Below are 57,671 nucleotides of genomic sequence, written 5' to 3' on the forward strand. Positions count from 1 at the left end.
TATCCGAAATTACTTTCGCCAAAAGCAAAATAAATTAGGGTAATAGCAGATAATAATGTTAGTACAGAAGTAATTATTATGGCTTTTTTCATGGCCTGAGGGGTAATAATACCACTCTGAATAGCGCGTTTTGGCCCTACTCTGTCGTCATTATCGGTTCCTTTTACTCCGTCTCCGTAATCATTGGCAAAATTGGATAGAACCTGTAATCCTAAGGTTGTTAAGAGTGCAAAACCAAAAATTTTCCAACTGAATACTTCTGTTGGTGTATCGATTGTAGATGTTGGATTTGAAAGCGCGTAGATACTTCCAACAATAATTCCGGAAACTGATAAAGGCAATGTGCGCAATCGTGCGGCTTCAATCCAATGTTTCATGTTTTTATTTTAGATTTTAAAATTTAGATTTTAGATTGTTGGATTTTTTTATTTTAAAAATCTAAAATCTGTAATCTAAATAAATATTATTTTTTTTACTCTAGAGTTGAGATGTCAGTTTCAGATTAAAAAAAAATCTAAAATCTAACAATCTAAAATCTAAAATATTAAGGCAACCATTTATTTTCTCCAAAGTTTGGTTTTCTTTTTTCTAAGAATGCGTTTCTTCCTTCTTTAGCTTCTTCTGTCATATAAGCCAGACGAGTTGCTTCTCCGGCAAAAACCTGTTGCCCTACCATTCCGTCGTCTGTAAGGTTCATGGCGAATTTTAGCATTTTGATTGAAGTTGGAGATTTCTGAAGGATTTCCTGAGCCCATTCATAAGCTGTATCTTCTAACTCATCATGAGGAATTACGGCATTTACCATTCCCATGTCCATTGCTTCCTGAGCAGAATAATTTCTTCCTAAAAAGAAAATCTCACGCGCTTTTTTCTGACCTACCATTTTAGCCAAATAAGCAGATCCGTAACCTCCGTCGAAACTGGTTACATCAGCGTCTGTTTGTTTAAAAATAGCGTGTTCTTTACTTGCCAAAGTCATATCGCAAACTACGTGCAAACTGTGTCCGCCACCAACTGCCCAGCCCGGAACAACTGCAATTACTACTTTTGGCATAAAACGAATTAAACGCTGAACTTCAAGAATATTCAAACGATGTTGACCGTCTTCACCCACATAACCCTGGTGTCCGCGCGCGTTTTGATCTCCTCCGCTGCAAAAAGAATAAACACCATCTTTTGTTGATGGTCCTTCTGCAGAAAGTAAAACTACTCCGATTGAAGTATCTTCTTGTGCGTCGTAAAAAGCCTGGTATAATTCTGAAGTTGTTTTAGGACGAAAAGCATTTCTAACATTAGGTCTGTTAAAGGCGATTCTGGCAACTCCGTTACATTTTTTATAAGTTATATCTTCAAATTCTCTGGCAGTAATCCAATCCATTTCTATTTGTTTTATTTTTAATAATTATAGTGTAAAAATAAACCATTTTTACATTTTTACCTACTCTATTTGCTTTAAGTCTGTACGAAAATTACTTTCAATGTTAACAATTGCCGGTCTGACATAAAAAATAACATTTTTTAACATTAGTTTCAGAAAATAATAAGTAATTTTACACCCTAGAAATCAATGAGATACATTTTTATTTCATCGATTTGGGATTGATTTTCTTTCACTGATTTATTAACCTAAAAAATGATTTTTTTGAGAAAATTTAAAAAATTTGTCGCTCATTTTTTTATGGTTTTAAATAGTAAACCCGTAAATAATGGGCAAATGATTTACTCATTTATCGAAACTTCGAAAAGGAGATAGTAACACCTAAGGTTAAAGGCTAGAATTGTTTAGTAATTAGTATAAAATTGATTACGAAAAGAGGAAAAAATGCTAACTGAAACTTTCTATACATTATTTTATAAAACCAAATGGATTAGCCGTGAAATCGACATTTCGCTTTTGAGTATGAATGTATAAATTATTTAAAGACATACGTTTCAAGAAGTAATTTCTAAAATTTTTAAAGCTATTATTTCTTGAAGGATTCAAATTATTTTATTTCTGTTTTTTTTTAATTACAATTTTTTTTAAAACTAGAATAAAAAGGGAAAGGCTACTTGTAATGAGTAGCCTTTCCTGTTTTAATTTGTAATCTTTATTAGTTTTACCGGAACTTTATTAGAGTAAATAATGCCATCAAATATAACATATCCGTTTTCTTTTATCTCTTTTTTCCGATCCTGACTTAATCTTTTATTCGTAAAAACAGAATCATTCTTTAAAGAAAGTGAACCTAAATTTGGTTTCTTCTTGTCGATATTCGAAAACCACATTTGACTATTTCTATAAGGCAAATTAGTTACTGAAGTAAAATATTTTGTTTCTCCAGGCTGAAGAAAATAACCTTGTAATGATTCATCAATATCATTGACATATTCTAGCTGGTATTTCCTAAAAATTCGGTTTTTTCTTAAAAACTTAGAGACTATAGTATCTAGCTCTTTAATTTTCATTAGTTCAAAACCGTTGCCGCACATATTTTCGGCCCTTGTGGAACTTCCATCTAAAATAGAATCTTTTTTATACATGCTAAAGCCAATCGAATTATAAGCATAATCTTTTCTTCCTAAAGCTTCTCTGTAAAGATCTCGTTCGACAGTTCCCAGATTATTCTCGTTGAGCATTATAAAATATTTTTTATCTGAAATATTAGTTATTTTATAATGAAGAATGTTTTTTGAAAGACTATCGTATTTTGCATTTGGTTTATAAAAAACTTCCCGGAAATCATCCATATAAACATCTTCAACACAAACAATCTCATTGGTCAGTAATTCAAGTTTTAAATCTTGCTTGTTTTTCTGACACGAAAAAAGAACGAAGCACGAAAGGCTTAAAAAGATCATTTTTTTCATAAACTCTAAATATTTTTTAAATTTCAATAAAAAAAATCCAAATTCCAACCGAAATCTGGTAATCTTGGGATTTGGTATTTTAAATTTTCCAAGATTGAAAACTAATAGTTTAAAGAGCTTGTTCCTAAACTTTGACAAGTTTTTTTTTACTTGTAAACTTGTCAGACATTGCCTGTGGTTTCAACCACAGGGTGCAATATTATCAAGCCTTGTATTGTATTCCCGTGGTTGAAACCACGGGCAATGTTTGAAGATAGGAATTAAAGTAGGCTTTCACAAAAGTTACTTACACTCTTGTTTGAAACCTTTGGCTGTGATTACGGTAAATTACAAAAAATAAAATCCAAATTCCAATATATACGATTCATATTGGAATTTGGAATTAAAAAAATATTGGAATTTTAGAAAACTATTCTTTTACAAGATAAATCCCGTCTTCTTTAATTTCTATCAGTTTATCTTTGTATAAAGCTCCAATTGCTTTTTTGAAAGTCTTTTTACTCATTTTTAACACCGTTTTGATGTCTTCAGGATGCGAAGCGTCGTTTAGACGTAAAAAACCACGGCTGGCTCTTAATTCGTCTAATATTTTTTCTGCATTTGGCTCAATACTTTGATAACCTTGTACTTGCAAAGCAACGTCTATTTTGTTATCAGGACGGATGTTTTTAATAAATCCGATCATTCTGTCACCGGTTCTAATCGCATCATCGTAAACTTCATCTTTATACAACAATCCTTTGTGCTGCTCGTTGATGATTACATTGATTCCTAATTCGGTAATATGCGAAACGATCAAATCAACTTCTTCACCTTTCTCAACCGTTAGGTTTTCATTGCTTAAAAATTGGTTCAATTTACTTGAAGCGACCAAACGATTGGTTTTTTCGTCCATATAAAGGTAAACTAAGTAACGTTTTCCTTTTTCCATTGGTCGGGCTTGTTCTTTAAACGGAACAAGGATGTCTTTTTCCATCCCCCAATCCATAAAAGCACCAACCTGATTAATGTAATTCACTCTTAAAAGTGCAAATTCATTCAGTAATATATAAGGTTCCAGTGTGGTAGCAACCGGACGTTGTTCGTGGTCTAAATATACAAAGACGATCAATTCTTCGCCTATTTCAAATTCGTTGGGAACGTATTTATTGGGTAATAATATATCGTGAATTCCTTCCGGATCTTTTTCAGGATTTCCTAAAAATAAACCAACTTTGGTATCACGTAATATAGTAAGGGTATTGTATTTTCCTATTTCAATCATATTCTTGAGGTTCTAAGCTGTAAAGCAGCTAAGTTTCTAAGGTGCAAATGTACGAAGTTTGAAAATGGTACAACGAAAAAAGTTTTAGATAAAATCAGCTAAAACATCTTTTTAGGGTTTCTGTTTTTTTTAAGTAAATTTGAGGATCTAAATTAATCCCAAATCAATGAAAAAGACCATTTTTTATTCTGTATTTACATTTCTGTTTTTTACTCAAATTACCTTTTCTCAGGTCGCTGAAGATCCTGAAATAAAAAAAATGATTACCGAAATTAAAGCCGAAAACCTTGAGGCTACTGTTCGAAAGTTAGTTTCTTTCGGGACACGACATACTTTAAGCGATACTAAAAGCAAAACCAAAGGAATTGGCGCTGCACAACAATGGGTAAAATCTGAATTTGATAAATATGCATTGGAATCTGGCGGAAGATTAACTGCTGTAATTGATTATTTTGAAGTGAAAGCAGACGGAAAACGTATAAACAAAGACAGTCAGCTTGGGAATGTAATGGCGACTCTTAAAGGAACTGATCCAAATGATAACCGTGTTCTTATTATAAGCGGACATCTTGATTCGAGAGTTTCTGATGTTATGAATATTAAATCTGATGCTCCCGGTGCCAATGATGACGCTTCCGGAGTTGCGGCTGTAATGGAACTAGCGAGAGTAATGAGTAAAAGATCTTTTTCTGCCACTATTATTTTTGTTGCTGTAGTTGGCGAAGAACAAGGACTTATAGGTGCGCGTCATCTTGCTGAAACGGCAAAAGAATCGAACTGGAATATCATGGCAATGCTTAATAATGATATGATTGGTAATAGTTTGTCGAGCGGAACTAATTTAAGAGATAATACTCAAATTAGGGTTTTTAGCGAGACAATTCCGTTTCTGGAAACCGAAGACGAAGCCAAGATGCGTAAAGCAACAAGTCGTGAAAATGATAGTCCGTCGAGATTATTGGCGCGTTACATTAAAACCGTTACAGAGCAATATGTAGACCAGTTAAAAGTAAAATTAGTATACAGAAACGATCGTTTTTTACGTGGAGGCGATCACACTCCGTTTAGTCAAAATGGATTTACAGCAGTTCGTTTTTGCGAAACGAATGAGAATTTCGATCACCAACATCAGGATTTAAGAACTGAAAACGGTATTAAATACGGTGATTTAGTTGAATTTATGGATTTTGAGTATTTAAGAAAAAATACTTGTTCTAATTTAGCCACTTTGGCCAACTTAGCGTGGTCGCCAAAAGCGCCAGTAAATGTAGGAATAGAAGTTAAAAATCTTTCTAATTCATCTGCATTCTCCTGGACCGCTCCGGAAGGAAAGGCGCCTTATGGTTATCAGATTTTAATGAGAGAAACGGCTTCTTCGCATTGGGAGAAAACATTTTTTGTAAAAGATACCAAGGCGGAAATTCCGTATTCTAAAGACAACTACTTTTTTGCTATACAAACTGTAGACGAGTTAGGTCATGCAAGTTTACCCGTATTCCCGGTCCCGATTCGTTAAGAATATAAAATATAAAAAGCGCCATTAAGGCGCTTTTTGCTTTTTAAATCGGGTGAGATTTATTTGTAAACACTTTCTTTTTTAAAATGCAATGTCAGAAGATAATACACCACCGCTCTGTATTTGTGCTTATTTGATTTACCATATTGCTCCAGAACATCCGCTATTGCTTTGTCTAAAGCAGGGCTGTCAGCCAAACCTAATTTCTTAATCAGGAAATTCTTTTTTACAGTATCTAATTCTGATTGCTGACTTCCGGCAACCGTAGACGAATCTGCATTATAAATAGAGGGTCCGCAACCTATAGTAACTTTAGTAAGTAAATCCATATTTGGTGTTATTCCACATTTTTCTTTAAGATCCTGTGCATACTTTTTAATTAATTCTTCTCTTGCGCTCATAAATAAAAATTTAAATTTGATTAGATTTATAAAATCCAAATTTAAAGATTTATCTTACAATAAAAACTATTTTAACTTTATTTTATTTACAAGACTATACTAGTTCTTTAAAATATTGTTTTAAAACAGCATCGTTTTCTAAAGTTGGTGTAAATACCTCCAGAATTCCGGCAGCACTATCATTACTGTAAAGGTTTTCTATTCCTTTTTCAAGAGATGCTACGTCATTGGCTGTAAAATAATTAAGCTTGTACATCTTTGCCAAATGTTCTGCTGTGAGATTGTGCGAAGTTTCGAAATAAGTATTAAAAACAGGCTTTTCTTCATGTCCCGGTAGAATTCTAAAGATTCCTCCTCCTCCATTATTAATCAAGATAATTTTGAAGTTTTTAGGAATGTAAGAATTCCATAGAGCATTGCTATCGTATAAAAAACCAATATCACCGGTAATAAATACAGTTTGTTTATCGCTTCTTCCTACCGCCGCGCCTACTGCTGTTGATGTACTTCCGTCAATACCACTTGTTCCGCGGTTGCAATACACTTCGATTGAAGGGTCAATCTCAATTAACTGCGCATAACGAATCGCTGAACTATTACTAATTTGCAGCTGACTGTTTTTAGGAAGCGATTCTATTACTTTTTCGAATACTTTAAAATCTGAGAATGTAATTTTACGCAAATATTCCTGTTTTCTGATTTTTCTTAAATCGTAGATTTTATCAATTTTAGAGAAATATTTACTCGAAACAAATGTTGTTTTTGGAAGCAGTTCTTTGAAAAAATCTTCTGGTTCCATTACAAAATGTTTACTTAAAGCATTAAATGTATCGTAAGCACGCAATGTATCTATATGCCAGTGATGTGCAGGTTTATATTTTCGTAAAAAAGCCTTAATACGTTTTGAAACAATCATACCACCAAAAGTGATTAAAACTTCCGGTTCTAATTCTTTAAAATCAAAATCGTCAAAAGGTGTAATTAAGCTGTCTATACTATTAATAAAACTTGGATCATGCAAGTTTGATGTCGTCTCCGTAAGCACTACAATTGAAGGATCTTTGGCAAAGTTTTCCAGAATTTCGCTGCTAACAGAATTGGCTTCGTTTATACCTCCGATAAGAATTAATTTTCTTTTTGAAGTATTCCAGACAGTAACAACATCCTCAATATTTTCTATGATTTTTGTTCCAAGAATTTCTTCTGAATGGGTAATTTTTGGTTCAACAGAAAGTTCTGAAACCGTTTCGTATAAGGGTTCTTCGAATGGTGCATTAATATGAACCGGTCCTTTTTTAAGAATAGCCGCTTCTATTGCTTTATTAATTTTTAAATCATTTTCTACAGAAGCCTCTTCGGTTAAATTGGCATTGAAAACCGAATGATTCTGAAAAACATTTTCCTGACGAATGGTTTGACCATCACCAATATCAATCTTACTTTGCGGACGATCTGCCGAAATTACGATTAACGGAATCTGACTGTAAAATGCTTCGGCTACAGCCGGATAATAATTTAATAAAGCTGATCCTGAGGTACAAACAACCGCAGTCGGCTGTTTGGTTTGTTGTGCAATTCCTAAGGCAAAAAAAGCAGCGCAACGTTCGTCGGCAATGCTGTAACATTTAAAATTAGGATTTTGTGCAAAACCTATTGTTAAAGGTGCGTTTCTTGATCCCGGAGAAATTATAATATTCGTGATTTCTTTTGCTAAACAAATTTCGATAATGCTTTGAGCAAGCGCTATTTTGGGGTAAATCATTCTTATGTGTATTATTTTTTAAAGAAAATCTAAAAGTCTAAGATTTCTTTTTCATAAACACAAAGTTACAAACTTCGTGTTGGATTTAACTTATAAATAGGAAGATATTAAGGGCTGTTTTTAGAAAAAGGAGATATATTTGTAAATCAGATTTATTAATAAAATAAACTCTTTATGCGTTTCTTCTCTATTTTCTTTCTTTTTGTATCCTTACAAGTCTTACATTCTCAAAATCAGTTTGTTCCTGACGACACACCGTATAAAACAGCCTTAGAAAATGCTAAAACTCAGGAAAAACCTCTTTTTGTAATGCTTTATGCTGATTGGTGTCCGCATTGTAATCAGATGAAAAAGGAAGTTTTTAGCGATCCGGCAGTAATGGATTTTTTGAAGAAAAACTATGTTTGCGTTTGGAAAAATGTCGAAAAAGAAGAAGGAATTGCACTTAAAGACAAGTATAATACCAAATCTTTGCCTACTTTTTTATTTATTGATCCTGCCACAGAAACGCTTTTGTATGCGCTTAAAGGTGAATCGAAAAAGGCAGATTTTATGACCGAAGTGAATTATGCTTTAAATCTGCGAATGCAATTACCTTATTTAGAAAAACAATTCATGAATGATCCGAGCAATTCTAATGCATTTTTTGCTTATTTGAATACGCTGAAAAAAGGAAAAGACAGAACAGATTTATCAATTCCAACACATGTTTATTTGAATACACAATCTGATGCGCAATTGGTGAGTGAACTCAATTGGCGCGTGATTGCCAATGGTGTAACGGATATTAAATCAAGAGAATTTCAATATGTTTTAAGCCATCAGAAAGATTTTGCTGCTGTAGCTTCTCAAAATCGTGTCGATCGTAAAATTGAAAGTATTGTTACTGAATTACTCCGCCCCTATGTTGATGGTCTGGATACAATAAATTATTACAAACAAAGAGAAGTTGCGAAATCTATCCGATTGCAAAAAACGGATTCACTGGTTTTTAAATTCGATTTAACTCTAGCAGAAAGAACTGAAAAATGGGATTTCTATAAAAAAGTAACACTTGAAAGTACCGAAAAGTTAGTTTGGAATGATGCAAGTTTCCTTAAAGAAATTGGCCAGACTTATTTAAAACATATTTCTGATACCGAAAGTTTGAAAAAATGCATTTCATGGGTAAAACATTCTCTTGAATTAAATGATTCTTACGATGGTAATTTACTTGTAGCAAGGCTTTATAACAAGATAAAAGATAAAAAATCGGCTTTAAAATATGCCAAAGATGCCAGGACAATTGCTGTAGAAATGGATTGGGGAACTAAGGATGCAGATACTTTATTAGCTGAACTCAATAAGAAATAAAGTGAGAGTAAAAATTCAATATTCAAATTCCAAATTCCAATCTAATACCGTTTCTGGAAGCAGTAAAATAATTTGGATAGCATTAAACTTAAAACAAAATAACAATTAAAATAGACTTGAATTCATGAATTCGGGACAAAAACTACCAAAAACAAAATGGACGTAATACTTAGACCAGCCACAACCAACGATTTAGAAAAAATTCTAGAAATTGTAAACCACTCTATTTTGCATACTACTGCAAATTATAATTATGAGATTCAAACTATCGATGTTCAGACCAAATGGTTTGAAGATAAAACTGCTAAAAACCTCCCTATTGTCGTTGCGGAACTAGATGGTGAAGTTGTTGGGTTTGGAAGTTACGGACAATTTCGTGAGAAACTCGGATATCAATATACCGTTGAACATTCTGTTTATGTTGTTGATACTATTATTGGTAAAGGCATCGGATCTAAACTTTTACTTGAACTAATTCGTTTGGCCAAAGAACAAGGCTATCATGTAATGATTGGCGCGATCGATGCTGATAATGCCGGAAGTATTGCTTTTCACGAACGATTTGGTTTTGTGGCAACGGGAACCATTCGTGAAGTGGGTTATAAATTCGATCATTGGCTTGATTTGGTTTTTATGCAATTGATTTTGAAATAATGGCACGCAGATGAAACGGATTCGCTAGCGCGAAAACGCTGATTAACGCAGATTTTTTCTCTTTTTGATAACAATTTTACTGTAATGTTTTTTTACCGCAAAGCACGCTAAAGAATTACGCAAAGTTCACTATGAAAAATGTTGCTTTTTTTGAGTTCGCAAAGCTTGATCTAAGTATTTATTTTGTCGTTTCGAACGTAAGAGTTTAATTTATAAAGAACTAATTTTAATCTACAACTATTGAGTACAGACTATCCAATACAAACGGGCTATCTTAAAGTTAGTGAACTTCATGAAATCTATTATGAGGTTTGTGGCGCTGACGATGGTGAAATTTATTTATTTGTTCACGGTGGTCCCGGAGCAGGATTTTCAGAGCATGACAAACGTTTTTTTGATTTTAAAAAACATAAAGTTGTCTTTTTTGATCAAAGAGGATCTGCTAAAAGCAAGCCTTTTGGCAGCATAAAAGAAAATACGACTCAGGATTTGGTTAATGATATTAATGCGCTTCTCTCCTATCTCAAAATCGAAAAGATAAATATTTTTGGCGGTTCCTGGGGAACAACTTTAAGTTTGGTATTTGCGATACAAAATCCGGAAAAAGTAAAAAGTCTCTTGCTGAGAGGTGTATTTTTAGGAGATAAAAAATCAATTGATCATTATTTAAATGGCAGTGTCGAAAACGAGTTTCCTAAGGAATGGTCTAGATTTAAAGGTAATGTACCAACGGATTCAGGTTTAAGTATTCCGGCTTATTATCTGAATCAAATGCTGAACGGAAGCCCGGAAAACAAAAAGTTCTTTTGTTACGAATGGGTATTTTATGAAATATCGATTTTTAAGAAAGGAATAACCGAAAATGAAATTGAGGCTGTTATAAAAGAATTCCCATTTGAGTCTTTAGCCATTATGGAGGCTCACTATTTGGGGAATAACTGCTTTATTGAAGACAACTATGTACTAGATAATATAAAAATTTTAGATAATATACCAACGACCATAGTTCACGGAAAATATGATGCTATTTGTCCGGTTCAGTACGCTGAAACATTACATCATAAGCTCAAAAGATCTACGTTGTATATTGAAAACGCAGGACATTCGGATTCTGAACCCGGAATTGAACAAACTATTATAGAAATTTTGAATCAGTAAATTATTGGTGTGTATATTTTTACCGCAAAGTCCGCAAAGTTTTTAATGCAAGTAGCGCTAATAAAGTTTTTTTTAGGTTCGCAAAGCTAGATGTTGCTTTTTTTTAGGAGCCAATCCGCTATCCATTCCAATCTTTTGTGGCGAACCACGCCACAAAAGGATTTCCACTTCTATCGGGGCTAGGGCATTCGTTTTCATAATAATATTAAAACACTAACAAAAAATAATCCGTTCTAATCAGCGTTTTCGCATTAGTGAATCCGTTTGATCCGCGTACCAAAAGCTAACGTAATTATAAAGCAAAAAAAATCCACAAACTTGAAAATTGATTCAAATTTGTGGATTTTTTGGTTGAGATAGTTGCTATTAACTTTTTATCCAATTGATTACTTCAGGATCTGTAGGTAATGTTCTTGGTTTGATAACTTTTACTAATTCGCCTTTTTCGTTGATTAGGTATTTCTGGAAATTCCACTCAACTTCAGAATCCTGCAAACCGTTTTTCGATTTTTGAGTCAGGAATTTGTATACTTCGCACATATCGTCTCCTTTTACAGAAACTTTGTCCATCATTGGGAAAGTTACTCCGTAGTTTTGTTGGCAAAATGTTTCGATTTCTTTGTTTGTTCCAGGTTCTTGCGAAGCAAAATTATTAGCCGGGAAACCTACAATTACAAAGCCTTTGTCTTTATATTCTTTGTAGATGGCTTCAAGATCTTTGTACTGAGGCGTTAATCCGCATTTTGAAGCGGTATTTACGATCATAACTTTTTTTCCTTTTAGAGATGCAAAATCAAAGGTATCTCCTGATAAATCCTGCACTTTAAATTGATAAATGTTTTCTTTTGCCATGGCTTTATCTGTTTTAGAGATTTTGTTTTTACTGGTTTGAGCCTGAATTTGTGAACTCACAAATAAGACAAGGCTGCAAGCGATAAATGCTATTTTTTTCATCGATTAATTTTTTTATAAAATTAGTTAAAAACTGTTTTCGGATAATATTTTGACTGCTTTATTTTTATTAAACATAAGTTAAATAAAAAATTGAAGCCTAGCGTTAATCAGACGCTAGGCTTCCCCCCATACAAACAAATCAAACCATGAATTTAATTGTAATCTTTATTTCTGTTAGTTAAAATTATAGTTGACGCCTTGGTTATATTGAAATTACAGTTTTTGAATCTTAATATCTTTCATCTAATGTCTTATAAAATGGCGTTTATTTTTTTCTACTGGTTTTTAAGGGCGTAAATAATGATATTTCAGTTTCTGTATAAATTTCGGTCTGGAAGTCCAAGGACATCAACTATTTTATATCTTTAATTATTACTGTTTCTATTTATAATGGTTGCAAAACCATTTTTAAAATTGGCATTGTTATAACTTGTCAAAGAAAGCACTGTTGTTAATCCTACAATTAGTATTCTTACATTATATACGTTGTTCATTTCTTTCAATTTTTATTTATTGAGATTTCCTTTACGCTTTAAATCTTTAACAACTGTTAATTTTCTATCTATCATCTCCCGCAAAAACAACTTTAATATTATTCTTTTGAAGCTCTTTTCTTTCTTCTGCTATTTTTCAGCATTATCGTTTGATGTTATAATAGCATTTACGTAATAGGTTTGCTTTTGGTTTTAAAAAAGTGAAAAAAAATCAATATTTTTTTTAAACCCCTTATTTTACTAGGTTTCGGACTATTAAAAAAAAACTAATTTTCACAAAAAAATAAATTATCTTTATCTCAATCTATAAAAATGTATACGAAAATTTTGTTTAAGCTTAAAAACCTAAATCTATGAGTCAAGATGAATTGCTAGTTTTAATTTACAAAAAAGACGAAAGAGCTTTTACCCATTTGTATGATATGTATTCGAAAAGTTTGTTTTCGGTCATCAACGTCCTGATTAAAAATCGCGAAGAAGCCGAAGATGTTTTGCAGGAAGTTTTTGTCAAAATCTGGAAAAATATTGATACTTATAATGAGGGCAAAGGCAGATTTTATACCTGGATCCTTAATATTGCTAGGAATACATCGATTGACAAGCTGAGATCTAAAAATTTTAATAATAGCCAAAAAAACCTTTCTTCAGATAATTTCGTAAATCTGTTAGACGACAGTAATAAACTCGTTAATAGAATTGATACCATTGGAATTCAAGAATTTGTAAAGAAACTGAAACCAAAATGTATTGAGATTATTGATTTATTATTTTTTAAAGGATATACCCAACAAGAAGCTTCAGAAGAATTGGCACTGCCATTGGGAACTATCAAAACACATAACAGAAACTGTATTAACGATTTACGTAATTATTTAAAAATATAATGGAAGCACAAGAATATATAGACTCAGGAATTCTCGAATTGTATGTTTACGGTTTATTGACCGAAACTGAAAATCTGGAAATAGCCGAAATGGCTAAGAAAAATCCCGAAATGGATAGGGAAATTATTGAGATAGAAAAAGCTATTGTAGCGTTATCATCAAGCTTCTCTCCTTTTCATTCGGTAGCCAATTTCGAAAAGATAAAGGCGCGATTAGAATTGAAACACGGCAAGGTAGTCGACATGAAACCTGCATCGCCATGGTCTCAATATGTGGGCTGGGCTGCAGCAGTATTGTTATTGCTAGGACTTGGATACCAAACTCTGGAACTTACCAAAACAAAAGAAGCTATTTCTACTGTTGGAAATGAGAAAAATAAAATACAGAGAGAATATGCTTTCTTAGATCAGCAAAATAAGGAAACAGAGAAAAACTTAACTATTGTTAGGGATATTAAAAACACTGGTGTAACACTTGGTGGTCAGGCAGTTTCTCCTAATTCATTTGCAAAAGTGTATTGGAATAAAGCTACTAAAACTACGTATATAGATGCTGCAGGTTTACCTACTCCGCCTAAAGGAATGGTTTATCAGGTTTGGTCTTTAAAATTAAGCCCGGTACTTACGCCAACAAGTATTGGTTTGCTGGATAATTTTGAAGGAAACAGTCAAAAAATCTTTGCTGTAAGCCAAACAGATTCAGCAGAAGCATTTGGAATCACGCTTGAGCCTGCGGGCGGAAGTTTAACTCCAACAATGACACAACTGTATACTTTAGGAAAAGTTTAAAAATAAACTTAGCATAAAACTCAGAACGCATATTAATTTATTTTAATGTGCGTTTTTTTATTATTTTTAATTCTGATAACTCACTATTAACCAATTCACTACAACCGTGAACTGAACTCTACTTTTACAAATCATTTTATTGATGATTATATATCCTCAAGGAATGGAAAGAACAAAAATTAACACGTCTGACAATGGAAATCATTTGCAAAAACTGTCACCAAAAATATACCGGAAATTATTGTAATAATTGCGGTCAGTCTACTGAAACGCACAAAATAAACTGGCATTTTTTATGGCATGATATTCAGCACGGATTATTGCATTTTGATAAAGGTATTCTATATTCCTTAAAACAATTATTTACCAGACCGGGAAATTCTATCCGGGAATTTATAGAAGGAAAAAGAGTGAACCATTTCAAACCTTTGTCTTTGGTTGTGGTCCTGGCAACGCTTTACGGAGTTTTATATCATTATTTTAAAATTAATTTACTTCCTGATGTGCCTGCTGAGAATTTAAATTATGGCGACTTCAACGAATGGATGTCGACTCATTTTTCATGGGTAACCATTGCGACTATACCCCTCTTTACTCTTGGGACCTATATTTGTTTTCGAAATCAAGGTTATAATTTTGTAGAATATTTTGTCCTGAATACTTTTAAAGCTTCTCAAAAGCTTTTTGCGCATATCTTATTGTTTCCGTTGTTGATTTATTTTAATGGAACTGAAGAAATTCAGAAGGTTACGAGTTTTATTTATGCCGTTGATATTGTTTTGATATTTTGGACAAATATTCAGTTCTTCAATAAAATTTCAATAGTAAAGGCTTTCTTTTTATCCGTTTTAAGTCATATTATCTTTTTAGTTTGTTTCCTTGTATTTACGGCTATTATAATGATATTGACCGGGAGACTCGCTGTATGAAACCTTAAAAAAAACAAAAATTTTTATAGTTTTCTTTTTTTATAAATATCTATATCGTAATATTGCAATATAAAAATATAACGATGGGAGCTACAAAAACAGATCATTTTACAGACGACCAAAACGAATTGGCTATTTTAACAAAAGCTTTAGGTCATCCTGCACGAATTGCTATTATTCAATACTTACTTAAAGTAAATGCATGTATTTGCGGTGATATTGTAAACGAATTACCGCTTTCACAGCCAACGGTTTCCCAGCATTTAAAAGAACTAAAAAATGCCGGTCTTATAAAAGGAAATATCGAAGGAAATGCGATTTGCTATTGTATAAATGAAGTTGGGTTCGAGAAAATTAAATTTTTCTTTACTCAGGTAGATCTTCATTTAGAAAAAAGAAAAAACGAATGTTGTTAACTATTAAATCTAATTATTATGAAACTTTCAGAAATTAAACAAATACTTACTACTGTTGAGGCAGTAAACTTTCAACTTCCTGACGGAAAATTTGTTCCGGAATATTTTCACGTGACAGAAGTGGGTTTGGTCACTAAAAACTTTATCGATTGTGGCGGCGTGGTTCGCAAAGAAACGGTTGTCAATTTTCAGCTTTGGGATGCGAACGATTACGAACATCGTTTAAAACCACAAAAATTAATTCATATCATAACACTTTCTGAAAAAGTTTTAGGAATTGAAGATTTTGAAATCGAAGTAGAATATCAAAATACGACTATTGGAAAATATGATTTAGGTTTTAACGGAAAAGATTTTTTATTACTGAATAAAACTACGGCTTGTTTAGCGCAGGATCAATGCGGAATTCCGTCTGATAAGCCAAAATTAAAACTGACGCAATTGCATACTGATGAAGGCAATTCTTGTACGCCTGGCGGAACTTGTTGTTAAACTTAAAAGGTTATAAAAATGTCGAATCAAAATATTTTATTGCCAAAAATTGAATCTTTAATTCCGTCTTTTGATTTTGAATCTATTGCTAAAGATCGCAAAAATACGCTACAACCGCTTGTTGATTTTATCAGGTCGAAGTTGGAGCAGCAAAGCGAAATTAGATTGAATTTTATTTGTACACACAATTCAAGACGAAGTCATTTATCTCAGGTTTGGGCGCAAACAGCTGCTCATTATTACGGAATTCAAAATGTTTATTGTTATTCTGGCGGAACTGAAGCTACCGCTTTGTTCCCGAAAGTTGCTGAAGCGCTGGCAGATTCGGGATTTACAATCCAGAAATTGTCTGAAGGGAATAATCCCGTTTATGCGATTAAATTCTCAGAAAACGAAGCGCCAATTATTGGCTTTTCTAAAACATACGAAGATGAGTTTAATCCGGAAAGTCAGTTTGCAGCTATTATGACTTGTTCGCAAGCGGATGGTGGTTGTCCTTTTATTGCTGGAGCCGAAAAAAGAATTGCGGTTACTTATGATGATCCAAAAGTTTTTGATAATGCACCCGAACAAACAGAAAAATATCACGAAAGAAGCCTTCAAATTGCTACTGAAATGTTTTATGTTTTCTCTCTAATAAAAAAATAAAATGTCGTTAAATCATTGTTATCCTGTTGTTGAGAAAAAGAAATTAGGCTTTCTGGATCGTTTTTTAACGCTTTGGATTTTCCTTGCGATGCTTATTGGAGTTTCTGTGGGTTATTTTTTTCCGTCAAGCGGAAGTTTCATTAATTCGTTTTCTAGCGGAAGTACTAATATTCCGTTGGCGATTGGTTTAATTTTAATGATGTACCCGCCACTTGCAAAAGTGAAATACGAAAAGATGGGAGAAGTATTTAAAAATACCAAAATTCTGGGTGCTTCTCTTTTTTTGAACTGGATTGTTGGTCCTGTTTTAATGTTCTTTTTGGCTCTTTTATTCTTAAAAGATTATCCTGAATATATGATTGGTCTAATCTTAATTGGGTTAGCGCGTTGTATTGCCATGGTAGTAGTCTGGAATGATCTCGCAGAAGGTAACCGCGAATATGCGGCTGGTCTTATTGCGCTGAACAGTATTTTTCAGGTTTTACTTTACAGCGTTTACGCCTACATTTTTATCACCGTTTTGCCTCCTTATTTTGGATATTCAGGTTTTACAGTTGATATCAGCATGATAGAAATTGCTAAAAGTGTGGGGATTTATCTGGGAATTCCGTTTGCATTAGGGATTATAACCCGATATGGTTTGATTAAACTCAAAGGCGAAGAATGGTTTGAGCACAAATATATTCCGTTCATCTCTCCTATTACACTGATTGCATTATTATTTACAATTGTACTGATGTTTAGTTTGAAAGGTGAATTGATCGTTCAGATCCCGATGGATGTGTTGCGAATTGCGGTTCCGTTAGCGATTTATTTTGGGTTAATGTTTGTGATTAGTTTCTTTACCGGAAAGTATTTTGGTGCCGATTATTCTAAAAGTACTTCGATTGCTTTTACTGCTACGGGAAATAACTTTGAGTTGGCTATTGCTGTTTCGATTGGTGTTTTTGGTATTAATAGTGGTCAGGCTTTTACGGGTGTTATTGGTCCTTTGGTTGAAGTTCCAGCTTTAATTGCTTTGGTAAATGTGGCTTTCTGGTTTCGAAAGAGATTTTTTTTTTAAAGGGGCTGAGGGACTAAGATTCTGAGTTGCTAAGTTTTTTTTTAATTGTTTTATCCTATTTAATATAACCCACGGTTTTGGCTGTGGGTTTTCTATTATGTAATAATATATAAACCTGGATATATTATACTTGAATGGCTAAAAATGCTGGTTTTGTTTTATGCTGAATTATAATTTGAATTTTATTTCAGCGTTCTTCTGAATTACTTTTTTATTTTGATAGAATTATATTGAAAACGAATCTCCTAGCCCTGATAGAAGAGGAAATCCTTTTGTGCCGGTGTTCGGCACAAAAGATTGGAACGGATTGCTTCGCCAATTCGCTCTTTCAGGCTCGGGTGCAGGAAATAGCTCCTAATTCTTTTAATCAACTACAATATTGCATAAAAAAAGGTTCAACGTGATGTTGAACCTTTTTTGTGAATTAATAAAATACCTTAGTTATTATTTTTTCTTTTTATAATACTTGCGGTATTTTGGATATGTTAGAATTCCGATAAGGGAAATTGTTCCTAATGAATACCAGATCCAGCTTAATGAATGTGCTTCTCCACTTGCATAAGAGTGTAATCCTACGAGGTGAAAGTTTACTCCGTAATAAGTAAACAAGATCGATACGAAGGCAAACATACTCATTAAATTAAAAAACCATTGTCCTCTTAATGAAGGAACAAAACGAGCGTGAATTACGAAGGCGTACACCATAATCGAGATTAATGCCCAGGTTTCTTTTGGATCCCATCCCCAGTAACGTCCCCAGCTTTCGTTGGCCCATTGTCCTCCAAGGAAGTTACCAATGGTAAGCATGATTAGACCAATTGTTAAGGACATTTCGTTGATATAGGTAATTTCTTTGATGTTTAAGTCCATTTTTGCCTTGTTCTTGTCGTTGGTAAAGAAGATCAAAATTAATCCGACAAAACCAAGAATCATTCCTAATGCAAACGGACCATAACTTCCTACGATTACTGCTACGTGAATCATTAACCAATATGAGTTAAGAACGGGTTGCAGGTTTGCAATTTCAGGATCAATCCAGTTGGCGTCTGCAGCAAAAAAGATCATTGCTGTTACGAATGCTGCTGATGCAACGGTAAGTTTCGATTTGCGATCGAAAGCCAGTCCGAAGAACATGGTTGCCCATGCCACATAAACAATTGCTTCGTAAGCGTTACTCCAAGGTGCGTGACCTGAAATGTACCAACGGGCTATTAAGGCGATGGTATGAAATGCAAATATTACTCCTATTAATATATGAAAACCATTTACGGTAATGCGAAGCCATTTTTTATCAAAGAAAGTACTGAAAAGTGTAAAGATCAACATGAAGATTCCGGCAAGTGAATACCAGTAGAACATTTTTGGTAAAATGTTGTAGGTGTTGTATGCGATTTCAAGGTCGATTTTCTTATCGCTTGGACGTACTTTACTTCCGAATTTCTTTTGAAAACCATCTATACTTTCAACCAAATGATCGGCAGTATCGAAGTTTTTAGAAATTGATCCGTTATTTAAAGCGCTAAAATATAAAGGCAGAATTTGTTTTACATAGGTAGAATCCATGCCTTTTAAACCTGCATTTTGTAATTCTAAGTACGAAATCCATTTATTACCCGGATCATTCGGAATTGGGAAAATTCTCAGGATACTTCCGCTTAAAGCAGATTCCATCAGGTTTACTTTTTTATCTGTTTCGATAAAATCTGTTTCGAAACTATTTGGATTCGCTGCTTTATATGCCGCATCTAAATAAGGAGATAATTTATAGTTTCCGTTTTCGTCAAAGAATTTTACAAACGGTACCAGTTTTGCTTTTCTGTCTACACCAATAATTCTACGAATACTATCGTCTTTTGTATTCAGATAAATAAGCGGAACTTGTATCCAAACCTGAGCGTATTGCGTCATTGACAAGAAAACCTGATCAGAATTCATTCCGTTGTAGGTATCTTTATGGCTTACTTTTCTTAACAATTCAGATGAGAATGTATTGATAGGTTTCATTCTACCTCCGGCATCCTGAATAATCAAACGTCCGAATTTAGCGGCGTGTGCTACCGGAGCTTTATAAATCGTTAATAACGAATCAATTTGTTTCTGACTTGGTGCTGCAGTTACGTGATTGGCATGATCGTTAGGATCTGCAGGTGCGTGATTATGACTGTGATCATGACCATCTCCCTCTGTATGAACGTGAGGTGCCTGAGCGAAACCAGCGAAACTTAGCATTAAAACCAGAATCGTAATTAATTTTTTCTTTTTTACATTCTCTAATTTACGTTTTAGATCAGCAAAACGAGAATGTTTGGTAAACATAATAGCCATTAAACCAAAGTATAACATAAAATATCCAAAATAAGTAATAGAAGTTCCCCAGAAATCGTGGTTTACAGATAATACTGTTCCTTTTTCGTCCGGATCGAATGAAGATTGAAAAAATCTGTATCCTTTATAATCTAAAACGTTGTTCATGAAAATTCTGGCATCAAAAGTTTCTGTAGAATCCTGAACGGTTACTTTACTCTCAAAAGAAGAGTAACTTTTTTCTGTACCAGGATATTTTGTCGCGATAAAGTCGTTTAATTTTACTTTAAAAGGTAAGATATAAGCTTTACTTCCGTAGAATAAACTGTATTCGATTTTACCAATTTTTACGGTTTGAGGCTCCCCTACGCTACCTTTTGATCCTAAAAGACGTACTTCTTTTTCCTGCCCATCGGCTTTAACTTTTACTACCAAAGCATCGTGGTGAGATTTGGCTTTATAATCGTTATTCGATTCGTAATCAACAACTCCTCTTACAGCAGGATCAGGAAAAACGATTCGGATATCTCCAATACTATATAAAGAACGCATCATAAGCGGCTGAATATCATCTTTGGTTACAGATCCTTTTAATTTATCTGCCATTCGCATAAACTCTCCTTCAAAAGGAGTTTGAATGGTATATTTTTCACCAGTTGTATTAATATTGATAGCGCCTTCTGTAGGTTTGTTTAATGCAAATAATACATTATGAATGTTTTGAACTTCTCCTTCTTTTAGAAAATGTTCTTCACGTCCGCCTGCTCCCGCTTCTACCAATTTAAGATATAAAGTTCCGTTTGCAGATGGTTTTATTACTTCTTTAGCTCCCATGATGTAGTTAACGTAAGTTACTTCAAAAGGAGTTTCGTCGAATTTACCTGAAAGTGTAAAATCGTTATTGGTTACCGGCGAGAATAATAATGGCTTGTCAAAAACTCTACGTTTCATTTCGCCTTTGTATTCTCCGTCTGCAAAAACAGTTAAGAATGTTTTGTCTGAATAGACTTGATTTTCGGCAGCGCCTTCACGAATTGGCATCATTCCTTCGTAACTGATATAGCGCGTAATAAAAGCTCCTATAAGAATAAAAATAAAAGCTAAGTGAAGTATAAGTGTTGCCCATTTTTCTTTTTTATGCAATTGGTAACGCTTGATATTTCCGAAGAAATTGATCAAAAAGAAGACCATTATTGCTTCAAACCACCATGTATTATAAATTAGAATTCGGGCTGTGTCTGTATTGTATTTACTTTCGATAAAAGTACCAATACCCATTGCGATAGCAAATGTTAAAAAAAGAACAGACATTAATCGTGTAGAAAACAAAAAAGAGAATATTTTTTTATCCATTTTTGAGGAATTACATTGTATAAAAGTGGCACAAAAGTACTTAAAAATGTTGAGTTCCAATATTTGAAGTTTGTTAATAAAAACCAAAAATAGGGTGTGATTTTTAGTCAAATTGATGAAAATGTACGCTTAGTTTTACAAAATTACAATTGCATCATTTATTGTAAAAGTGGCTTTGAGTTTGGCGCTATAAGACTTGAAGAGTTTTTATGATAATGAATCTGTTTTCGTAAGGTTTAAAATTGCCTGAGTTTGTAAAATATCCCGTTTTAATGCACGTTTGCATATCATTAACAAAATAATGCGCGATTAAAATCTTTTTAATCTGTGCAATCTGTGGGTAAACTCTACTTTGACTATTTTCTTTAGAAAAATAAACTATTTAATCTTTTGTTCAATTGCAGAAAGTCTGTCTGATAGTTTTTTAAAAGATTTATTTTCTTCTTTAAGTGTTCTTATTTCTTTTTCTTGTTCTATTGCGTATAATGTAAGCTCCTCAATTTTTTGTAACAGTTTGGCATTCATTTCCCCTAAATTAATTCCGTTCTTTAATACTTCCTCTTCGGTTGGTATGTTTTCTAAATGCCCTTTTTCATTAATATGATTTTCAACTTCTGCGAGTGTTGGTAAATTAAATTCTTTTTTGAACACGAAATCTGACCAACCAATCATATCTACTTTTACTTCTTTAGAATGAATTGTTCCATTTACGTCTAGTTTATTTTGAGGATTTGTTATACCTATACCTACATTACCATTGTTAGATATACGTAATCTTTCTATTCCATAAGTTGCGAATCCAAGAAATCCACCTATGGTGCCTGCTCCTCTATAAAAAGATATAAAACCATTATTCTCGTCATTAGCATACTTCAGACCTATACGAAATGATTCACCATTGATAATATCTGTATTTATGGTTTTAGTATATAACGAAAACGGTAGTTCGCTACTATTAGCAAGTATAGCTCCATAAGAATTATTTCCATTATTGACATGCAGCTTGGCAATTGGTGTGTCTGTTCCAATACCAACACTTCCATCGTAATTCCACGTCATAACGTGTTGGTCTGGGATAGAATTGGTGTTCGAATTGCCATTTATATATAAATCAAGTTTACTGCCATAAAAACTATTGCCTCCGTGACCAAGTCTAAATTCCGCATTTTCATTATAACTATAACCATTAGTTCCGTTTCTAGAAAATTTTAAAATTGATTTAGTTGGAGCGGTTAGCCCCGAAGGAATACTAGTACTAATAGTCTCTCTTATCTCTAGATTACTAGTAGGATTTAAGGTTCCTATACCAACATTACCGCCATCAGTTGGAAAAAAGCTTTGAGCGAAATTTACTTGAGACAACAGTAGTGTAGTTAATAATATTTTTCTCATTATTTTAATTTATTAATAAATTCTTTAACTGTATTTTCTAATTGTATTTGTTTAGTTTTCATTTCAATATTCTCCTTTTTCATATCTATCATATAAAGAGTCATTTCCTCAATTTTTTGTAAAAGTTTAGCATTTATTTCACCAAGATTAATTCCATTTTTCAAAACTTCTTCTTCGTTTGGAATATTTTCTAAATGTCCTTTTTCATTAATATGTTTTTCAACATCTTCCAGCGTTGGTAAATTATATTCTTTTTTAAAGACAAAATCTGACCATCCTTCCATATCAACTTTAACTTCCTGGGAGTGAATCGTTCCTTTTACATCTAGTTTGTTTTGAGGGTTTGTTGTACCAATTCCAATATTACCATCGTCATTTATATGCAAACGAGTTTGTGGTACATTACCACTTGCTGAATTGGGATTGGTTAGAAATTGTAAATAAGTATCATAATTATTTCCCCTATAACTTCTTATGGAAGCTGATCCTGCCGCAGCAAAATCCCAGCTTATATCCCTAGCGGAATTAGCATTTTCCGGTGAATTTGGCCCCTTAATACTTATAGCTTTTAATGGTGTTGGAAAACCATCGGGACTCGCTTGAATAGTTAACTTTGCTACATTATTATTTGTGCCTATAACTACATCCCCGTCAATAATTTGATTTCCAGTAAAGCTATTAGCCCCTCTTGTTGCTAATTCTACCCAAGCTGGATTTGAAATCCCTGCCAATTTCCTAAAGAACAATCTTTCATTTTCTACATACGATGAAGCAATTTGCAATTGAAAATGATTATTGAGATTTCCGTGTCTAATTACAAATAAGTGACTCCAAATATGACTTGTATCAGGAATTCGCCCTATAGGATTTAGGCCGCTATATAGCCCTGAACTAAGAGGATTATTAAAATTATCAATACCAGGTGCTAAACCATCTCCAATTTGCTGAGAGAATGATACTGTTGTGACGAATAAAATCGTAAGTATAGTAGTTATTTTTTTCATTGCTTTAATTTCGTTTTAAGTTGGTGAAGTTCATTTTCTAATTCTGATTGTTTATTTTTTATATCAATCATATAAAGAGTCATTTCTTCTATTTTTTGCAAAAGCTTGGCATTCATTTCACCAAGATTAATTCCATTTTTCAAAACTTCTTCTTCATTTGGAATATTTTCTAAATGTCCTTTTTCGTTAATGTGTTTTTCAACATCTTCAAGCGTTGGTAAATTATATTCTTTTTTGAAAACAAAATCTGACCATCCAAGCATATCAACTCTAACTTCTTTAGAATGAATTGTCCCGTTTACATCTAGTTTGTTTTGAGGGTCTGTCTGGCCTATTCCTAAATTACCTCCTGGTGTTAATGTTAGTGAAGTAATAGTCTTAACTTCAGTTCCGTTCCAATAAGATGTTTGTACTTTTAAACCTGATCCTGTTTGAGCATTATTTCCTCCGAAATTATCAATAATTGTTTTGTATGATTGATCATTCCATAGTTGATTAAGGACTAGACTTGCGCCATCACCAGCCCAAGTAGAACCAATAATATTAACAACTGATTGTCCTCCTGCATTTAAAGTAGTTCTTCGAATATCAAGTAAACCATTTGGGGATTCTGAACCGATACCAATGTTTCCATTGCTAGCTATACGCATTCTTTCTGTTCCATTTGTTGAAAACCCCATAAACCCTCCAGAAGTACTCATTCCTCTATAAAATGAAATAAATCCATTGTTTTCGTCATTATTGTGTTTTAAACCCAATCTAAATGACTCACTATTTACGGGTTGGGTGGAAAGCGTTTTAGAATATAGTGAAAATTGATTTTCAGTCGCAGTGGCAAGTATGGTTCCGTAAGAATTATCTCCATTGATGACTTGTGCATTCAAAGTATTATTTGATGTATATAAAGCCAAGGCTAGTAATAATATTTTTCTCATTTTAATTTTAGTATAAATTTCCGCTAAAAGTAATTTTTTCACCTGAATTTACCTATAAATAAATCTTGTTTTTATAAGTACTTTTCAAAATAATAATAAAAAAATAATGCTAATTTTGCGATATGATTCGAATAACAATAATTGGTTCAGGCAATGTTGCCCAGCATTTGATAAAAGCTTTCACCAAAAGTGAACTTGTAGAAATTGTACAGGTTTATTCCAGAAAAAAAGAAACTTTAAGTTCTCTAATTGAATTTGATAAAATTACAAGCGATTTCGAAGAATTGCTGGAAAGTGATTTGTACATTATTGCCGTCTCAGACAAGGCTATTGCTGATGTTTCTAAACAATTGCCTTTTCAAAACCGAATCGTTGTGCATACTTCTGGTGCGGCTTCGCTTGATGTTTTGGATGCCAAAAACAGAAAGGGTGTTTTTTATCCGCTTCAAACATTTTCTAAAAACAAAGAAATCGATTTTTCGATCATTCCACTTTGCTTAGAAGCTGAAAATACATTCGACTTTCGTGTTTTAGAAACTGTTGCTAAAAGTATCTCTAATGCTGTATTTGCTATTAACTCTGATCAGAGAAAGGCATTGCATGTAGCAGCAGTTTTTGTAAATAATTTTACGAATCATTTATATCAAATTGGACAGGAAATTTGTACTGAACATAAAGTTCCTTTCGAAATCTTAAAGCCGTTAATACAAGAAACTGCCGAAAAAATAAATACTTTAAACCCTGTAGATGCGCAAACCGGACCTGCAAAACGAAATGATTCGGTGACAATCGAATCGCATTTGGCGTATTTAAACAATGAAAATCAAAAAAATATCTATAAACTTCTAACACAATCTATTCAAGATGATAGACAAGCACTTTAAAGAAATAATGAACGACATCACGACTTTTGTTTTTGATGTTGATGGCGTACTTACAGACAGTTCGGTTTTTGTAACTAATGAAGGAGAAATACTTCGCACAATGAATATCCGTGATGGTTATGCTATGAAAGCAGCTGTAGAAAGTGGCTACAATGTTTGTATTATTTCTGGCGGAAGCAATGAAGGCGTTCGTGTTCGTTTACGTAATCTGGGAATTAAAGACATTCATTTAGGAACTCCTGATAAAGTAGCGACTTTTAAAGAATATACTGAAACTTATAATATTAAACCTGAACAGGTGTTGTATATGGGTGATGATATTCCAGATTTTCATGTAATGAAATTAGTAGGTTTACCAACTTGCCCGCAAGACGCAAGTCCTGAAATCAAGAATATTTGCCGTTATGTTTCGCACGTAAAAGGTGGAAAAGGCGCTGCAAGAGACGTGATCGAACAAGTAATGAAAGTACAGGAAAAATGGATGGAACATTTTAGCGGGAAACATGACTAGTTTTCAGTCACAGTCTCAGTTTTCAGTTATTAACAGTAACATTTTCTTTGTCAAAGTTTAAAACTTTGACAAAGATTCCAAGTAAAAACTTAGCCCCTTTTTAACTTAGTCACTCAGAACCTTAAAAAAAATGAAATTCCTCAAACTCATTCGATATAAGAACCTACTGATGCTCGCTTTTATGCAGCTATTGTTTCGTTATGCTTTTTTAAAACAACAAAATATTCCATTAGCGCTGTCTGACTGGCAATATGGATTATTGGTTTTGAGTACTGTTTTATTGGCTGCAGCGGGTTATGTTATAAATAATATATATGATGTTGCCACAGACACCATTAATAAACCGCAAGATGTTGTAATTGGTAAAGGAATCTCAGAAACTGCTGCTTACAACATTTATATTGGACTTAATATTACAGGCGTTGCTCTTGGTTTTGTTTTGTCTAATATCATTTTAAGACCCGGTTTTGCTTCACTGTTTATTTTGATCGCATCATTGCTTTATTTCTACGCAACGACTTTAAAACAAATCATGATTTTAGGCAATTTTGTTGTAGCGCTCTTGCTTTCTGTAAGTGTATTAATCATTGGTGTTTTTGATCTTTTTCCGGCAGTTAATTCAGAAAATCAGGCGCAAATGGCGAGCTTTTTTTCTATACTAACGGATTATGCTTTGTTTGCTTTTATGATTAATTTTATTCGTGAAATAGTTAAAGATATCGAAGATGTAAATGGCGATTACAATCAAGGAATGAATACATTACCTATCGCAATAGGAATTAGCAGGGCTGCAAAAATAGCAGTGGGTTTTGCTGTTATTGCTTTTATATTGTGTTTATTATATGTCAATCTTTATTTTTTCCAAAATAATCTTTTTATAGCTACATTTTACGCTTTTGCTTTTGTTCTGGCGCCTCTTTTATATTTTATTGTAAAAATCGTTTCGGCAAAATCAAATAAAGATTACCATCATTTGAGTACAGTTTTAAAACTCATTTTATTCTTCGGAATTTTATCTATTCTAGTTATTACCCTAAATATCAAGTACAATGCTTAAAGAAAAATTAAAAAAATATACTTTAATTCTGGCTTCAGGATCACCACGCAGACAACAGTTTTTTAAGGATTTGGATCTTGATTTCGAAATAAGATTAAAAGAAATTGAAGAAATATATCCTCCTGAATTAGAAGCAGCTGAAATCACCGATTATTTGGCCGCATTAAAAGCAAGTGCATTTGATGGAGAACTTAAAGAGAACGAGATTTTGATTACCAGCGATACAATAGTATGGCATCAGAATAAAGCTTTAGGAAAACCAAAAAATGCCGAAGAAGCTTTTGAAATGATCAAATCAATGTCTAATGATACCCACGAAGTTTTTACATCGGTATGTTTTAGAACAAGCTTCACTTCAACCGTGATCAATGATGTAACAAAAGTAACATTCAAAGATTTATCAGACGAATCGATTTTATATTACATAGAAAACTACAAACCTTACGATAAAGCCGGTGCTTATGGTATTCAGGAATGGTTTGGTTTTATGGCAGTTGCAAAAGTTGAGGGATCTTATACTAATGTTATGGGCTTGCCAACAGCTAAAGTTTACGAATATTTGAGTACTTTAGTGTAAAAAAAATATTTATGTTTTCCTTAAAAGAATATAGCCACGAAATTTTAAGCACGATAATAATACTAATTGCTCTCGCAGCTTTAAGGGTTATTGTGGCAAAATTAATTCGTCGTTACGCCAGTACAAGTCATTTATTAGAGCATCGAACCAATTTGGTAGTGAAATACATTCATATACTAATGAATATATTGGTTACGATTAGCTTGATTGTTATTTGGGGGGTTGAAACTAAAGATATTTTTATCACGGTTTCTTCCATCGCGACTGTAATTGGTGTGGCTATGTTTGCGCAATGGTCTATTTTAAGTAATATTACTTCCGGAATGATTTTGTTCTTTTCTTTTCCTTTTAGAATTGGAGATACGATCAAAATTCATGATAAAGATTTTCCTATAGAGGCGGAAATCGAAGATATTAGTGCTTTTCATGTGAATCTAAAAACGAAAGAAGGCGAGAAAATCATTTTCCCGAATAATCTTTTACTTCAAAAAGGGATTTCTATTATGCCGGCGCATTATGAAGAAAAGGAGTTTTTTGATTAAAATTAATTAAGGGTTAGATTTTGCCGCAAATTCTTTTAATCTGTTTATTATTTAACCGCAAAGTTCGCAAAGATTTACGCAGAGATCGCAATTTTTTTGAGCTGAAAGTTTCAGGGAAGTTCGCAAAGCTATATGTCTAATTTTTTTTATTCTTCATCAGTAAATAAAATTCGTGCTAATTCGTGTAATTCGTGGCGAAAATTTTTCACGCAGATTTAGCAGATTTAGCAGATTTTTTTTAATCATTACAATCCTTTTAATCTGTGGCAATATTTAACCGCAAAGTCCGCAAAGATTTACGCAAAGCTCACAAAGTTTTTTTGAGCTGAAAATTTCAGAAAAAGTTCGCAAAGCTTTATGTCTTTTTTTTTATTTAATCTTCACCAATAAATAAAATTTGTGCTAATTCGTGTAATTCTTGGCGAAAACTTTTCACGCAGATTTAGCAGATTTTTTTTAATCATTACAATCATTTTAATCTGTGGCAATATTTAACCGCAAAGTCCGCAAAGATTTACGCAAAGCTCACAAAGTTTTTTTGAGCTGAAAATTTCAGAAAAAGTTCGCAAAGCTTTATGTCTTTTTTTTATTTAATCTTCACCAATAAATAAAATTCGTGCTAATTCGTGTCATTCGTGGTGAAAAAAAATTAATGTAGATTTAGCAGTTTTTTAAAATCTTTTTAATCTGTGTTAATCTGTGGCAAAAGAAAATTCAATCTAATTCGTGCAACTCCTGGTGAAAAATAAAAACTATAATGGGAATTTTATAAACTATTAAGAAAAAGCTAAAACGTTATTTTTTAAATAAAATATAATATTTGTTTTACCAAATTCTAGTTTTTTATTAAATCACCAAAATACAATGATTCGCACCATAAAATTACCGTTTTATGCTAAACTTGCTTTTATATTAGTTAGCTTTATTTCTTTTGCTTTTATTTTCTGTGCCGGAAAAGACATTATCACTCCTGTTTTAATGGCCTTTTTATTTGCCGTTTTATTAGTTCCTATTTTTACTTTTTTACATGGCAGATTAAAATTCCCCAGACATCTTGCTGCGGCATGTTGTATATTGATTTTTGCTGCTTTTATTGTAGGGATTTTGATTTTCATCTCTTATCAGGTGAGCGATATTGCGAATGATTTTGACACCATAAAAAAGAATGCCAACGCCTTTATAACGCATATTCACAAATTTGTAAAAGATAATTTTCATGTAAGCATTGGCGAGCAAAAAAAATATATTGATACGGTTGCAAAAGATTCTGTACAAAACGGAAAAGCAACTATAGGTTCAGCATTATTATCTATAACTGATCTTTTGGTAGATTGTACCATCATCCCTATTTATACCTTTTTATTTTTATTGTACAAAGATCACTTTATTCTGTTTTTAGCAAAACTGGTTAATAAAGAAGATCACTCTATATTAAAAGGTATTTTATCTCAAATAAAAGTTTCTATTAATAATTACATTGTTAGTTTAATTATAGAAATGATAGTCGTGTCTGTATTAACAGCTTTAGGACTTTGGATCATCGGAATCAAATATTTTATTCTTTTAGGATTAATTACCGGAATTCTTAATGTTATACCTTATATAGGAATTTTAATAGCTGGAATTATTACCGTTTTGGCTTCTTTAACAGGAACGGCAGATACTTCAATAATCGTAGGTATTTTAATTGTGAATGTAATTGTTCAGTTGATAGACAACAACTTATTAGTGCCTTTAATTATTAATTCTAAAGTTGAAATAAATGCTTTTGTTTCCATCATCGGAATCATTGTGGGTGGCGCAGCAGCAGGAATATCGGGTATGTTTTTAGCAATTCCGCTTTTAGCAATTTTAAAGATAATATTTGACCGAATTGAATCGTTAGAACCGTGGGGATATTTAATGGGAAATCATATGCCGAGAAAATTTACGTGGAGAATTCGAAAAGCACGAACCGAAGATTAAATAGTATCTCGTTTTTACAAAATAGTCTTATTAATTTACTATATTCATATCAAAAAATAACTTTTAAGCCCGTATAATCATCTAATGTCTCTAAACTCTAAAATAATAATCTTTCTCCTCTTGTGCTTTTGTTTACAAAGTACCTATGGTCAGGTTGATAAGTCAAAGAAAGATGCCAAAGAAAAAAAAGACACTACAGAGGTTTATACTAAAATTAAAAATTATTCTAAGAGAAATAAATTTACGCAAACACTTCATAAACTATTATTCAGGTCTGCTAAAACGAAGAAGAAGGAACCTATTCTGGTGCAAAATGATACAACCAATTTTAATGGTAAAATCATTAGAAAAATCAATATTGTAACCTTAGATCCGTTTGGACAATCTCTTACTGATACTACTCAAATGCCCAAGAATTGGGGAGAAAGAACCGGAAACAGATTGCATCTGAAAACGAAAAAAATAGCAATTTACAACTTATTATTATTCAAAAGAAATACACCTTATGATACTTATAAAGTACAGGAATCTGAGCGTTTAATACGTTCTCAGAGGTATGTTTCTGCTGTGAGAGTGACGAATAAAGTTGCCGGCGTAGCTTCAGATTCTGTAGATGTTACCATTCGTGTTCTGGATTCATGGAGTACAATTCCTAAATTTTCTATTTCCAGTAGCCGCGTTTCACTTGGAGTAAAAGAAAAGGACTTTTTTGGAACTGGGCAACAACTTGAATATCGTTTTACCAATCGATTTGATGATGGCAGTAATGGTAACGATGTTACTTATACTGTACCTAATATCAAGAATACTTACATTGGTACAACGTTGCATTATAACATGGATCTCGACAATAATTATACTAAAAGTATCAATATAGAGCGACTCTTTTATTCTCCTCTTACCAAATGGGCCGGTGGAGTTTATGTAGGTCAGATTTTTAGACGAGATTCCTTGCAGGCGCCAGACAGTTCGTATGCCTTTCAGCCTTTTAAAAATAACTTTCAGGATTTATGGGCAGGACATGCTTCTAAAGTATTTGAGGATGAAAACGGAATAACCAATTTGGTTGCTTCGGCCCGATTTCTTAATATTAATTATAAAGAAAGCCCTTCCCCACTCTATGATCCTACCAATTTTTATTCGGATGAAAAGTTTATCCTTACCGGAATTGGACTTAACCGACGTAAATTTATAAAAGAAACTTATCTCTTTAGAAACGGGCAGGTCGAAGACGTTCCTATAGGCAGGATTTATGGCGTTACCTTTGGGTATCAATATAAAAATACTTTTTGGAGGCCATATGTTGGCGGACAATTTTCATTTGGAAATTATTACAAATTTGGATTTCTAAGTATGAATTTTGAAGCAGGTACCTTCTTTCATCAATCAAAAACCTATCAAACGGCATTTTTGATGGAAACCAATTATTTTACAAAGCTTTACACAATTGGTAATTGGAAACTACGACAATTTGTTAATCCTAAGTTTGTTATAGGCGCAAACCGTGAAGATATTATTGGAGATCAACTGAATATCAACGAACAAAATGGTTTAGCCGGATTCAATAGCGCGATATACGGAACGAATAAAATGGTTTTGTCACTTCAGACGCAAACCTATTCTCCTCATTCACTTTGGGGATTTCGTATGAATCCGTTTTTTAATTATTCAATTGCTGTATTAGGAAGCCCTAATGATGCAATGGGAAGAAATAAAGCGTATCAAAAAATTACCCTGGGATTATTGATCAGTAATGACTACTTGGTATTTAGCTCCTTCCAGCTTTCGATTTCCTACTACCCTACTATTCCATTTCAGGGTGATAATGTATTTAAAACAAATACTTTTGAAACGACTGATTTTGGTTTGCAAAATTTTGAACTTGCTAAACCAAGAGCTGTAGAATACCGATAATTGAAATTTACCGATATTTTTTTTCAAAATTATATTTTTACGAAAACGTTTTAAAAATCAAAACGTTACAAAATAACTAACTAAATATTACTCGTTAAAACGATAATTTAATCCGACCAAATGCATTTCGTTTTCATTTTTGGCACAGTATATGAATATCCCTAAACAGGAATAACATTAACATTAAAACTAAAAAAAATGAAAACAATAAAAATAGCAATCGTAGGTTTATTTCTGATGGTTGCAAGCGCCACACAAGCTCAGGTATCAATAAATGTTAATATAGGATCTCCTCCTGCATGGGGACCTGCGGGATACGCCGAAATGGAATATTATTATTTACCAGACATCGAAGCGTATTATGATGTAAGAGCTTCTCAGTTTATTTATTTTGGCGGAGGAAGATGGGTTAGAACAACTTACTTACCAAGACAATATAGAAACTATGATTTATACGGAGGATATAAAGTAGTTTTAACAGATTACCACGGAAGAACTCCTTATACTTATTTTGATCGTCACAGAGTAAAATATTATAAAGGATATCACGGAGCTCCACAAAGACCTTACAGACCAAGAGAGGTTTATGGTTATAATGAGCGTCGTAATGATCGTAGAGATTACAGACATTATGATAACAGAAACCACGACAAGCACGACAAACATTATGATAAGCATGATAGACGTGATAGACATGATGATGATGATCACGGACATGGCGGTCACGGAAGAAGATAATTTACTAAATAGTTAATTTTCAATATAAGAGAGTATCAAATTAATGATACTCTCTTTTTTTTCTTTATAATTTAACGACTAATTCATTAATTCATTGCGCATTTAACATAAAGAACTATCGTACAAACAGTTGAGTTAAATAATTCTTAAGTAATACCTTATTTTATTGTTTTTATGGCTTATATTTGCAAAAAATTAAATTAAAGAAACAACATGAATAAAAAAGTTTATTTATTTTCATTTATAGCAATGTCACTTTTTACATTTTGTACAAGCAATGATGATTCAAATACTGATAATCAGGCAAAAGACAATGCTATCGAAATCAATAACGATATTACTTCTTTAAGTAAGAGATTGGATTACACTAATTCAGGAGTACTTTCTATTACAGGTCTTTCAACCGGAAAATTCGCTAAAAGTGCTGAATCAGCGACAAATAATTTTCCATTGGTACAAATTGCAGAGGTAAATCCTCCAACAGATGGTAGCGGAAAAACGTTACAGGCAAGTCATGTGGCTGTAAACGGAAATTATGCTTACGTAGCCTATACAATGCGTGGAGATGCTTATTCAGGAGCAATTGACCTTATAGATGTTACTGATCCTTACAAACCTAAACTAATTACATCGGCATTAATTGCCAATACTGATATTACATCGCTTACTTACTCAAACGGAAATTTGATTATTGGAGCAGCAACAGATATTGATAAAAATGCGGCATTCATCAATCCTTCTATTGTAATTACAATGCAATTGAGTTCAGGAATGCTTACTGATAAATATACGATTACAAATCTTGAAGGAAAAGTTACAACAGATGTTGCAGCAAATTCAACTTCTTACTTTGCTACTACCGGAGATAAAGGAAGTTTGTTTAAAATTAATAGCACAACAAAAGCAATTTCAGGCAAAGCAACTCTTGATGATTTGCGTTCTGTAGCTATTAGTGGTGATAAAATTGTTACTTTAAGTGGTACGAAAGGTGTAAATATTTACAACGAATCTACTCTAACTTTACAAAAAAGCTTCACAACTTCTGCAGATGTGAGCGGAGCAAAAAGAACAATGGACTTTGATGGTACTAAATTATTAGTGTCTGAAGGATATAACGGCTTAGGAGTTTACGATATCAATAGCGGTTCGAAAGTACAAACTCTTGCATTGGCTACATCTGGTGAAGATAATGTTACAAACGCAGTTTCTGTAAACGATGGTTATGCATTTGTTGCTAATGGTGCTGCAGGTTTAAACGTTTATAAAACTGGTACGCAACTTGGTTTATTAGGAACAGTAGATATTTTAGGTTCATCAAACTATGTAAAATCAAGTGGTAACTTTATTTATGTAGCAAGCGGAAAAGGTGGTTTGAAAATCATCAAAATGGAAAAACCAAGTACTGTTTTTGCTGGTTGTACAGGATATGGTGCTTATAACCAAGGTCAGAATTTAATTTTAAATTCAAACGAAGTAAAATCATACTCTGGTTCTACTGCAATTAGTTCTGCTATGATCAATTCTGGTGCGATATTAACGCATTGTGGTTCAATCACTATTCAAAATGGTTTGACTTTAAATAGCGGAGGAACTTTTAATATGAGAGGAACTTTGGCACAAGGAAAATACCAACAACAAAACCCTACAGAGCTAATCATCAACAGTAATGCTGTATTGCAAATTGAAGGTACAGTAGTGATCTGGGGTGATTTGAGATTAAATAGCGGAGCCAAAATTAACTTTATAGGAAATGATTCGTCTATCACTATTTACGGAAAAGTAACAAAAAATAGTAATGTAACCATTACCGGAACTTATAAAGATACAGAAAACAAACTAAAATAATTGTTTCTGCACTATTCCAGAATTACACTAATATAAGGTTTTATATTAATTCTATTAAAAGCTGTTAGATTTGATCTAACAGCTTTTTTTTTGAACCAGTTTTCTTAAAAAAGGAAATCAATAACCAAACATTAACATTTCATTTAAATACTGTTCAAAAATATAATTAGTATTTTTGAAGCTCTTTCAAACATTTAACTACGCTATGCGAAAAATCCAGATACAAATTCTTCTTATTTTTTTAACAGGGATTTCCATTTCTTTTGCACAACAACCACAAAAACCAAGTTCTGTAGAAATTTACAACCAAATCAAAAAATTGAACTTTTTAGGTTCTGTTTTGTATTTGGCTGCCCATCCTGACGACGAAAACACCCGTTTGATTTCGTATATGGCCAATGAAATGAATGCCAGAACCGGTTATTTATCTTTAACACGTGGCGATGGAGGTCAGAATTTGATTGGTCCTCAATTACGTGAATTATTGGGCGTTATAAGAACTCAGGAATTAATCGAAGCTAGAAAAATAGACGGTGGAGAACAGTTTTTCTCTCGTGCGAATGATTTTGGTTACTCAAAAAATCCTGACGAAACTTTAGAAATTTGGGATAAGGATAAAGTATTGGCAGACGTAGTTTGGACTATTAGAAAATTTCAGCCGGATGTAATCATTAATCGTTTTGATCATCGTTCTCCGGGCACTACTCACGGACATCACACATCATCGGCAATGTTGAGTGTAGAAAGTTTTAAACTTACCAATGATCCAAAAATATATCCGGAACAATTAAAATATGTAAAGCCTTGGCAGGTAAAACGTTTGTATTTTAATCCGTCCTGGTGGTTTTACGGCAGCCAGGAAAAGTTTGATGCAGCAAATAAATCAAAATTTACCAAACTGGAAACAGGAGTTTATTATAACGGAATCGGGAAATCGAATCAGGAAATTGCAGCTTTAAGCCGAAGCCGACACCAATCTCAAGGTTTTGGAAGTACTGGCGCACGTGGTCAGGAAACAGAATATCTGGAATTGATTAAAGGAGATGAAGCTAAAAATCTTGATGATTTATTTGATGGAATTGATACTTCATGGAATCGTGTTAAAAACGGAAAACCAATTGGAGATTTAATTACAACAATTATCTCTAAATATGATTTTAGCAATCCATCAGCTAGTATTCCTGATTTAGTAAAAGCGTATACAATGATTGAAGCTCTGGAAGATGATCATTGGAAATCTTTAAAATCAGCAGCTATAAAAAATATTATTGCATCTTGCTCGGGATTATATCTTGAAGCTGTCGCTACTGAACAGGAAGCAACTCCGGGAAGCACAATCAAATTAAGTCTTGAGGCTATTAACAGATCTCCTGTTGATATGCAATTGATGAGCGTAACTTCATTGCCGGATAATAAAAATTCAGTGCAGAATATAGCATTAAAAAATAATAACGATCAAAAATTCAATTTACAAATTCAGCTTCCTAATACTATTGAATATACTCAGCCGTATTGGTTAAAAGAAAAAGCTACCGTAGGAATGTATACCGTTTCTAATCAAGAAAATATTGGTATTCCGGATATTATCAGACAGGTAAAAGTTGTTTTTAATATTAAAATACGTGGTGTCGAAATTCCGTTTGAGCGTACTGTTGTTTACAAATACAATGATGGTGTAAAAGGCGAAATGTATAATTTTCTTGATATCGTTCCTGAAGTAACGACTTCCGTATTAGAAAAAGTACTGATTTTTGGATCTGTAAAAAGCAAAATGATTCCAGTAAAAGTACGCGCAGGAAAAGATAATATCAAAGGAAAACTACAACTAGAGTTGCCTAAAAGCTGGAATGTTTCTCCAAAAGAAATTGCTTTTAGTTTAGATAGAAAAGGAAACGAACAGATTTTTTATTTTGAGGTTACTCCGCCTGTAAATCCGGAAGAAGCCGTTGCGAAAAGCATTGCAATTGTGGATAATAAACGTTTTGATAAAGATTTGACTATTATTGATTACAGCCATATCACCAAGCAAATGGTATTAAAACCAGCTGAATCAAAATGCATTCGAATTGACTTAAAAACAAATGGTGATGCCATTGCTTATATTATGGGCGCAGGCGACGAAGTTCCTGAAAGTTTGGTGCAAATGGGTTATAAAGTAACAATCATTAAACCTGAAGAAATTACACCAGAAAAATTGGATTCTTTTAACGTTGTGATTACAGGTGTTCGCGCTTATAACACTGTAAATGCTTTGGCCAACAAACAAAATATACTTTTTAATTTTGTAAAAAGCGGCAAAAACATGATCGTACAATACAATACTTATGGTAAAACTGTAACCGATCAGATTGCACCTTACCCGCTAAAAATATCAAACGATCGTGTGACCGAAGAAAATGCAAAAGTTACTTTCCTGGCACCAAATCATCCTATTTTAAATACGCCAAACAAGATCAGTTCAAAAGATTTTGAGGGCTGGACACAAGAACAAGGTTTGTATTATCCGGATCAGTACGATGCTGCCTTCACTCCTATTATATCGTCTCATGACAAAGGCGAATCGCCTAAAACCGGAGCTTTATTAGTGGCTCCTTACGGAAAAGGATACTATATTTACACCGGTTTAAGCTTTTTTAGAGAATTACCAGAAGGTGTTGCCGGTGCTTACAGATTGTTATCGAACATGATTTCATTAAAGCAGCCAGTAGAAGCTCCTAAACCGGAAATAAAAAACTAAACATTCAAAATATGGAAGCTAAAAAAACGAAGAAATGGAAAAAGAGCTACACCTATGTTTTGGTGGCCAATGCTATTTACATTGTGATTTTTTTCTTAATCATGCAATTATACTCATAACCTATGCAACTATTTGATTGGATCGTACTTATTGTTACTCTTTTATTTATTGTTGGGTACGGTTCCTGGAAAACCAGAGGAAGTAAAAACGTCGAGGATTTTATTTTAGGAAACAACGAAACCCCTTGGTACACCGTGGGATTGTCTGTTATGGCAACGCAAGCCAGTGCCATTACTTTTTTATCGACTCCCGGACAAGCTTATCATGACGGAATGGGATTTGTGCAATTCTATTTTGGATTGCCAATCGCTATGATTGTTATTTGCTTGACTTTTATACCATTATATCATAAAAATAAAGTCTTTACAGCTTATGAATTTTTAGAGAAGCGATTTGATCTTAAAACACGTTCATTAGCCGCTATCTTATTTTTGGTGCAAAGAGGTTTAGGAACAGGACTTACGATATATGCGCCTGCCATTATTTTGTCGGCACTTTTGGGCTGGAACTTGACTTTAATGAATATTATTATTGGAGTTCTTGTTATCATTTATACTTTTTCAGGAGGAACAAAAGCGGTAAACGTAACCCAGAAACAACAAATGTTTGTTATCATGTCGGGAATGTTTATTACCTTTTTCCTGATTTTGCATTATCTTCCTAACGATATGACATTTACAAGTGCATTGCATATTGCGGGCGCTAATGATAAAATGAATATTGTAGATTTTTCTTTTAATCCTGAAGAAAAATACACTTTCTGGAGCGGAATTACAGGAGGTTTTTTCCTTGCCCTCGCCTATTTTGGAACTGACCAATCTCAGGTTGGACGTTATTTATCCGGAAAATCTGTTCGCGAAAGCCAAATGGGTTTAATCATGAATGGACTTTTAAAAGTGCCAATGCAATTTTTTATTCTGTTGACGGGAGTTATGGTTTTTGTATTTTTTCAATTCAATCCTGTTCCGTTGAATTTTAATCCGAATAATAAAATTGTTATTGAAAAATCGGCTTATAAAGAGGAATATCATGCTTTAGAGAAAAAATTAAGTACGCTTTCAGAAGATAAAAAAGTAATTAATTTATTATACATCGATCAGTTGAATCAGGATTTTGATAATCCAATTCTACGAAAAGAATTAGTTACTCTTTCTAACAAGGAAAAAGATCTTCGCGACCGTGCCAAAGAAATAATTTTAAGGGCAGATAGTAATAGCGAAACCAATGATAAGGATTATGTGTTTTTTCATTTTATCTTAAATTATTTACCTAAAGGACTTATTGGTTTGTTATTGGCTGTAATTCTTTCGGCAGCAATGTCATCTACAGCTTCGGGATTGAATGCCTTAGCTTCTACAACAGCAATTGACATTTATAAACGAAATTTAAAAACCGTAAAATCCGAAAAGCATTATCTAAATGCGACTAAATTTTTCACCTTATTCTGGGGAGTTGTTGCGATTCTTTTTGCTTGTGTAGGGACTTTGTTTGAAAATTTAATTCAGTTGGTTAACATTATTGGTTCTATTTTCTACGGAACCGTTTTGGGAATCTTTTTGGTTGGATTTTACTTGCGCTATGTAAAAGCAAAAGCAATGTTTATTAGTGCGATCATTAGCCAGATTACCATATTTATCATTTTCTATTTTACGATTGCAATACATCCAAGCGGTCAGGAAAAATTAGGTTATTTATGGCTGAATTTTATTGGTGCTATTTTAACCATAATATTGGCATTATTTATACAAATTGCTTTCTTTAGAGGAGAAAAAGAAACTGATAACGTGGTTTTGGAGTAATTAATTAAATAACGAAAATGAAAACTCAAATAGTTCTATTTTTAGTATTTATATATTCATATTCTAATGCTCAAAATTTAACTAAAGTTAAAATTGATAGTTTATTTACGGAATTTAAAAAGGAATCATTTTACGCAAATGTATATCCTGCGAAACAAAAACTTGAGGAATACCAAAAAATCACTATTCCTGAGTTAATTAATCTTTTAAAAGATGACAATTTTGTAAAACTGACTAATACTTTTGATCTAATTTATCCCGGGACAACTGTTTTTTATGGCCACGGATATTATATACCTTATGATATTGATTGGATAGCTGTGCGTTCGGGTTGGTTACTTGAAGATATAACATTTCAAGATTTTGGTTATCAAAATTTAGAAGTTGATAATGCAACTTTAATGAATCATCTGATAAAAAATGATTATGAAAATTATACCGAAAAAGGGATATATGAGTTAGATTGGAAGAACATCACATCTACACGAAAAAAAGAACTACTGAGAAAGATACTGTCGAAAAAAGCAGAAAAATGGTGGAGAGAAAATCAGTATAATTGGAATAGAATTTCCGCAATTAAGGAAGCTTTAGTATCAAAAAATAAAAGCAGATTAAGCAATGTGTTTCAATATTTAAGATATGGAGACTCAAAGTGTGATAATTTAACTAAAGAAGTTTATCACAATGAAATAGAACCCATAATAATAGCTCTAAGAAAAACAAATCAATATCCTGAAATACAAGAACAAATTGAGTTACTGTTGAATGAATCTATAACTTCTAAAATACTGGATAAAAAAGAAACTTAATTGCATCACAAAAATGCTAATGATAAAATAAACATTTGAAATCAATAGTAGATTTAAACAGTATAAAAACAAAATTAAACTCTTGGAAAAAAAGACAACAACAGATAGAAAAATTTTATTTACTTCGGCTATTATTGGAGTCTTGCTTTCTTTTCCTGTAACGGGATTTATATATGGGTTTTCTAGCTGTAAAGATTGCGGAGAAGGAATAAGTGGAATATTCGGCAGAATATTTATTGGTTTTGTTGAAGCGATTCTTACTACCATTACGTTAGGCGCTCCTTGGGATAATGAAGGCGGAACAACAAGCACTAACCTTAGATTTTACGTTTTTCTAGCGGCTCTAATTTTCACCTTGATGATTTTTTTTATTCGAAAAAGAAATCAAAATAAATAAAAGATGAAGAAAATTTTTTATCTCTTTTTAATCTTAAGCTTTCAGGCAAAAAGCCAAAATACAGATGAGAGTATGGAAATTGAAGATCATTCGATTTCGGCACAACTTTACACAAAATGTTATGAGAACTTAAATCAAGGAGCTGAAATTATAGAACAAAATCCTAAATGGAAAGATTCGAAGCCGTGTTCATTATTATATTGTATGATGCTTTTGGGATTGGAGGATAAAGAAGCGCAACAAATTGGCAAAGACCGATTAATAGGGATCACGACACAACTTTATCGCGAAGGAAATCCTGTTATATTGATTATGGGAATGGAAAGTTCTCTCGAAGCCGAAAGGAGAAATGAAAACCTGGATGATGACGATCACATCGTTTATATCAGCTATGGTGAATGTACAAATCCGGCATTTCTAAGTGAAGGGGCTGAAATTGTAAACAAGCAAACAAGAACATTAATTTTTCAAAATAAATAATAATATTTTTTGTAACTCATCTATTGAATATTTGTAATAAAAAAGTACTATTTTAGTCTTTGCCAAAAACAAACCATTTAATGAAATATTCAGAGGAAATACAAAAACTACTTCCCCTAGGTTACATTTATCTTGTAATATTAGGAATACTTAAAGAGAGCATCTTTTACTATCAATTAGGAATAAATATTCTGAAATATTCAACGATCATGGACATTTTACTTAGTCCAATTGCTGAGTTTACTTCAAATCCGATAACGCTGTTATTTATAATATTACTTTTTGTCTTTCATTATAATTTGCCAAAAATCTTCCTGAAATACCGTAATAATAGAACACTTCAAAAAATTTTCGAAGTAAAATCTGCAGAAAAACTATCTGAAGACGAGATGAAAAATTATTACATTTTTGCCTCTTTCAAAATGTTTGCTGTTATTTTATTATCCTTTTTTATTGGAACAGGAGTTGCTGGTGGCTACTCTACTATACATCGTATCAGGGAAAACAAAATAGATTATAATTATACTTTAAATTACAATAGTGGTGAATCTGAGCAAATTTACCTTATTAGCACCAATAGCATTTATTATTTTTATGTTGAGAAAGGAGATAAAAGCATACAAATTGCGCCCATTGGTTCAATAAAAAATATAAAGAAGGGTTTAAAAGTTGGAATACTTGCAAAATAAAACAAAGTTCCTATCAAAAATTAAGCAATACATTCCATTTAATAAACAGTCTTACAAATCAATTTAAAACGCATCATTATGAAAGATTTAAAAAAATACAGCAATAAAACGAAAGCTGCTTTTATTTTACTTATTGTGATGCTAATCATTCTGTTGGGTAACTTTAATACGCTTCAGAATTCGAAAAACGTAAATAAAAATATCAATGAGATTTTTAATGACCGACTGGTTGTGGCACATTATATTTTTCAGTATTCTAAAGAACTTCATTTTATAAAAGCTGAGGCTGAAAAACTCGATTTAAGCGATAACATCAAAAAAGACGAAATTATTCATACGCTTGATGTTATTCATAATATTGATGATTTGTACGCTAAAACGGTTTTAACCAATAAAGAAAAACAGTATTTTGATGCGTTTTTGATTTCATGCAAAGAAATAAACAAACAGGTAGCAAGCAAAAACTGGAGCAAAATTGCCAGTCTGAGCCATGATGCCTTACTGACTTTAGAATCATTATCTCAGATTCAGATTCAGGAAGGAAAGGCGAAACTGGCAAGCGCTAACGCCATGTACAGCAAAAATAATAGTCTTGGGCAATTGCAAATTGCATTGCTTATCATTCTGGGCGGAATTACTTTTTATTTGCTAATTGTAAAGAAAATAAAGAGAAGTATTAAAATTCCCGAGCCGCCAAGTATGAATTAATTGATTTTATTAGAACTTTCTGTCTTCTTCTTTAATCGCAAGATCGTTTATACTGGCAAATCTTTTTTGCATTAGACCATTTGCATCAAATTCCCAATTTTCGTTTCCGTAGGCTCTAAACCAATCTCCATTTAGTTTTTGATATTCGTACTCGAATCGAACGGCTATTCTGTTTTCGGTATGTGCCCAATATTCTTTTTTAAGTTTATAGTTTTTCTCTTTTTGCCATTTTTGACTTAGAAAATGTACTATTTCTTCCCTCCCGTTTACGAACTGATCCCTGTTTCTCCATTCGCTGTCAATGGTATACGCTTTTGAAACTCTTTCCGGATCCTGACTGTTCCAGGCGTCTTCGGCCAACTGAATCTTTTCTAATGCCGTTTCGTATGTGAAAGGTGGCAACGGTAATTTTTGTTCCATTTTTATGAAATTAAGGTTTGAATGATTTTTTTCGATTGCTCGATCAGATCATTAGATTTGAATAACTGACTTTCGATAATGCAACTTTCGAAAAGTAAATAAACATGATCTGCTATAAGATTATCAGGTAGAATGGCTTTGAAATACTGACGTAAATCTGTTTTATGACTTTGAATTACGCTAAGAATCTTTGTGTTATCTGAAGGAATTTCTGAAAGAATATTTAGAAAACTACATCCCCGAAAATCTTCCTTTTGATTCATTTCTATTAAAAAATCAAAAGAGGCTAAAACTTTTGCTTTTGTATCTTTTTCGGTTAAAGTGAAGTTTTCTAATGCATTGAACCAAAAAGTATGTCGCTCATTAAGAAATGCCACACACAAATCTTCTTTTGATTTAAAGTGCTGATAAAAACTCGCTTTGGCGACTTTGGCTTCTTCGATAATCTGGTTGACGCCTGTTGCGTTATAGCCTTGTTTGTGAAACAGGACTGAAACGGTATCTAAAATTCGTTCTTTTGGTAACATTTGATCATGATTTACAGATACAAATGTAAATAATATTTTAACACAAACAGACAAGTCTGTCTATATTGCTTAATATTTATTTTTCTACACAATCTTGTCATCTCGACGAAGGAGAGATCACAATAGAAACTCGGCAAAGATTGCTCCATTTAGTAACGGAATTTCTTGTGTGATCTCTCCTTCGTCGAGATGACATAAATAACACAAAAAATCAAAAAAAATTCCAAATCCCAATTGAATATTGGAATTTGGAATTTTATCTCGAAGTTCGTCGGGATTGGAATTTAATAATTCAAAGAATTATTATCTGCTCCACTCTGCGATACTGTCTTTATTTAATTTTACGTAATCCTGATTGTTAGCAGCTTCAGCGGCAGCAAGTGATGCTTTTGCAGTTTCAACCGCTCCTTTTTTATCTCCTTGTTTTGCCTGGATTTGTGCTTTTAATCTTAAAATGAAATATGGTTTCTCAGTACTTAAATCTAAAGATTTATCTACATAAGTTCTTGCTGTTTCGATGTTTCCGTTTGATTGAAACAAGTAAGTAGCAGCAGCAAAATAATCATTTGCAGATGGTCCGTTTAGAGTTTTCTCTATACTTGCTGTAGCAATTTTAGCTGTTGGTACTTCGAATTTTAAAGCTACGTGAGAGTTTTCCCAAGCCATATCTAAATATCCAAAATTTGGATCTAATCCATTTATTCCGATTGTAAAAGTCTCTAACGGAGTTGGTAAAGCATCTTCTTTTACAGTAGTTCTTAAAGCAACATAAGCATCGTTCCAGTTTTCCGGCAATCCCCAGTTGTCTGTAGAAAGGTAAAAAATAACTTCCCAGCTTTCGATTTTAGGAATAGTATAAATTGCATATTTTCCTTTTTTCAATGTTTTACCATCGATTACTACATCATCACCAAAATTAATGATTGTATTTTCGTTAGCGCCGGTTCTCCATAATTTACCAAACGGAACTAAATTTCCGAAAACCGCTCTACCCCTTGCACCTGGCCTTGAATATGTAACTTCAACATCAGTTAATCCAACTGTTTGTTTGATATATCCTTTAGGACTCGCTTGTGGTGTTTTTATCTGCGCCTCTGTAGCAAAAGGAGCCAGAATTATGGCTAATGCAATAAGTACTTTTTTCATTTTTTGAGTTTATTTTGTTTCGTTCAAATTTACAAATTCAATTACCGAACAAATGTTAAATTTTCTATAATTCAGCCCTTTAGCTGTGATATTTTTTGAGCGTCTAATTCGCTGAAATTGTTGATGATAATATCTGCATCTGACAAATCCTGTGACTTAGAATGTTGACTGTTATATCCTACACAGTAGATTCCAGCCGCTTTTGCTGCTTTTACACCGTTTGTGCTATCTTCTATAATGATGCATTCTTCTTTTGGCGCAACTGATAAAGATGCCGCATGAATAAAAATAGCCGGATTTGGTTTTGATTGCGGAAAATCCTCTCCACTCACAATATCCGTAAAATATTGATGCAAATTAAATCTTGTAAACACGCGATCGATCGTAACTTTTGAAGCCGATGAAGCTAAAATTAACTGTATTCCGGTGTTGTATAAATCTTTAATCAAATCTTCGACGCCTTCTAAAAGATACAAATCTTCTTTGGTATCAAAAGCATCATTAAAAATATTTCTTTTTCTCTGAATTAAATCTTCTACCTCGTGCTCAATTGTCGAGAAAAATCCTTTCAGAGTCTGAAATGTATTTCGAGTCGAAAATCCGGTAAACGTAGTATACATTTCCTCGGGTACTGTAATATTTAATTCTGAGAATTGTTTGTAGTAGGCATAACGATGAACGGGTTCAGTGTCTACAATTACACCATCCATATCGAAAATTACTGTTTTAATCATTTTTTTTAAGGTACTAAGGTTCTGAGTTGCTAAGGCTCTAAGTTTTTTTAGCAACTTTGTCAAAGTTTTAAACTTTGACAAAGTTATTATTAAGACATTACGAAACTAAGAATTCAGAGTTACTAAACTAATATCTTAGCAACTTAGAAGCTTAGAATCTTAGCGTCTTACTTTTTAAGCAAATATCTAATCACGGTTTCGGCTACGTGTAGGCCAAAAAGACCTGGCATATAACTGTTGGTTCCGTAGAATGACTTTTTAAAGTTCTTTCCGTCGGTAAGTTTTAAGCTTTTTTCGTCTTGAATTTCAGAAGAGAAAACTACTTTTAGTTTGTTTATTTTTTCTGCTTTCAGACGTTTTCTAATGGTTTTAGAAAAGTAACAGTTGATGGTTTTCGAGATATCAGTTACTTTTACTTTAGAAGCCAGCATTTTTCCGCCAGCGCCCATACTGCTTATGATTCTCACTCTTTTGCGTTTTGCTGCAATAATCAGGTTCAATTTTGGTGTAATACTGTCAATACAGTCCAAAACGTAATCGAATTCCGGAGAAACAATTTCAAAAGCTCTTTCCGGAGATAAAAATTCCTGAACACGCGTAAGTTTCAATTCAGGATTAATATCCATCAAACGATCTCCTACGATTGTAATTTTAGGCTGTCCTACGGTTGAATGTAAAGCAGGTAATTGTCTGTTGATATTGGTAATATCTACAACGTCTCCGTCAACAATTGTCATACTCCCTACTCCTGCTCTTGCTAAAAATTCAGCTGCAAATGATCCCACTCCACCTAATCCTACTACCAAAACATTTGAGTTTTGTAAATTTTGCAATCCTTCTTTTGTAAATAAAAGCTCGGCTCTTTCTGTCCACTCTGCCATATATCTTATTTTGTTGTTTTTTATTTGTTTTTAATATTTTGTTTTAGGTTTGTCAGGCTGAGCGAAGTCGAAGCCCTTTCTAATTTTAAAGCCCTTCGACTTCGCTCAGGGTGACAAACTTTATATTTTTACTTCTCAAAAACATTCCGATAATTACTTGAGATAAGCTCTTGTAATTCCTTAATTGTTATATTTTTATATTCTGCTGCCAGATCATAAACTTGTTCGATACTTTCTTCAATTGTATCTGTTTCCAGAAAAAACCGATCGTTTGGACTATTCTGAAATACCATTTTTAAATCCGGATTTTTTAATAAATACTTTCCAAATGAAAGATAAAATCCTGCTGCAATTAGTTGAGTAGCGAGATGATTGTTTTTAGAAAAACCATGAATAATCATCGGAACCGAAATTTTCATTTTCTTTTTAATGGCAATCACTTCCTGAAAAGCGGCAACGCAATGTATGACAACCGGTTTTTTGTATTTTTCGGCCAAAGCCAATTGTTTTTCAAAAACCAGAACTTGCTGATCTAAAGGAATTTCTATTCGCTTATCTAGACCGCATTCGCCAATCGCCAGGCAATTTTCGGTTTGTAATTTTTCTTCAATAATTCTCAAATCTTCATTAAGTCGATCTTCCTTAATATACCACGGATGAATTCCAATAGAATAAAACGGAATCGACGCATCAAGCTCCTCCGGATATTGATTGACCAATTCTAAAATAGTAGATTGATTGGTAAATTGATGCGTATGAAAATTGAAGAATTGCATTAATGAAAAGTTTTTACTCCTGCTTTTATTTCAACATTCAAATCGTTTTCTAACGGAACTAACGGACAAGAATACTTATGATTGTAAGCGCAATACGGATTATATGCCTGATTAAAATCTACTGCAAGTGTATTTCCTTTCGGGATTTTTAGATCAATATATCTTCCTCCTATATAACTTTCCTTTCCTGAAGTTAAATCTGAGAAAGGCAGAAACAAATGATCCTTGTACTCTTTGGTTTTTGAAAGTTCTATATTTCTGTAAACATTCAGCTTAAGCTCCACTCCATCTATAGTAAAATATAACGTTCCGTATTTAATGTATTTTGGCGTTCTTGTTCCTGTAGTTTTCATTTCGAAAACTTTTTCATTTTTCGCCTTTTCGAATTTTGCATTCACAAAATATTTACTGTTTATAGGATAAAAATCTAAAGTTTTAAAAATCTTTAAATCTTCTTCCATCAACGGACTTGTTTTAGGATCAGCATATTCGCCATTTATGGTCTTCTGAAATTTTTCAGCTTCTTTTTGATCAAATTTATTTTGGGCAAAACAGAAATTTACAATCAGTAATACTAAAAAAGCAATAACATTTTTCATCTTTGAAATTTTGAGCAAAAATAGTTTAAAAGTAACAAAGCAGCAACCGCTGATCCCTACAAAGTTTCGTAACTTTGTTGCAAATAACTTATTTATAATGCTCAAGACCGCTTTTAGTCACTACATCAATAATTTTAAAGGATTTTCGAGAGAAATTTGGATACTTACAATTGTTACTTTTATCAATCGCGCGGGAACGATGGTGCTTCCGTTTTTATCGAAATATTTAAAAGAAGATCTTCAATTTACATATAATCAGGTAGGTTGGATTATGGTAGCTTTTGGTTTAGGATCGATGTTGGGTTCATGGTTGGGCGGAAAATTATCGGATAAGATTGGTTTTTACAGAATCATGATTTTCAGTTTATTTACGAGTGGAGTTTCGCTTTTCTTCATACAATATATAACTACATTTTGGGCGTTGTGTATTGCAATGTTTGTTTTAATGACCATTGCAGATATGTTTCGTCCGGCAATGTTTGTTTCCTTAGGTGCTTATGCCAAGCCAGAAAACAGAACAAGAGCCCTGACTTTGGTACGATTAGCCGTGAATTTGGGTTTTGCTGCCGGTCCTGCTTTAGGTGGTTTGATTATTATGGGAATTGGATATTCAGGTTTATTCTGGATAGATGGCGCTTCGTGTATTGTTTCGATTTCGATTTTTGCTTTACTGGTTAAAGAGAAGAAAAAAGTCGTTCACGAGGATAAATCTGAAAGTGCTGCAGCCATAAAATCTGTTTTTCATGATAAAATCTTTTGGGTTTTCTTATTTGTAAGTTTTATCACGGCTATGATTTTCTTTCAGCTTTTTACGACTTTACCTTTATATCATAATGAGAAATTTGGTTTAAGCGAATTTCAAACCGGTTTATTAATGACTTTAAACGGATTACTAATCTTTGCGCTCGAAATGCCTACCGTTGGTTTTATGGAGCGAAAAGGCTTTCCGAAGATCAGAATTATCATTCTCGGATCATTTATAATGGCGCTGAGTTTTTATTTATTATTGATTAATGTTTGGGCGGGAATTCTCGTTATTAGTATGATTTGTATTTCGATTGGAGAAATCTTAACCTTTCCGTTTTCGAATGCATTTGCGCTGAGTCGAGCTCCGCGTGGACAGGAAGGCCGATATATGGCGCTTTATACAATGAGTTTTAGTTTAGCCCATATCGTTAGTTCTAAAGTTGGTTTCGAAATTATCTCGAGATTAGGTTATCAGGCCAATTGGTTTTTCATGGCTTCTATCGGAATTATTGCAACGCTTTGTTGTTTATGGATTAAGAAGGCGTTGCATAAAGAGAAAGTTCTCTAAAGATTTATTCTGCTTGTACTCATCTGACAAATTTTACTGCAAATAGATTAAAGCTGTATGTTTTAACCGCAATGCACGCTAGGTTTTTTTTATTTTTAGATTCTTATATAAACGCAAAGTTCGCAAGGCTATATCTACATAAAGCCTTGCGAACTTTACGTTTATATTTGACTATTATAGAAAAACCTTGCTCCTGTTAGCCATCGGAATTACGGTTAACTCTCCCATCATTTTCAAGCTCTCAATTCTATTCAAACGTGTTTTTTAGTTAATTAACTACTTTTATAGTTGCGTAACTAAAAAAATAGTTGTAGGTTTGAATTAAAATTAGAAAAACATGCAAAAGTTAACCAACAAGGAAGAGGAAATCATGCAAATTTTATGGAAACTTAAAAAAGCATTCGTAAAAGAAATTCAGGCAGAAATTACTGAAGACCAACCTCATTACAACACACTTTCGACAATTGTGCGTAATCTGGAGGAAAAAGGTTTTGTAGCTCATAATGCATTTGGAAACACACACCAATATTATCCTATAATTACTTTAGAAGCCTACAGCAAAAAGTATATGAATACTGCCATTGACAACTATTTTAATAGTTCTTATAAAAATATGGTTTCGTTTTTTGCCAAAGAAGAGAAAATTTCGGCACAAGAATTACGCGAAATCCTGGCTATGATTGAATCTCCAAAAGAAGAAAAATAATTATTATGGAAGCATTTTTCATATTTATCGCAAAATCCAGTGGACTATTAGTTTTGTTTTATTGTGCTTATTATTTTTTATTGCGCAAAGAGACTTTTTTTAATAGCAACAGATGGTTTTTATTGGCCGGATTAATCACTTCGGTCGTATTGCCTTTTTTGGTGTATACCAAAGATATTTGGGTTGATCCTACTCCGATGATAAATTTGAACCTTGCTCAAATAAATATTTCTGAACCGGTAAAAGAATCTTTTCAGATCAATTGGAATTATATCATTATCACTTTATATAGTATTGGTTTTCTTGCTTTTGTATTTAAATTTTTAATGGATTTTAAAAGTTTAAATACTCTTTTAAAAGGAAAAAAAGTATCTCAACAAGCTGATTTCAAATTTATTGATACTACAGAAAACATAGCGCCCTTCTCTTATTTTGATTATATCGTTTACAACTCATCAATGTATACGGTTATAGAATTAGAGAATATTATTGAACATGAAAAAGTACACAGCGAGCAAAATCATACTGTTGATGTGCTTATTTCGAGAGTTTTTTGCATCTTTTTTTGGTTCAATCCAATTGTGTGGCTCTATAAAAAAGCTATTACTCAAAATCTTGAGTTTATTGCCGATAAAGAAGCTGCGAAAAAAATCACCGACAAAAGAGCATATCAATACACTCTTTTAAAAATAACAACACATGAAAATTGTATTGCCATCACCAATCATTTTTATCAATCATTAATCAAAAAACGAATTGTTATGTTAAACAAAAATCAATCAAAAAAACGAAACTCCTGGAAGTTTTGCGTTGTTGTTCCGGCACTTGTTGCTTTTGTTCTTTTATTTCAAATTGAAACCGTTGCGCATGAAAAACCTCAAATTGTAACGACAAAAAGTAATTTAGGCGGAATGGATGTTTTTAAAATCACAAAAACAACTACAGATGGAGAATTCAATCAAAAAACAAAATTACTAAAGGAGAATTTTGATATTACAGCAAGTTTTTCAGATTTAGAAAGAAACTCGAAAGGCGAACTGACTGCTATTAAAATCGAATTAAAAAAAGGAAACGAAATTTCGAAACAAATGCAGGTTAAAGGAGATGATGCGATCAAAGCTTTTGCAATCATTGTCTCTACGCTTGAAAAAGGAAAATTAACTATCGATTTTAAAAGTGATGAATCATCAATTACCGATAACAATATACAGGCATTAAGTAATTCAGTTGCGGCCGGAGAAAAAGAGATTTTTATTAATGGCGAAAAATCAACTGAAGAGGATCTGGCAAAACTGGATTCTAAAGAAATCGAAAGTGTAGATGTTTCAAAAAAATCAGGTAAAACAATTATTACTGTTATTACCAAACATCTTACTGAGCCTTTTAAAATTACTGATAAAGAAATTTATATTAATGGTGTAAAATCGAACGAAAAAGAACTTTCTCTTTTAGATCAGAAAACAATTGACAAAGTTGATGTTAATACTAAAGAAAATACAATAAGCATCACTACAAAAACTGTAACCAGTACTTCTAATAACGGTACTGTAAAAACAAATTCGCAGGTTACAACAATAGTAAACCAACAGGAAAAACCGCTTGTAGTGATTAATGGTGATTTAGCAAGTCCTGATTTTGATACGAAAGATATGGATCCGAACAAAATTAGCAGTATAAATGTCCTGAAAGGAGAAAAAGCTACTGCAAAATATGGTTCGGACGGAAAAAATGGTGTAATAGAAATTACTACCAAAACTCCAACAGACAAAGATGGTAATGAAAAGAAGGTTTACAAAGGATATCCAATAATTAAAAGTAACAATAGCGAATCATCAACTACTACACAATCTGATAAAAAAGACAAACAATTAATAATTGTTGACGGAGTAATCGTAAAAGATAAAAGTCTGGGTGAATTAGATAAATTAGACATCAAAAAGATGGAAATTTTTAAAGGATCTGAAGCCGTAGCCAAATACGGTGAAAAAGGAAAAGACGGCGTAATTGTTATTACTACAAGAAAATAATTCAAAGCTTAGTTGTAATTAAACCTCCAAAAAGGATAAATAAATATTTATGGAAACACTCTTCACATTTATCGCAAAATCCACGGGTTTATTAGTATTGTTTTACTGTGCTTATTATTTTTTACTGCGCAAAGAGACTTTTTTTAATAGCAACAGATGGTTTTTATTAGCTGGATTAATTACTTCTATTGTATTACCTTTTGTTGTATATACCAAAACAGTTTGGGTCGATCCTACTCCGTTTTTGGTAAATGGTTCTCAAATTTATACGCCGGAACCTAACACTGTTGAATCTTTTACAATCGATTGGAACTTAGCTTTAATAGCAATTTATGTTATGGGTTTTCTGGGCTTTTTACTAAAGTTTGCTTTTGATTTTTATAGCCTGAATTCTGTACTAAAAGGTAAAAAAGTAAAACAACAAGCCGATTTTAAATTTGTAGACATCAACGAAAATATTGCTCCTTTCTCCTACTTTGATTATATCGTGTACAACTCATCACTGTACAGCGCATCAGAGTTAGAAAGTATTCTTGAACATGAAAAAGTACACAGCGAGCAAAATCATACTATAGATGTTTTAGTATCGAGAATCTTTTGTGTGTTGTTTTGGTTCAATCCAATTATTTGGCTGTATAAAAAAGCCATATTACAAAATCTGGAGTTTATTGCTGATAGCGAGGCTGCACAAAAAATATCCGACAAAAAAGCGTATCAATACACGCTTTTAAAAATAACAACACATGAAAATTGTGTTGCCATTACCAATCATTTTTATCAATCATTAATCAAAAAACGAATCATTATGTTAAACAAAAAACAATCAAAAAAGAGAAATTCCTGGAAGTTCTATGTGATCATTCCGGCACTGGTAGCTTTTGTCCTTTTATTTCAGATTGAAGTAATTGCAAAAGAAAGACAACAAATTCTAAAAGAAAATTCAGGAGAAATTGCGTCTGTTGATATTTACAAAGTCAAAAAGAATTCTACGGATGCTGAATTAAAAGAAATCAAAGAAAAATTAAAAACAATTCATAATATTGATTTTGAAGCTTCTGATATAAAAAGAAATGCTGAAAGCGATCTGACTTCGATTAAAATTGATATCAAAATTGGCAAGAACGAATCACAATCTATTCAGACTGGAGGAAGCAAGCCTATCAAAAATTTTGGAATAATCGTTACAACAGAGAAAGACGGCAGTAAAAAAGTAGGTTTTCAAACTGGCGATGAATCAGGTAAAGACCAACAAAATTCTACCAGTAAAACAATAACTATTAAACAAGACGCTAAAAGCAATACTAATTCTGCTAAAAATGCTAAAAATAATTCTACTTCTGATAAAAACACTAGTGCAAGTGCTAGTACTAATGTTGTAAATGCTGATGTAAATACTTCTTATAGCTATAATATAAATAGTAACATTAAGGACGGAACTGTTATTACAGTATCTTCTTCGGGTAGTGATAATGCGAAAAAATCAGATCCATTGGTAATTGTTGACGGTGTTGTAATTACTTCAAGTGCTGAAGATCTTCAAGAGCTTAATATCAAAACGATGAATGTTTTTAAAGGTCCTGAGGCTGCAAAAAAATATGGTGAAGAAGGTAAAAACGGAGTAATTGTAATCGAAACTAAAAAAGAATAGTTTCGGTTACTTAAAAAACTAAAATCATGCAAAAGTTAACCAATAAAGAAGAAGAAATCATGCACATTTTATGGAGGCTTAAAAAAGCATTCGTAAAAGAAATACAGGCAGAGATTACTGAAGAGCAGCCGCATTACAACACGCTTTCGACAATTGTTCGCAATCTTGAAGAGAAAGGTTTTGTAGGTCATAATGCTTTTGGAAACACGCATCAATATTATCCGGTAGTTACGTTGGAAGCATATAGTAAAAAGTATATGAATACCGCAATCGACAACTATTTTAATAGTTCTTATAAAAATATGGTTTCGTTTTTTGCGAAAGAAGAAAAAATTTCTGCAGCAGAATTACGCGAGATCTTAGCTATGATTGAAACTTCAAAAGAAGCAATATAATCGTTATGGAAGCACTTTTTATTTTTATCGCAAAATCAAGCGGATTGTTGGTTCTTTTTTATTTCGCTTATTACTTTTTATTGCGCAAGGAAACCTTTTTTAGCAGCAGCAGATGGTTTTTATTGGCAGGTTTGATAACCTCAGTAGTTTTACCATTTTTGGTATACAACAAGATTGTTTGGGTAGAGCCAAGTGCTGTTATTGAAGCTCCGGCTATAGAACAAAAAACTAACGCAGTAGTAAATTTAAACTTCTCTCATATTCCGCTTCATACTGTTCAAAATGAATCTTTTGAAATTAATTGGAATTATGTTCTGTTGGGGATTTATATTCTTGGCTTTATTGCTTTGGTAATAAAATTCGCCATTGATTTTTATAGCTTGAATACAGTTCTAAAAGGTAAAGAAGTACAACAACAAGCCGATTTTAAATTTGTAGATATTAACGAAAACATTGCTCCTTTTTCTTATTTTGATTACATCGTATACAACTCATCAATGTATACAGCTTCAGAATTAGAGAATATTATTGAACACGAAAAAGTACATAGTGATCAAAATCATACCGTAGATGTATTGATATCACGTGTTTTCTGTGTGCTTTTCTGGTTCAATCCCATCATTTGGCTGTACAAAAAAGCTATTCTGCAAAACCTTGAGTTTATTGCTGATAGTGAAGCTGCCAAAAAAATATCCGATAAAAAAGCGTATCAATACACGCTTTTAAAAATTACAACACATGAAACTTGTGTTGCTATTACCAATCATTTTTATCAATCATTAATCAAAAAACGAATCGTCATGTTAAACAAAAATCAATCAAAAAAGCGTAATTACTGGAAATATTACGCTATAATTCCGGCACTTGTAGCTTTTGTGCTTTTATTTCAAATTAATATTATCGCGCAAGAAAAAGAACAAAAAGCACATAAAGAAGTCGGTGAAAAACAAGATCCTGTTTATGTTTTTAAAATTCAGAAAAATACAACTGATCAGCAATTAAAAGAAATGGCTGAAAACTTAAAACAAAAACACAATATTGATGTTGTAATTTCTGATGTAAAAAGAAATAGCAAAAAAGAGTTAATCGCTATTAGAGTTGATATTCAAAAAGGAACAGAAGATTCACAAATACTGCAAATTGATGGTGACGAAGCTATCGCAAATTGTGGTATTGTAATCAACACTGAAAGTAATGGTGCTAAAAAAGTTGGCATTATTACAGAGGATGCCTCAGATAAAACAACGGTTGTTGGAAAGCATATGACACAACTAGGTCAGGCAAATGTTGTAAATGGCAATGTGTTATCTGCACCTTCTGCTCCACCTGTACCGCCAACTCCTCCTGTATTTCCTGGCGGAGCTATGCCGCAAGCGCCTAATGCCAATTTTAAAATTCCACCCCCTCCTACGCCTCCGTTAAATCATAAAGATAAAGCTGCAATGGCAAAATTCGAAAAGGAAATGGCTGATTTTGAGAAAAAAATGGCCGTTATCGAACCGCAAATATCAGCTTACGGAAAACAAGTAGATGAAATCATGTCACAAAAAGGAGCGATGTACGAGAAGGAAATGGCTAAATACGAACTTGCTATGGATAAATTTAATGCCGATATGGATAAATTTACTCAGGATATCGAGCAAAAGTATGGCAAAGACTCTAAAGCTTTTGAAGTAAACATGAAGCAATATGAACTTGACATGAAACAGCATGAAGTTGATATGAAGAAACTTGAAAAACACATGAAGCAATATGAGAAGGATATGAAACTTTATGAAAAAGAATTAAAAAGAAAAGAATTAGAGAGCAAAAAATCGTAATCAATATCCTTAAAGACATACATGAAAAACTCATTTTTTATAACATCTCTCCTATTGATTTTTAATTTGTCATTTAGTCAAAAAAATGAAGGTCGACTAATAGAACAAAAAATTGATACTTACATTAAAGAAGTAATACAAATAAACGAAATCCCGGGAGTAGCACTAGGCGTTGTAAAAAACGGTAAAGTTATTTATGAGAAGTATTTTGGAAAAGCTTCTCTTGAAGATCATAAAGCAGTGGATAAAAACACTGCTTTTAAACTCTTTTCTACAACAAAACTTATAACCAATATTGGTGTATTTCAGCTTATTGAAAAAGGCAAATTGTCATTAGAAGATCCTATTTCTAAATATATTGGAAATCTTCCTAAAGAATGGCAAACGATACAGATTAAAAATTTACTATCGCATTCTTCTGGGTTGCCTAATATTGTGATGTTCGAGGATATTAAAATTACAATGTCTTTTGATGAAAAAATGGCGATTTTATCTCAAAAACCAATGGAGTTTGCAACTGGAAATGAATACAGTTATAATCAAACCAACTATTTATTTTTAACCAAAATTATAGAGAAAATTACCGGTTTAACTTTTGAAGATTATATTCTGCAAAATCAATTTCCTGCAATACAATCAGGCGCTTATTTCTCTTCAAATTTTGGAGAAAATTTCCCTTATAGTGCTCCTCGCTATAATTATGATATCAAAACGAAGAATTATACAAAAAGCACTTCAAATTTTGGTTTTGATGCGCATTCTGCCAATGGCTTAAACATTACTTTACAGAACTTTATACAATGGAACGAAAATCTGGACAAAGATGTTTACCTCAATAAAGAAACTAAATATTCGATGTGGAAACCTTTTCAATTTGCTAACAACACAGACCGTTTTGCTTATGGCTGGGAAATTGTTCCGGTAAATAAAATTCTTTCGTACGGTTTTACAGGAGGAAATGAAACAGCGTTTAGAAAATTTCCTGATAATAAACTAACGATTGTATTTTTATCAAACGGGCACAAATATTCTTCTTTGTATGTTCAGAGTCAGGTGATCAACCACGTTGCATCAATTGTAGATCAATCATTAAAAGATGATTATTATCTCGCTGGCGAAAAGGTTAATCAGACTTTTTTAAAATTGAATATCGAAAAAGCAAAACAAAATTATTTGGCTATCAAAAAAAGTCATCCTGATTGGGATTTTCAATACCGACTCAATATTATTGGTTATACTTTGATGGATCACGGAAGAATCAATGACGGAATCAAAGTTTTAGAATTAAATACAATCGAAAATCCAAAATCCGGGAATGCATTTGACAGTTTAGCCGATGGTTATTTTAGAAACAATCAGTTCGAAATTTCAAAAGAAACCTATAAAAAGTCATTAGAATTAAAACCTGACAATGCAAATGCAAAAGAAATGCTGGATAAGATTGATAAACTCTTACAGCAGAAATCATAAATCAAGCTGAAACCTGAAAATCAACCAAAAAAGACTTTGCCTAACCGCAAGGTCTTTTTTTATATCTTTGCAAAAATTAAAATGCCATGTATAAAATTTTAGCCAAAATCAATAAAGTCCTTTTACCTAGTTTTACTAAACAAGGTTTAGACATTTCGAAAGCAAAAAAATGGCAAATGGCTATTATTGGTTATCGTGCTTTTGTTACAAAACGTGCCGTAGAATAATCAAATATCCCAATCCTTTATATAAAGAGTTGAACTTAATTTCAACAATCCCTCTTGAGAAAGAAATCATTTGCTTTGTCAATGCATTTTTTATCTCATCAATTATTTCTAATGAAAAACAAAGATTTTAATATCCCTCCTATTTACGCTGTGCTTTTAGCAATCGTTAGTGTGCAATGCGGAGCTGCAATTGCCAAAAGTTTATTTCCGGCTATTGGAGCTGCCGGAACAGCTTCTATCCGAATTGGATTCTCTGCTGTAATTTTATTATTGGCTTACAGACCAAATTTAAGAACAATTACGCCAAGACAATGGAAAATGGTTATTCCGTATGGTTTATGTTTAGGTGCGATGAATTTGGTTTTCTATTTAGCAATAGAAAGAATATCTATCGGATTAGCCGTTACGCTTGAATTCGTAGGGCCTTTATTAGTGGCTATAATTGGCTCAAAACGTTTGATTGATTATTGCTGGGTAATATTGGCCGCTATCGGAATCGCTTTAATTACTCCCTGGACAAATGAAGGTGTAGATCTTTTGGGAGTTCTCTTTGCGCTGTTGGCTGGTGCATTATGGGCAACCTATATTGTTTTGGGCGGGAAAGTTTCTCAAATTATGAATGATGGTCAGGCGGTATCAACCGGAATGTTATTT

55 protein-coding genes (2 of these 55 cut by a window edge) are annotated in these 57,671 nt (G+C 32.7%); 36 read left to right on the forward strand and 19 right to left on the reverse strand.

What is annotated here, in order from left to right; translation table 11 throughout:
- From menA to L0669_RS17030, 4 genes are all read right to left on the reverse strand, one after another.
- Positions 1–377, reverse strand: partial view of a 1,4-dihydroxy-2-naphthoate octaprenyltransferase gene (gene menA / locus L0669_RS17015; RefSeq protein ID WP_263758975.1) — the 5' end (the start) only. 586 nt of this gene lie to the left of the window's left edge; the window shows 377 of its 963 coding nt (coding positions 1–377); the start codon lies at positions 375–377; its stop codon lies beyond the left edge, outside the window.
- Between the two features lie 167 nt (positions 378–544).
- The gene (locus L0669_RS17020; protein ID WP_035681238.1) at positions 545–1,378 is read right to left on the reverse strand and encodes a 1,4-dihydroxy-2-naphthoyl-CoA synthase; all 834 of its coding nucleotides are present in this window, start codon (positions 1,376–1,378) and stop codon (positions 545–547) included.
- 698 nt (positions 1,379–2,076) lie between these two features.
- Complete coding sequence (locus L0669_RS17025) at positions 2,077–2,850, reverse strand: hypothetical protein (RefSeq protein WP_263758977.1); 774 nt, start codon at positions 2,848–2,850, stop codon at positions 2,077–2,079.
- 409 nt (positions 2,851–3,259) lie between these two features.
- Complete coding sequence (locus tag L0669_RS17030; protein WP_263758978.1) at positions 3,260–4,114, reverse strand: CvfB family protein; 855 nt, start codon at positions 4,112–4,114, stop codon at positions 3,260–3,262.
- 166 nt (positions 4,115–4,280) lie between these two features.
- Here L0669_RS17030 and L0669_RS17035 point away from each other — a divergent pair, with 166 nt between their 5' ends.
- Entirely contained in the window at positions 4,281–5,630 is a 1,350-nt protein-coding gene (locus L0669_RS17035) for a M20/M25/M40 family metallo-hydrolase (RefSeq protein ID WP_263758979.1), read from the forward strand.
- A gap of 59 nt (positions 5,631–5,689) precedes the next feature.
- On the opposite strand, the gene L0669_RS17040 is transcribed toward L0669_RS17035, so the two are convergent.
- Both L0669_RS17040 and menD read right to left on the reverse strand, forming a co-directional pair.
- Positions 5,690–6,031, reverse strand: coding sequence for a DUF2853 family protein (locus tag L0669_RS17040; RefSeq protein ID WP_263758980.1), 342 nt, complete (start codon positions 6,029–6,031; stop codon positions 5,690–5,692).
- Positions 6,032–6,125: 94 nt separating this feature from the next.
- Positions 6,126–7,793, reverse strand: coding sequence for a 2-succinyl-5-enolpyruvyl-6-hydroxy-3-cyclohexene-1-carboxylic-acid synthase (gene menD, locus L0669_RS17045; RefSeq protein WP_263758982.1), 1,668 nt, complete (start codon positions 7,791–7,793; stop codon positions 6,126–6,128).
- A gap of 174 nt (positions 7,794–7,967) precedes the next feature.
- Between menD and L0669_RS17050 the strand changes: the two genes are divergently transcribed.
- The 3 genes from L0669_RS17050 (at position 7,968) to pip (ending at position 10,958) form a co-directional block, all read left to right on the forward strand.
- Positions 7,968–9,146, forward strand: coding sequence for a thioredoxin family protein (locus L0669_RS17050; protein ID WP_263758983.1), 1,179 nt, complete (start codon positions 7,968–7,970; stop codon positions 9,144–9,146).
- Positions 9,147–9,302: 156 nt separating this feature from the next.
- Positions 9,303–9,800, forward strand: coding sequence for a GNAT family N-acetyltransferase (locus tag L0669_RS17055; RefSeq protein WP_263758984.1), 498 nt, complete (start codon positions 9,303–9,305; stop codon positions 9,798–9,800).
- A 240-nt stretch (positions 9,801–10,040) separates the two neighbouring features.
- Positions 10,041–10,958: a prolyl aminopeptidase gene (gene pip, locus L0669_RS17060; protein ID WP_263758986.1), complete on the forward strand. Its 918-nt coding sequence runs from the start codon at positions 10,041–10,043 to the stop codon at positions 10,956–10,958.
- A 366-nt stretch (positions 10,959–11,324) separates the two neighbouring features.
- Here the strand turns inward: pip and L0669_RS17065 are convergent, their stop codons facing one another.
- On the reverse strand, positions 11,325–11,912 hold the full coding sequence (locus L0669_RS17065; RefSeq protein WP_173973224.1) for a glutathione peroxidase: 588 nt from the start codon (positions 11,910–11,912) through the stop codon (positions 11,325–11,327).
- A 365-nt stretch (positions 11,913–12,277) separates the two neighbouring features.
- A complete protein-coding gene (locus L0669_RS23680) occupies positions 12,278–12,406 on the reverse strand; it encodes a hypothetical protein (protein ID WP_302773247.1) in 129 nt (42 codons plus the stop codon).
- 353 nt (positions 12,407–12,759) lie between these two features.
- Here L0669_RS23680 and L0669_RS17070 point away from each other — a divergent pair, with 353 nt between their 5' ends.
- The 7 genes from L0669_RS17070 to arsB all read left to right on the forward strand — a co-directional run bounded on the left by L0669_RS17070 (position 12,760) and on the right by arsB (position 17,626).
- Positions 12,760–13,290: an RNA polymerase sigma factor gene (locus tag L0669_RS17070; protein WP_173973015.1), complete on the forward strand. Its 531-nt coding sequence runs from the start codon at positions 12,760–12,762 to the stop codon at positions 13,288–13,290.
- Complete coding sequence (locus L0669_RS17075) at positions 13,290–14,078, forward strand: anti-sigma factor (protein WP_263758987.1); 789 nt, start codon at positions 13,290–13,292, stop codon at positions 14,076–14,078. The genes L0669_RS17070 and L0669_RS17075 overlap by 1 nt, the downstream gene beginning before the upstream one ends.
- A 194-nt stretch (positions 14,079–14,272) precedes the next feature.
- Entirely contained in the window at positions 14,273–15,007 is a 735-nt protein-coding gene (locus tag L0669_RS17080; protein ID WP_263758988.1) for a DUF3667 domain-containing protein, read from the forward strand.
- A gap of 83 nt (positions 15,008–15,090) precedes the next feature.
- Positions 15,091–15,423 carry an ArsR/SmtB family transcription factor gene (locus L0669_RS17085; protein ID WP_173973018.1) on the forward strand — a complete coding sequence of 111 codons (333 nt, stop codon included), beginning with the start codon at positions 15,091–15,093 and terminating at the stop codon, positions 15,421–15,423.
- Positions 15,424–15,441: 18 nt separating this feature from the next.
- Positions 15,442–15,915: a DUF6428 family protein gene (locus L0669_RS17090; protein WP_263758989.1), complete on the forward strand. Its 474-nt coding sequence runs from the start codon at positions 15,442–15,444 to the stop codon at positions 15,913–15,915.
- Positions 15,916–15,933: 18 nt separating this feature from the next.
- Entirely contained in the window at positions 15,934–16,563 is a 630-nt protein-coding gene (locus tag L0669_RS17095; RefSeq protein WP_263758991.1) for an arsenate-mycothiol transferase ArsC, read from the forward strand.
- A gap of 1 nt (position 16,564) precedes the next feature.
- Positions 16,565–17,626, forward strand: a complete 1,062-nt coding sequence (gene arsB, locus L0669_RS17100; protein WP_263758993.1) for an ACR3 family arsenite efflux transporter — start codon at positions 16,565–16,567, stop codon at positions 17,624–17,626.
- Positions 17,627–18,070: 444 nt separating this feature from the next.
- Here arsB and L0669_RS17105 read toward each other — a convergent pair whose 3' ends face one another.
- The 4 genes from L0669_RS17105 to L0669_RS17120 all read right to left on the reverse strand — a co-directional run bounded on the left by L0669_RS17105 (position 18,071) and on the right by L0669_RS17120 (position 24,614).
- Positions 18,071–21,283 (reverse strand): cytochrome c biogenesis protein CcsA, encoded by a 3,213-nt coding sequence (locus L0669_RS17105; RefSeq protein WP_263758994.1) that lies wholly within the window; start codon positions 21,281–21,283, stop codon positions 18,071–18,073.
- Between the two features lie 378 nt (positions 21,284–21,661).
- Positions 21,662–22,675, reverse strand: coding sequence for a hypothetical protein (locus L0669_RS17110; RefSeq protein WP_263758996.1), 1,014 nt, complete (start codon positions 22,673–22,675; stop codon positions 21,662–21,664).
- Positions 22,675–23,679 carry a tail fiber protein gene (locus L0669_RS17115; protein WP_263758997.1) on the reverse strand — a complete coding sequence of 335 codons (1,005 nt, stop codon included), beginning with the start codon at positions 23,677–23,679 and terminating at the stop codon, positions 22,675–22,677. Before L0669_RS17115 ends, L0669_RS17110 begins: the two co-directional genes overlap by 1 nt.
- Positions 23,676–24,614: a hypothetical protein gene (locus L0669_RS17120; protein ID WP_263758998.1), complete on the reverse strand. Its 939-nt coding sequence runs from the start codon at positions 24,612–24,614 to the stop codon at positions 23,676–23,678. The genes L0669_RS17115 and L0669_RS17120 overlap by 4 nt, the downstream gene beginning before the upstream one ends.
- Before the next feature lie 122 nt (positions 24,615–24,736).
- Here L0669_RS17120 and L0669_RS17125 point away from each other — a divergent pair, with 122 nt between their 5' ends.
- The 16 genes from L0669_RS17125 to L0669_RS17200 all read left to right on the forward strand — a co-directional run bounded on the left by L0669_RS17125 (position 24,737) and on the right by L0669_RS17200 (position 42,326).
- The gene (locus L0669_RS17125) at positions 24,737–25,498 is read left to right on the forward strand and encodes a Rossmann-like and DUF2520 domain-containing protein (RefSeq protein ID WP_173973023.1); all 762 of its coding nucleotides are present in this window, start codon (positions 24,737–24,739) and stop codon (positions 25,496–25,498) included.
- Complete coding sequence (locus L0669_RS17130) at positions 25,482–26,009, forward strand: KdsC family phosphatase (protein WP_173973028.1); 528 nt, start codon at positions 25,482–25,484, stop codon at positions 26,007–26,009. Before L0669_RS17125 ends, L0669_RS17130 begins: the two co-directional genes overlap by 17 nt.
- 130 nt (positions 26,010–26,139) lie before the next feature.
- Positions 26,140–27,066, forward strand: a complete 927-nt coding sequence (locus tag L0669_RS17135; RefSeq protein ID WP_263758999.1) for a geranylgeranylglycerol-phosphate geranylgeranyltransferase — start codon at positions 26,140–26,142, stop codon at positions 27,064–27,066.
- A complete protein-coding gene (locus tag L0669_RS17140) occupies positions 27,059–27,643 on the forward strand; it encodes a Maf-like protein (protein ID WP_263759001.1) in 585 nt (194 codons plus the stop codon). Before L0669_RS17135 ends, L0669_RS17140 begins: the two co-directional genes overlap by 8 nt.
- An 11-nt stretch (positions 27,644–27,654) precedes the next feature.
- Entirely contained in the window at positions 27,655–28,185 is a 531-nt protein-coding gene (locus L0669_RS17145; RefSeq protein ID WP_173973026.1) for a mechanosensitive ion channel domain-containing protein, read from the forward strand.
- Between the two features lie 864 nt (positions 28,186–29,049).
- Positions 29,050–30,150, forward strand: a complete 1,101-nt coding sequence (locus L0669_RS17150) for an AI-2E family transporter (RefSeq protein ID WP_263759002.1) — start codon at positions 29,050–29,052, stop codon at positions 30,148–30,150.
- Between the two features lie 120 nt (positions 30,151–30,270).
- Positions 30,271–32,064: a hypothetical protein gene (locus L0669_RS17155; RefSeq protein WP_341849974.1), complete on the forward strand. Its 1,794-nt coding sequence runs from the start codon at positions 30,271–30,273 to the stop codon at positions 32,062–32,064.
- Positions 32,065–32,262: 198 nt separating this feature from the next.
- Complete coding sequence (locus tag L0669_RS17160) at positions 32,263–32,802, forward strand: hypothetical protein (RefSeq protein ID WP_263759004.1); 540 nt, start codon at positions 32,263–32,265, stop codon at positions 32,800–32,802.
- A gap of 213 nt (positions 32,803–33,015) precedes the next feature.
- Complete coding sequence (locus tag L0669_RS17165; RefSeq protein WP_263759005.1) at positions 33,016–34,647, forward strand: LVIVD repeat-containing protein; 1,632 nt, start codon at positions 33,016–33,018, stop codon at positions 34,645–34,647.
- 205 nt (positions 34,648–34,852) lie between these two features.
- A complete protein-coding gene (locus L0669_RS17170; protein WP_263759007.1) occupies positions 34,853–37,384 on the forward strand; it encodes a PIG-L family deacetylase in 2,532 nt (843 codons plus the stop codon).
- Between the two features lie 122 nt (positions 37,385–37,506).
- Entirely contained in the window at positions 37,507–39,243 is a 1,737-nt protein-coding gene (locus L0669_RS17175) for a sodium:solute symporter family protein (protein WP_173973105.1), read from the forward strand.
- Between the two features lie 17 nt (positions 39,244–39,260).
- Positions 39,261–40,052, forward strand: coding sequence for a hypothetical protein (locus tag L0669_RS17180; protein ID WP_263759009.1), 792 nt, complete (start codon positions 39,261–39,263; stop codon positions 40,050–40,052).
- A gap of 82 nt (positions 40,053–40,134) precedes the next feature.
- Positions 40,135–40,449: a hypothetical protein gene (locus L0669_RS17185; RefSeq protein ID WP_263759010.1), complete on the forward strand. Its 315-nt coding sequence runs from the start codon at positions 40,135–40,137 to the stop codon at positions 40,447–40,449.
- Positions 40,450–40,452: 3 nt separating this feature from the next.
- The gene (locus L0669_RS17190) at positions 40,453–40,929 is read left to right on the forward strand and encodes a hypothetical protein (RefSeq protein ID WP_263759011.1); all 477 of its coding nucleotides are present in this window, start codon (positions 40,453–40,455) and stop codon (positions 40,927–40,929) included.
- Between the two features lie 80 nt (positions 40,930–41,009).
- Complete coding sequence (locus L0669_RS17195) at positions 41,010–41,618, forward strand: hypothetical protein (protein ID WP_263759012.1); 609 nt, start codon at positions 41,010–41,012, stop codon at positions 41,616–41,618.
- Positions 41,619–41,696: 78 nt separating this feature from the next.
- On the forward strand, positions 41,697–42,326 hold the full coding sequence (locus tag L0669_RS17200) for an MCP four helix bundle domain-containing protein (protein WP_263759013.1): 630 nt from the start codon (positions 41,697–41,699) through the stop codon (positions 42,324–42,326).
- 9 nt (positions 42,327–42,335) lie between these two features.
- On the opposite strand, the gene L0669_RS17205 is transcribed toward L0669_RS17200, so the two are convergent.
- The 7 genes from L0669_RS17205 to L0669_RS17235 all read right to left on the reverse strand — a co-directional run bounded on the left by L0669_RS17205 (position 42,336) and on the right by L0669_RS17235 (position 47,409).
- Positions 42,336–42,746: a nuclear transport factor 2 family protein gene (locus L0669_RS17205; RefSeq protein ID WP_263759014.1), complete on the reverse strand. Its 411-nt coding sequence runs from the start codon at positions 42,744–42,746 to the stop codon at positions 42,336–42,338.
- A gap of 2 nt (positions 42,747–42,748) precedes the next feature.
- On the reverse strand, positions 42,749–43,273 hold the full coding sequence (locus L0669_RS17210) for a TetR/AcrR family transcriptional regulator (RefSeq protein ID WP_263759016.1): 525 nt from the start codon (positions 43,271–43,273) through the stop codon (positions 42,749–42,751).
- Positions 43,274–43,576: 303 nt separating this feature from the next.
- Complete coding sequence (locus L0669_RS17215; protein WP_173973113.1) at positions 43,577–44,419, reverse strand: DUF2911 domain-containing protein; 843 nt, start codon at positions 44,417–44,419, stop codon at positions 43,577–43,579.
- 71 nt (positions 44,420–44,490) lie between these two features.
- A complete protein-coding gene (locus L0669_RS17220; RefSeq protein ID WP_263759017.1) occupies positions 44,491–45,153 on the reverse strand; it encodes an HAD family hydrolase in 663 nt (220 codons plus the stop codon).
- Positions 45,154–45,320: 167 nt separating this feature from the next.
- Positions 45,321–46,034, reverse strand: coding sequence for a tRNA threonylcarbamoyladenosine dehydratase (locus L0669_RS17225; protein WP_173973115.1), 714 nt, complete (start codon positions 46,032–46,034; stop codon positions 45,321–45,323).
- A 128-nt stretch (positions 46,035–46,162) separates the two neighbouring features.
- Positions 46,163–46,810, reverse strand: a complete 648-nt coding sequence (locus tag L0669_RS17230) for a TatD family hydrolase (RefSeq protein ID WP_263759018.1) — start codon at positions 46,808–46,810, stop codon at positions 46,163–46,165.
- The gene (locus L0669_RS17235; protein ID WP_263759020.1) at positions 46,810–47,409 is read right to left on the reverse strand and encodes a DUF1684 domain-containing protein; all 600 of its coding nucleotides are present in this window, start codon (positions 47,407–47,409) and stop codon (positions 46,810–46,812) included. Before L0669_RS17235 ends, L0669_RS17230 begins: the two co-directional genes overlap by 1 nt.
- A gap of 97 nt (positions 47,410–47,506) precedes the next feature.
- On the opposite strand from L0669_RS17235, the gene L0669_RS17240 reads away from it, so the two are divergent.
- The 9 genes from L0669_RS17240 to L0669_RS17280 all read left to right on the forward strand — a co-directional run.
- A complete protein-coding gene (locus L0669_RS17240; RefSeq protein ID WP_263759021.1) occupies positions 47,507–48,724 on the forward strand; it encodes an MDR family MFS transporter in 1,218 nt (405 codons plus the stop codon).
- 337 nt (positions 48,725–49,061) lie between these two features.
- Positions 49,062–49,430, forward strand: a complete 369-nt coding sequence (locus L0669_RS17245) for a BlaI/MecI/CopY family transcriptional regulator (protein WP_263759022.1) — start codon at positions 49,062–49,064, stop codon at positions 49,428–49,430.
- Between the two features lie 5 nt (positions 49,431–49,435).
- Positions 49,436–51,457 carry a M56 family metallopeptidase gene (locus L0669_RS17250; RefSeq protein WP_263759024.1) on the forward strand — a complete coding sequence of 674 codons (2,022 nt, stop codon included), beginning with the start codon at positions 49,436–49,438 and terminating at the stop codon, positions 51,455–51,457.
- A gap of 49 nt (positions 51,458–51,506) precedes the next feature.
- Positions 51,507–53,105: a M56 family metallopeptidase gene (locus L0669_RS17255; RefSeq protein ID WP_263759026.1), complete on the forward strand. Its 1,599-nt coding sequence runs from the start codon at positions 51,507–51,509 to the stop codon at positions 53,103–53,105.
- A 26-nt stretch (positions 53,106–53,131) separates the two neighbouring features.
- Entirely contained in the window at positions 53,132–53,500 is a 369-nt protein-coding gene (locus L0669_RS17260; RefSeq protein WP_173973122.1) for a BlaI/MecI/CopY family transcriptional regulator, read from the forward strand.
- Between the two features lie 5 nt (positions 53,501–53,505).
- Complete coding sequence (locus tag L0669_RS17265) at positions 53,506–55,320, forward strand: M56 family metallopeptidase (protein WP_263759027.1); 1,815 nt, start codon at positions 53,506–53,508, stop codon at positions 55,318–55,320.
- A 21-nt stretch (positions 55,321–55,341) separates the two neighbouring features.
- Positions 55,342–56,790 carry a serine hydrolase gene (locus L0669_RS17270; protein ID WP_263759029.1) on the forward strand — a complete coding sequence of 483 codons (1,449 nt, stop codon included), beginning with the start codon at positions 55,342–55,344 and terminating at the stop codon, positions 56,788–56,790.
- A gap of 86 nt (positions 56,791–56,876) precedes the next feature.
- On the forward strand, positions 56,877–57,017 hold the full coding sequence (locus tag L0669_RS17275) for an SsrA-binding protein (RefSeq protein ID WP_173973125.1): 141 nt from the start codon (positions 56,877–56,879) through the stop codon (positions 57,015–57,017).
- A gap of 111 nt (positions 57,018–57,128) precedes the next feature.
- Positions 57,129–57,671 carry the 5' portion of an EamA family transporter gene (locus tag L0669_RS17280; RefSeq protein ID WP_263759030.1) on the forward strand. The gene runs 303 nt beyond the window's last position, so 543 of the gene's 846 nt are visible here — the first part of the coding sequence; the start codon lies at positions 57,129–57,131; its stop codon lies beyond the right edge, outside the window.

The sequence above is a fragment of the Flavobacterium bizetiae genome (assembly GCF_024271895.1).
In the GTDB taxonomy this organism is placed as follows: domain Bacteria; phylum Bacteroidota; class Bacteroidia; order Flavobacteriales; family Flavobacteriaceae; genus Flavobacterium; species Flavobacterium bizetiae.

Bases quoted from the DNA above. Each gene is read 5' to 3' on its own strand.
- L0669_RS17225 (WP_173973115.1), bottom strand. From the start codon at position 46,034: ATGGCAGAGTGGACAGAAAGAGCCGAGCTTTTATTTACAAAAGAAGGA.
- L0669_RS17205 (WP_263759014.1), bottom strand. From the start codon at position 42,746: ATGGAACAAAAATTACCGTTGCCACCTTTCACATACGAAACGGCATTA.
- L0669_RS17245 (WP_263759022.1), top strand. From the start codon at position 49,062: ATGCAAAAGTTAACCAACAAGGAAGAGGAAATCATGCAAATTTTATGG.
- L0669_RS17095 (WP_263758991.1), top strand. From the start codon at position 15,934: ATGTCGAATCAAAATATTTTATTGCCAAAAATTGAATCTTTAATTCCG.
- L0669_RS17020 (WP_035681238.1), bottom strand. From the start codon at position 1,378: ATGGATTGGATTACTGCCAGAGAATTTGAAGATATAACTTATAAAAAA.
- L0669_RS17220 (WP_263759017.1), bottom strand. From the start codon at position 45,153: ATGATTAAAACAGTAATTTTCGATATGGATGGTGTAATTGTAGACACT.
- L0669_RS17260 (WP_173973122.1), top strand. From the start codon at position 53,132: ATGCAAAAGTTAACCAATAAAGAAGAAGAAATCATGCACATTTTATGG.
- L0669_RS17090 (WP_263758989.1), top strand. From the start codon at position 15,442: ATGAAACTTTCAGAAATTAAACAAATACTTACTACTGTTGAGGCAGTA.
- L0669_RS17255 (WP_263759026.1), top strand. From the start codon at position 51,507: ATGGAAACACTCTTCACATTTATCGCAAAATCCACGGGTTTATTAGTA.
- L0669_RS17275 (WP_173973125.1), top strand. From the start codon at position 56,877: ATGTATAAAATTTTAGCCAAAATCAATAAAGTCCTTTTACCTAGTTTT.
- L0669_RS17025 (WP_263758977.1), bottom strand. From the start codon at position 2,850: ATGAAAAAAATGATCTTTTTAAGCCTTTCGTGCTTCGTTCTTTTTTCG.
- L0669_RS17250 (WP_263759024.1), top strand. From the start codon at position 49,436: ATGGAAGCATTTTTCATATTTATCGCAAAATCCAGTGGACTATTAGTT.
- L0669_RS17050 (WP_263758983.1), top strand. From the start codon at position 7,968: ATGCGTTTCTTCTCTATTTTCTTTCTTTTTGTATCCTTACAAGTCTTA.
- L0669_RS17240 (WP_263759021.1), top strand. From the start codon at position 47,507: ATGCTCAAGACCGCTTTTAGTCACTACATCAATAATTTTAAAGGATTT.
- L0669_RS17140 (WP_263759001.1), top strand. From the start codon at position 27,059: ATGCTTAAAGAAAAATTAAAAAAATATACTTTAATTCTGGCTTCAGGA.
- L0669_RS17085 (WP_173973018.1), top strand. From the start codon at position 15,091: ATGGGAGCTACAAAAACAGATCATTTTACAGACGACCAAAACGAATTG.
- L0669_RS17075 (WP_263758987.1), top strand. From the start codon at position 13,290: ATGGAAGCACAAGAATATATAGACTCAGGAATTCTCGAATTGTATGTT.
- L0669_RS17120 (WP_263758998.1), bottom strand. From the start codon at position 24,614: ATGAGAAAAATATTATTACTAGCCTTGGCTTTATATACATCAAATAAT.
- L0669_RS17115 (WP_263758997.1), bottom strand. From the start codon at position 23,679: ATGAAAAAAATAACTACTATACTTACGATTTTATTCGTCACAACAGTA.
- L0669_RS17270 (WP_263759029.1), top strand. From the start codon at position 55,342: ATGAAAAACTCATTTTTTATAACATCTCTCCTATTGATTTTTAATTTG.
- L0669_RS17070 (WP_173973015.1), top strand. From the start codon at position 12,760: ATGAGTCAAGATGAATTGCTAGTTTTAATTTACAAAAAAGACGAAAGA.
- L0669_RS17135 (WP_263758999.1), top strand. From the start codon at position 26,140: ATGAAATTCCTCAAACTCATTCGATATAAGAACCTACTGATGCTCGCT.
- L0669_RS17065 (WP_173973224.1), bottom strand. From the start codon at position 11,912: ATGAAAAAAATAGCATTTATCGCTTGCAGCCTTGTCTTATTTGTGAGT.
- L0669_RS17215 (WP_173973113.1), bottom strand. From the start codon at position 44,419: ATGAAAAAAGTACTTATTGCATTAGCCATAATTCTGGCTCCTTTTGCT.
- L0669_RS17190 (WP_263759011.1), top strand. From the start codon at position 40,453: ATGAAGAAAATTTTTTATCTCTTTTTAATCTTAAGCTTTCAGGCAAAA.
- L0669_RS17160 (WP_263759004.1), top strand. From the start codon at position 32,263: ATGAAAACAATAAAAATAGCAATCGTAGGTTTATTTCTGATGGTTGCA.
- L0669_RS17150 (WP_263759002.1), top strand. From the start codon at position 29,050: ATGATTCGCACCATAAAATTACCGTTTTATGCTAAACTTGCTTTTATA.
- L0669_RS17035 (WP_263758979.1), top strand. From the start codon at position 4,281: ATGAAAAAGACCATTTTTTATTCTGTATTTACATTTCTGTTTTTTACT.
- L0669_RS17105 (WP_263758994.1), bottom strand. From the start codon at position 21,283: ATGGATAAAAAAATATTCTCTTTTTTGTTTTCTACACGATTAATGTCT.
- arsB (WP_263758993.1), top strand. From the start codon at position 16,565: ATGTCGTTAAATCATTGTTATCCTGTTGTTGAGAAAAAGAAATTAGGC.
- L0669_RS17030 (WP_263758978.1), bottom strand. From the start codon at position 4,114: ATGATTGAAATAGGAAAATACAATACCCTTACTATATTACGTGATACC.
- L0669_RS17195 (WP_263759012.1), top strand. From the start codon at position 41,010: ATGAAATATTCAGAGGAAATACAAAAACTACTTCCCCTAGGTTACATT.
- L0669_RS17235 (WP_263759020.1), bottom strand. From the start codon at position 47,409: ATGAAAAATGTTATTGCTTTTTTAGTATTACTGATTGTAAATTTCTGT.
- L0669_RS23680 (WP_302773247.1), bottom strand. From the start codon at position 12,406: ATGAACAACGTATATAATGTAAGAATACTAATTGTAGGATTAACAACA.
- L0669_RS17165 (WP_263759005.1), top strand. From the start codon at position 33,016: ATGAATAAAAAAGTTTATTTATTTTCATTTATAGCAATGTCACTTTTT.
- L0669_RS17040 (WP_263758980.1), bottom strand. From the start codon at position 6,031: ATGAGCGCAAGAGAAGAATTAATTAAAAAGTATGCACAGGATCTTAAA.
- L0669_RS17080 (WP_263758988.1), top strand. From the start codon at position 14,273: ATGGAAATCATTTGCAAAAACTGTCACCAAAAATATACCGGAAATTAT.
- L0669_RS17055 (WP_263758984.1), top strand. From the start codon at position 9,303: ATGGACGTAATACTTAGACCAGCCACAACCAACGATTTAGAAAAAATT.
- L0669_RS17230 (WP_263759018.1), bottom strand. From the start codon at position 46,810: ATGCAATTCTTCAATTTTCATACGCATCAATTTACCAATCAATCTACT.
- L0669_RS17145 (WP_173973026.1), top strand. From the start codon at position 27,655: ATGTTTTCCTTAAAAGAATATAGCCACGAAATTTTAAGCACGATAATA.
- L0669_RS17200 (WP_263759013.1), top strand. From the start codon at position 41,697: ATGAAAGATTTAAAAAAATACAGCAATAAAACGAAAGCTGCTTTTATT.
- L0669_RS17125 (WP_173973023.1), top strand. From the start codon at position 24,737: ATGATTCGAATAACAATAATTGGTTCAGGCAATGTTGCCCAGCATTTG.
- menD (WP_263758982.1), bottom strand. From the start codon at position 7,793: ATGATTTACCCCAAAATAGCGCTTGCTCAAAGCATTATCGAAATTTGT.
- L0669_RS17175 (WP_173973105.1), top strand. From the start codon at position 37,507: ATGCAACTATTTGATTGGATCGTACTTATTGTTACTCTTTTATTTATT.
- L0669_RS17170 (WP_263759007.1), top strand. From the start codon at position 34,853: ATGCGAAAAATCCAGATACAAATTCTTCTTATTTTTTTAACAGGGATT.
- L0669_RS17210 (WP_263759016.1), bottom strand. From the start codon at position 43,273: ATGTTACCAAAAGAACGAATTTTAGATACCGTTTCAGTCCTGTTTCAC.
- L0669_RS17265 (WP_263759027.1), top strand. From the start codon at position 53,506: ATGGAAGCACTTTTTATTTTTATCGCAAAATCAAGCGGATTGTTGGTT.
- L0669_RS17180 (WP_263759009.1), top strand. From the start codon at position 39,261: ATGAAAACTCAAATAGTTCTATTTTTAGTATTTATATATTCATATTCT.
- L0669_RS17110 (WP_263758996.1), bottom strand. From the start codon at position 22,675: ATGAGAAAAATATTATTAACTACACTACTGTTGTCTCAAGTAAATTTC.